Consider the following 57050-nt stretch of genomic DNA (forward strand, 5'->3'; position numbering starts at 1 on the left):
TATATGCAGATCAGCCACGCCCCGCCCTGGCGGCGACAGCCGAGCAGAATCCCACCACGTTCAGTATAGCGGATCGCGTTACTGAGCAGGTTGCGGATAATCGTTGCCAGCAGCGAGGGATCGCTGAGCGTAACCGCGCTGGTGGTGACGTGGTGCAGGCGCAGGCCCTTGACATCGGCCTGAACCGTCATCTCCTGAACCAGATGGTCCAGCAGCGGTTCAAGCGCGATCTGTTCTTTGTTTTCTTCGATAGCCCCGACATCGATTCGGGCGATCGCGATGATCTCGTCCAGCAGCGTGCTCAGCCGGGTCAGCGATATGTTCAGCATCTCGGCGGCACGGCGCGGGGTGGGGGGAAGATCGGCGGCGCTGATCACCGAGGCGAACAGCGTTAGCGATTGCAGCGGTTGACGCAAATCGTGACCGACCGCCGACAGAAGCAGGCTTTTGCTGTCATCGGCGGCTTTTAATTCGGCGATGGCCCGCCGCAGGGTGCCCAGCGGCCACGCCCGCATCGCCAGAAACAGACCGCAGCCCAGCCCCAGACCCAGCGCCAGCGCGATGCTCTCGCCGATGATCAGATCGGTCGCCTTTCGCCGGACGACCAGATAGGCCGCTAAGTCGCCCGATGCATAGATCGGCAGGCGCATTTCCAGGGCAGGGGCGGTGACCGTGACGTTATTGCTTGCGACCCGCAATCCCGTCGCATCGAGCAGTTCAAGGGATTCGCCCGGTTGGGTTAATCGCCACAGCAGGTCATTGAAGCGTTCCCGTTCGAACCGCCACAAACGCGGGCGGGCCGCGACCGACTGGCCGATGGTTTGGGCGCGAATCCGTCCCGCGACTTCCATCTCGGTTCGGGTCGAGGCAATACCGATCAATCCATAGCTGAGCGGCGGCAATAAAGCGAAAAGGATTGAAATCCCCAGTCCAATCCGGGCCAGTCCACGAATCCGCATCTCGAGAGGGTCACGTCCGACGATCATGGTGGGGGAATGATCCCAAACGTTTCCAAAAGGCGGGTGGCCTGGGGGCCGGTCAGATAGGCCAGAACCTCCCGTGCCTCGCCCGAGGGTGCGGTGCCGGAGACGATCCAGTACGTCTTTGACAGCGGATAGTGTCCGTTGGCCAGGGTGGCAGGATCGGGAGTCTGGCCATTGAGGGTAAGCGGCTTGAGCGGCAATGCCTCGCCGATTTTCTGGGCGAGCGTCAGGGTGCCGATCCCGCCGCTGGCACCGACCATCGTCGCGGCGGCATCCTGATCGGTGACCGCGATCAACATGCCCGGCCGGGCATGGGCGGTGGCGAGGGCGGCAGCCAGTGCCGGAGACGCGGCGGCCAGGACGGTCGAGTCCGAATCCGACGGCGGCCGCAGAACGGGGGTGATCGGTTCGCCGTTACTCCAATGAGTCCGACGTCCGGCCAGGATGTCGGCCAGCCCGTCCAGCGTGATCGCGTTTTCTCCGACCTGGGGCGACACCACCACCATGAACGGCGTCCGCCCCCAGGCAACGTAGTGCAGACCCGACGCGGTTTCCGGTGCCGTCAGCGGGCGGGCCGAGACGCTGAGATCGATCGCGCCGGCGGCAACGGCGCGAATGCCCCCGCTGGTGCCCAAGCTGGAGGGAACTTCGATATGGGTGGCGGGATGGCCGGCCTGGAATCGCTCGGCCAGGGCGCGAACGGCGGGCAGGGCAGATCCGGTTCCCCCGATCGTCACCGTTCCGGCAAGGGCGTTGGCCGAGGCCAGACCTCCCCCCGCGATCAGGACAACGCTGGCGAACCGGCAAAATCGGGCGAAGACATCGAACGCCATCGGCTCAGCCTCTTTCAGACGGAATAGAGAGGAGGCGGGGCCAGATCGAATCGGCGGTGCCGAATGAATGGTGGTGTTCCTCCTTCTCACCTCGGACAGCATAGCTCAACCGGGGGCAGGCAAGAAGAGGATGCGCATTTCCCCTTAAGGTGTGATGCGTCCGAGATGAGGCAGGATGCGATTGCGGTCATTGCTGCCACAGCTCCGCCAGGCTGATTCCTTTTGGTTGAAATATGCTGGGTATATTCCGTATAAGAAGCGGTCTTGAATATCGGGCGATTCTGCCCAAATCTTGCGAACGCGGTTCCAATGAAATCGTACCTGTCAAAGCGGGTGCAGTTGACACGGGCACGCAACGGAACACCTTTTTTACGTTTGGTTATCTTCCTATGACTCATACCGATTCCAACCAACTCGATATCGACCGCGACGAAGTTCACTTTTGCCCCCATTGCGGTCGTAAAACCCGCCATTCCGTGACGCGGGAGCGGGTGTTGATGCCGGTATTGTGGTGCCTGTCCTGCTTTCACACCCATATGGGTGACGTCGACGGCGACGGAGCCTCTATGCTTGCGTCGGCTGAGGCACCGCACCCGATCAGTTCGGGCGAGTCCGCTTTTTTCCAACTCGACCGTGTTTCGATCAGGCTCCGTCCGCCGCCTTGCTTGGTGACGCGGACCTGGATTCCGATGCGGTCGATCATTGGTTGAACGTGCGAGATCACCCCGACCTTGCGGCCCGAGGCGTGCAGGCTTTCCAGCGCCGACAAAGCAAGGTCGAGGCTGGCGGCGTCGAGCGCACCAAATCCCTCGTCGATGAACAGGCTTTCCGCCAGGGTCCGGCGTCCGGTCATGCTGGCCAGTCCCAAGGCCAGCGCCAGCGACACCAGGAAGCGTTCGCCGCCCGACAGGTTGGCGACGCCGCGGATTTCGTCGGCCATATCGCGGTCGATCACCTGAAGATCAAGATCGCCGCCGGGGGCGCGTTGCAGCAGATAGCGCGGCGTCAGATCGGCCAGATGGGCATTGGCCAGCCCGAGCAGGCGGTCAAGCGTCAGCCCTTGGGCGAACAGACGGAATTTCTTGCCGTCGGCGGCCCCGATCAGATCGGCGATGCCTTTCCACAGATCGAAGCTCTGGCGTTGGGTGGCGATCCGCTCGCGGGTGCCTTGGGCAGCATCGCGGTTGCGGTCGTCGTCGGCCAGCCGCTGGCGCAATCCGCTCAGCCGTTCGCGCAGCGCGTCGCGGGCGGCGGCACGCTCGGGCAGCAGAAGATCAAGCGCTTCGGCGCTGCGCTCGGGTTGACCGCTCGCCTCGTGCTCGCGTCGCAGCCGCAGCCGCTCGCCCCACACCGCTTCGGCGCTCGCCACCGCCTGAAGCAAGGCGGCCTGCCGGCGTTCTTCGCTCTCGGCCCAGGCTTCGCCTAGCTCCATCGCGGCGCGGACGGCGGCAAGGTCGAGAGCGATCTCGGCCAGCTTCGCCTCCCGCGCTGCCAGAGCCGCCGCCAAAGCGTCGGCGGTCTGGGTCCGGCTGACCCCCAGGGCGCGGACCCGCTCCAGGGCGATGGCACGATCGCGATCGGCGGCTGCCCAGGAGTCCTGAGCCGCTTGGTGGCGGGCCACCGCCGCCTTGCGAGCCGCCTCGAACCCGTCGCGAATCTCGGCGGTGGCGCGTCCCTCGAAGACGGTCGCCCGCTCGCCCGCCAGAAGGTCAAGCGCCGCTTGCTCCTCACGCGTGCGCTCGGCGGCGCGGGCGGCATTGTGCCGGGCATTGTCTTCGGCGCTGCGGGCGCTGTCGGCCTGGGCGGCGAGACGACGTTCGTGCCCGCGCTCTTCCTCCAGCGTTTGCGTCGTTTTTCCCCAGGTTTCGGCCAGCTTGCGGCAGGCGGCGATCAGGTCGGCCGGGTCGCCGTCTAGCCGTCGTTCGGCATCGGGCAGCACCGCCAGCGGCACGGCCAGACTGGCGGCCAGCCGGGCCTGGTCCGCCCGGGCGCGCCCGGCTTCGGCGCTGGCACGGGATCGCTCCGCCGTCGCGGTGGCGTGACGGGCAGCCAATCCGGTCCGTGTCGCCGCCCGCTGCTCGACATCGCGCCGCAGCCGGTCGCGGGTTTCGGATCGGGTGCGGCGGTCCAACTCGGCCTGCCGGTACGTGCGCAGGCGCTCACCGATTGAGCCGCGTTCGTCCTGGGTTTGCTGGCGCATCGTTTCCAGCGGGGCGTGGTCGGTGACCGCGAACGGATCAGGGGGAAGAGGGAGCGGGCAGGCGGCGGCATCGGCGCTCCATCGCGTCATAACAGCGTCGCGGTCGCGGGCCAGCGTTGTTTCGTCGCGCTCGGCCTGGGTCAGCGCTTCGGCGGCGGCGCGGCGGCTGGCGGCGGCTTCGCCGCCCCGGCGCAGCAGATCGTCGCGCTCGGCCTCGATTTGTGCGACCCGCTGCCGATGGTTCGCCAGCAATCCGGTCAGGGCCGAGGCGATCGCCTCCAACGGATGCTGCCGCGAGCCGCAGACCGGGCACGGTTCGTCTGCAACCAGGGTCTGGCGCAGCACCAGCGCCTGTTCTCCCTCGGCGGCCTCGGCTAGGACCAGCGCCGCCTTGGCCTCGCTGAGGCTGGCGGCGACGATGGTCTGGCGGGTCTCGACCGCCGCTGTCTCCTGGTCGGTCTGATCGCGGCGGGCGGTGGCGGCGGTGCGGCGGGCCGCGATCTCGGCGGCACGGGCGGTTATTGCTGCGGCCTGGGCGGCGGTGTCGAGCAGACGGGCAAGCGCGGCCTCTTGCGCGTCCAGAATCTCGCGCTGCTGCTCCAGCGCGGCGGGATCAAGCGTGGCCAGGGTCGAATCGAGGGTCGCGATCTCCTCGTCCAGTTTGGCCAACTGGGTCCGTTGCGTCGCGTCGGCTGCGTCGATCTGGCTGGTTTCCGCCGCGATCGCCTCCAGAGCGGCGGCGGCCTGTCGGTCGGAATTGGCCGCATCGCGGGCCTGGGCGGCGGCGGTGCCGTGGGCGGCAATCGCGTCGAGCCAGCGGTCAAGCTGTTCGACCAGCGGCTTGCGGGCCTGATTGGCCTCCAGCCACTGTTCCAGACGGGAAATCTTCTCCAGGCTGGCTTTGTGAGTCTGCTCGGCCTCGGCCCGCAATGCGGCGGTTCGGCCCGCTTCGGCCTCGGCTTCGGTTTGGGCGATCCGTGCCTGTTCCAGCCGGGTGCGGCCCTCGGCCAGACGGGTGTCGAGCGCGGCGGCATGGTCAAGCAGCGGCCCCGCCGCCTTGAACGCCGCATCGGCTTGATCGGCTGCCAAGCGGGCGGTGTCGCGGGCCTCTTGCGCCTGGGTGCAGGTGGCTTGGCGGGCCTTGGCCTCCTGTCGCGCCGTGGTTTCCTCGGCCTCCAGCCGGGCCGCTTCCGCCGTCAGCCGGTCGGCCTCGGCCACTTGGGGACGGGCGGTCAGCGCACGGCGAATCTCGGCAAGGCGAACCCGCTCGGGTTCGGCATCGGCCAGCGCCGTCTTGGCCTCGGCGATCCCGGCTTCGGCGGCGGTGACCTGCTCGACCAGAACCCGCGCCGTGCGGTGCCACTGTGCCTCGGCGGTCAGGTGCTCGATCTCGGCCTCCAGCGCCAGCCGTTCGGCTTCAGCGGCGGCACTGTCCGCCTCGATCACCGCGCGGGATTCGTCGTCCAGCACATTGACCCGGCGCAATTCGTCGTCGAGCGCGTCGAGGATCGCCTTTTCCCGTCGCCCGCGCTCGAACGCCGCCACCGACAGCGCGCCATAGATCGCGGTGCCGGTCATCAGTTCCAGCAATTCGGCCCGCTCGGCCGGGCGGGCGCGGAGAAAGGCGTCGAACTCGTTCTGGGCCAGCAGCACCGAGCGGCGGAACTGGTCGAAATCCAGCCCGACCCGGTCGCGGATTTCCTTCAACACCTCGGTCTTGGTGTGGCCCAACTGGCTGTTATCGGCGAGATCGGTCAGTGACATCGCCTGGGCCTGAAGCCGTTCGCCGACCCGGTTGCGGGCGCGGCGGACTTCCCAGCGGGCGCGATAGCGTCTGCCATCATGGCCCTGGAAATCGACCTCGGCGAAGCCGTTGGCGGTGCCGTGGCGCAAGATCAGCCGGACATCGGTGCCCGACAGCCGTTCCGATTCGCCGCCGACTTCGGTCTTCGATGCCTGTTCCAGCCGGGGTAGCCGGTCGTAAAGCGCCAGGCACAGCGCGTCGAGCAGGGTGCTTTTGCCCGCTCCGGTCGGGCCGGTGATCGCGAACAGCCCGGTCCCGGCCAGCGGTGCCGCCTCGAAATCAATCTCGAACTCCCCGGCCAGACTGGCGAGGTTGCGTCCGCGCAAAGCGAGAATCCTCATGTGGGCTCTCCGCTTTCCAGGCTTTCCAGCAATTCGCGGAAGGCGTCCAGGGTCGCTTCGGGCGGGGCATCGCAATAGGTGCGCTGCCAGCAGCGGACGAACACCTCTTCCGGCACCATCGTTTCCAGATCGGGCGGGGGGGCCGCGCCGTTCGACGCGGCGGCCTGGGTCTCGACCTTCAGCCGGGCCAGCCGCAGCCCCTTGCCCGCGATGGCCTCGTCAACGTCGCGGCGCAGCGACGGCAGCGGCCCGTCGGCGGCAATCACGATATCGAGATAGGGCCACAATTCGCGCGGTTGCGCCGGATCGGCGACCAGGGCGCGGAGCGCGGCCAGCGCGTCTTCGACCAACGCCGCGCCACGGCTCGGTACCCGGACGATGTCGACCGTGCGCGGTACGATCAGCGGGGTTACTTTCGCCGCTCCGTCGTCCAGATCGACCATGACGACCTGATGGCGGTAATCGCGCTCGACCACCGACAAAGGCAGCGGCGAGCCGCTATAGCGCACTTCGGCGCGGCCGCCGACGCATTGCGCTTTGTGCAGGTGGCCAAGCGCGACATAAGCGAGATCGGTGGGGAATAGATCGACCGGCAAGGCATGCTGATTGCCGCCCAGAATCCGCCGCTCCGACAGGTCCGATAATTCGCTGCCGGTCATGTAGCAATGGCCGGTGGCGATCAGCGCCTGTCCCGGCTCCAGCCGCGCCGCAACCCCCGCCAGCGCCTCGTGGTAAACCTCGCGCACGCCCCAGATCAGCGGGTCGTCGCAATCGTCCGGGGCAGGGGGCAGATCGGGCAGGCGCAGGAACGGCACCGCCGCGACCAGGGCGGCGACCGTGCCGTCGCTGTCGTGGAGCGGCACGGTCAGCCGGTCGAAATCGAGACCGCCCCCGGCGATGCGGGGCAGCGAGCCGATCACCCGGACACCAAAGGGATCGAGCAGCGGACCGGGCGCTTCCAGCCGTCCGGCGGAATCATGATTGCCGCCGATCAGAACAATATCGAGATCGGGCTTGCGGTTCCGCACCTCGGCGATGAAGCGGTACAATTGCCGCTGCGCCCCGATCGGCGGATTCTGGCTGTCATAGATATCGCCGGTGACCAGCAAGGCGTCGGCGTCCTGCGTGACCAATTGATCGGCCAGCCAGTCGAGGAAGGCCTGATGCTCGGCCTCGCGCGGGATGTCGTGGAAATCCTGCCCAAGATGCCAGTCGGCGGTGTGGAAAAAACGCATAAGGAAACCGCCCGCGTAAAAGCGCGAGCGTCGCCGCCGCACCCGCCGATGTCAAGCGGCCCCTTGCGATTATTGCGGCAGGATCGCGTCGACCACCGCCGCGTAATGGCACGCCGCCGCGACCAGGACGAAGCAATGCCAGATTGCATTCTGGAACGGCAACCGTGTCCACAGATGGAAGATCACCCCGGTGGTGTAGAAGATGCCGCCAACCAGCAGCAGCACCAGCGCCGCGACCGGCAGCGCCTGGATGATCGAGCCGATCACGAACAACCCGACCCAGCCGAGTGCGAGATAGAGAGCGACCGAGAGCCGTTCGAACCGGTGCGGCCATCCCAGTTTCAGCACCAGACCAAGCCCGGCGATGCTCCACACCAGGGCGAGCAGACTATAGCCGACGGTGCCGCCAATGCTGATCATCGCCAGCGGGGTATAGGTTCCGGCGATCATTACATAGATCGCGGCATGGTCGAACCGGCGCAGCAAGGTCTTGCGGTGCGGAACCACGGTCAGGTTATAGGCGGCGGAAAACCAGAAGGTCGCGATCAGTCCCAGGGAATAGATCGCCGCCGCAGTGAACAGCAAAATGTCGCCTGCGGCTCCGGTCAGACCGAGGAGGGTCAGCGCGCCAAGCCCCGACAGAACCATCCCGAGGATGTGGACGACGCCATCGAAGCGGCGTTCGGCTGGGGTGTATTGCGGGTGCATGATCGCCGATGCTCCTGACTTTGCCCGACCGGGGGTGATCCCGGTGTCGCCGGAGATCAACCGACCTCCAGCATAGCTCGGGTTGGGTTCGGTTTGAACCGAGCCGAAATGGGTATATTCCCCACCTCTTTCTCGATCGTCGGTGATCAGGAGGGATGGGTCGCGTTGGTCGCCAGAATCTTCAACAGGGTGTGACCGGCGCTGTAATCCCAGTTAAACGCGTTTTGCAGCACGACGACGGCGGTATGGTGGGCGGTGTCGATGCCGAGATAGCTGGTATAGCCCGCGACGATGCCGACCTGATAGGTGATGTGGAGGCCCAGCACGTCATCGGCGATCCAGGCTGCTGCCGCCGCCTGTCGTGGGCGGGGATAGCGGACCCGTACGGCGTCGGTCAGACTCCGGCCCAACGGGGTATCGTCGGTCTTCACATGCGCAGCCGCGAAGGCGAGCAGATCGCGGGCACAGGAATACAGCGCCGCCGAGCCGCGCAGGATGTCGGTAAAGCGCCAGTCCGGCACCGTTTCGCCGCGCCGGATGAATTTGGGCTGGTCACCGGCATGACCGATGGCGCGGGTGTCATAGCCGGGCAGGCGTTCTGCGACATAGCCGGTGCGGGTCAGTCCCAGCGGCCCGGTAATCCGCTCGGCCAGCAGATCGTCGACCGAACGGCCCGACCGCACCGCGGCAACGTGGGACAACAGCCCATAGCCGATATTGGAATAGCGCGGCAGTACCTCGTCAGGGGCGGAGAAATCGGCGAGATAGGCCAGCACCGCATCGCGGTCGAGATGCTGGTAGAAATTCTCGCCGGTGAACAGATAAGAGACGAATCCGGCGAGAACGGTCGCATCAAGCGGCTGGCGCGGCAGACCCGAGGTGTGGGTGGCAAGCTGTTCGACGGTGATCCGGGCGGCGTCGGGACTGAGCTGTGTGCTGGGCGGCAGCAGCGAGCCGAGCGGGTCGGCCCAGGACAGGCTTCCCTCCTGCACCATCGTCGCGACAATCGCCGCCATGAAGCCCTTGCTGAGCGATCCGATCGCGAACAGCGTGTCGGGGCCGGGCGGTGCTCCGTCGGGCTGGCCGGTGGTGCCATAGCCGTAAAAGCGGGTGGTGCCGTCGGGAAGTAGCAAACCGACGATCAGGCCGGGGGTCTCGCCCTGCGTGACCAGGGGGGCGGCGATCTTCTCGACCTGTTCGGCCAGATCGGAGCGCCCCGTGGGCAAGGTGGCGGGATCAATCTCCCAGGTGGTCAGGGTGCCGCAGGCCGACAGCACCACCGCCAGGGCCAAATTGGCGAGAAAATGGGGCGCTCGGCGGATGATTCCGGTCTGGGCCTTCCTTTCCCGAACTCCCGTCCGCTCCTGTCCCACCACCCCCTCAGCCGACATTCCCCGCCATCCCAACCATAACGTTACATTTTGCCGCCTTTCCTACCATTTCGTCTAAGGAAACACCATTCGAACGAAATAGGGCGATGTCCATGCCGGGGATAACAAAGCCCCAAAACGAAAAACCCCCGCACCAGGGGGGTAGGGCGGGGGGCTTTCCGAGGGAGGACTTTTGAGTGGCTGAGGCTCAGAAGCTTATGAAGAAACAATGCCATCAAACGGATTACCGCATCGTGGCCGTCGCATGATCTTTTTGTAATTTTGTGGTGAGGCGGCGTCCCACCGTGGGCTTGACCAGGATCAAGGACGGATTGGGCAGCCTCGGGCATCGTGGCGGGGTCAGGCAGCAGGAGTCTCCGCCCGTGACCGTTCCGCGTTCTCCGTCCCCCGACGATGAAGTCATCCCCGAGCCGGGGGTGTTTGATGTCCGCTCCCTGCTGGCGAATGGTGTCGATCCTTATGATTCCGTGATTGCCGCCTCGAGCCGGATTGCTCTGGGCGACCGTCTGACCATTGATGCCCCCTTCAATCCGACCCCGTTGCGCCGGGCGATGGGAAAGCGGGGCTTTTCCTCGCGGGCGCAAAAGCTGGGCGAGGGGCACTGGCGGGTGGTCTTTCTCCATGACGGCGGCATTGATTGGGAGCGCCGTGCCGAAGCCGAGACTCTGCCCGAAGGGGCGATGCAATGGACCGAGGAAGATGGCATTCACCTTGATGTCCGCCGTCTGCCTCCGCCCGAGCCGTTGCGGGTGATTCTGCGCCTTGTCGAAAGCCTGGGCGAAAGCGGGACCATCGTGGTTCATCATGACCGCGACCCGGTGTTTCTGGCCCCCGAACTGGCTGAACGCGGCTGGCGGATTGTCCGCACCGAAGCCGCCCCGGCCGATCTCCGGCTGTGGCTTGAGCCGGAGACACGCTGATGCTGCCCGGTCTGCCCGCCGATGCCGCCGACCGGCTGTTGCCGCCGTCGCTGCCCGGCCGCTTCTTTGCCGTTGCCGTGCTGTACCATATCGCCGGATGGGCATTGTTGGCCTGGGCCGGGCCGGGCGCGATCCTGGGCTTCGTCGGCGGGTTGGGGCCGGTGGTGGCGGCGCTCCACCTGATCACCCTGGGCACGCTGGCGATGACCGCGCTGGGTGCGGCGATCCAGATGTTGCCGATCGCCACCTGTCGGCCGCTGGGGCCGCTGTGGGCCTGTCGGCTGATGTTCTGGCTGTACGCCCCCGGCATCGGCGCGCTGTCGGCTGGGCTGGCGCTGGCCGATCCCACCCTGCGCTCGGTCGGTGCCGGGCTGACCCTGGCCGGGCTGGCGCTGTTCGGGCTGCTGGTCGGGCTGCATCTGCGCCGGGTTGAGGACATGCCCGGATTGGTCCGTCATCTCGGCCTGTCGCTGGCGTCGCTGCTCGGTCTCGGCCTGCTCGGACTGGCTCTGGTCGCCGATTTCTCGACCGGATGGTTGGGCAATCATGCCGCGATTGCCGCCGCCCATGCCGTTCTCGGCGGCTATGGTTTCATGGGCTCGCTGGCGCTGGGATTTTCCTATGTGTTGATCCCGATGTTCGTGCTGGGGCCGTCGATCCCCGATGCCGAGCGCGGTCGCGGCGCAATCCTGGTCGGGCTCGCTTTGGTCACCGGGGCAAGCGGGGCCGCCTTGGGTCTGGGCGGTTTGGCAGCCTTGGGCGCGGGGCTGGGGCTGGTCGCGCTGGGGCACCATCTTCGCACCCTGGCCGCCAGCGTGCGGCGGCGGATGCGGCGCCGGTTCGAGCCGTTCTTCCGGCTGGTCGTGCTGTCCTGGGCGATGCTGGCGGCCAGTCTGCTGGTCGGGCTGGCCCTGGCGCTGGGTGCGCCCGCCGATCCGTGGGCGGCGCTGTGGGGCTTTTTGCTGGTGTTCGGCTGGTTGCTCGGCTTCGTCCTGGCGATCCTCCAGCGCATCATGCCGTTTCTTGCCGCGATGCATTCGTCCTGCGGCGGGCGGCCCCCGGCGTTGCCATCACGGCTCGCCCCGGCCTGGGCCTCCGATCTTCACTTCGTTTGTCACTGTGCCGCGCTGGTCCTGATCGCGGCCGGTCTGGTCGGCGGCTGGTCCTGGCCGCTGTGGCTGGGGACCGGGGCCGGTCTGCTGGGCGCACTGTTCTTTGCGATCTATGCCGCTGCGGTGCCGTGGCGGCTGTCCTGTCACCGCGCGGCCTTTGCCGCCTCTCTCTAAAAGGAATTCCGATGTTCCCCACCACTCAGATCGGCTCTTTGCTCCACCGCGACCACATGGCCACCGTCGAAGCGCTGGAGGCTCTGGAGCGGTTGTTGTCGAAGAACCGCAAGACTCCGCCGCTCGATGCCGCGTTGAAGGAATGGCTGGGCTGGCTGGCGGGGGTTCTGCGCGCCGAGGTCGAGACTCATTTCGGCTTCGAGGAAGGCCGGGTGTTCCCGCTGTTCCTGGCCCAGGGCCAGACCGGGATCGTCGAGATCCTGACCCAGGAGCACGAGACGATCCTCCCCATGGCCCGCAATCTGGCCGAGATGGCCGAAGCGGCGATCGCTGCTGGGGGCTTCGCCGATTCCGACTGGGCGACCTTCCGGATGAAGGGCGGCGAACTGATCGAACGCGAGTTGTTCCACATCCAGAAGGAAGAGATGGGGCTGCTGGCCGGGATCGCTGCCCTGATCGATCCTGCCACCGATGCGGCGCTGGCCGAGGCGTTCGCGGCGCTGGAGCGCTGAACCCCTATCCTACAGCCGGAGCGGATGCTGCGGTCCGAACGAGGCGATCAGCAGCGATAATCCCAGCAGAAGGATCACGAGTCCGCCGATCAGCGTGACGGCTGGCCCGATCCAGCGGCGGCGGGACCGGCCGCCCAGCAGGGTGACGGTCCATTGCCGGGCTTTCACCGTCATCACCGCCAGAGACGCGACGGTGATGGCGGTGCCCACCGACATCGCGGCGACGGCGGCAATCCCGGCACCGGTCAACTCCAGCACGTTAGCCAGCGCCAGGACCAGCACCGCCCCGCTGCACGGGCGCAATCCCACCGACAGCAAGACGCCAAGCGTGGACTTCAGACCATGGGCACCTTCGATCTGGCGCGGTGTCGGGCCGTGGGCGCAGCCGCAACCAGGGCCGTGGATGTGGCGGTGCCCGATCGCCTGAAGGGGCGCGGGGCGAAGGCGTGACACCAGATCATAAGCGGCCCGTCCGGCGAACAGGCCTCCCATCCCCGCCAGCAGGGCGAAGCTCAATCGCTCGCTCCACCTTATGGCGGTGTTGGTGTCGTGCTCCAATCCGTTGGCGAGGCTGACCAGCCCGGTGACCAGCACGATTGCGACCAATCCCTGGACCAGCGATGAGGCTGCCGCCAGCAAGATGCCGCGTTTCAGATTGCTTTCGTGGGTCAACAGGTAGGTGGCGATCACCGCCTTGCCGTGGCCCGGACCGGCGGCATGGAAAACGCCATAGAGGAAGCTGACCCCGATCAGGGTGAAGCCGACGGCGGCTGATCCTTCCGCTTCCAGGGCGCGCAGATGCTGGGCCAGATCGCGGTGGAACAACCGCTGCTGCTCTAAAATCCAGGCAATGACGGTATCCCAAACCCCTGGCGTTGGCGCGGCTTGTGCCACCCAAGCGGAATGCACGGCACTCAGGGCCAGGGCGACAAGGGCAAGGGTCAGGGCTGGGCGTCGCATCTGATCTCTACTTTTTCGGCAAATTGTTTGCCTAATCCGTCCCCGCCGCTCTGGGTGCGGTCGAGCGCAGCAGCCTTGGCCACCGCCTTCGGATCGGGTGCAGGCTGGATCAGCGTGAACCGGCAGGACGGCGGCGCGCCGGTCAGGCGGATCGCGTCCTTGCTCTCGGCGTGCAGCATTTCGATGTAGTAGGTCGGGTCGAACACCCAATAGGTCAGCGGAACGTCTGTCGGCGATACGGCTTCGGCAAGGGGGAGCACGAAGGTCATCCGCAGACGATGCTTTTCCATCCGTGCCGAATGCTCGGTGGGACGCATGAAGCCGATGCTCCGGCTCCCGGCCTGGACCTGGGTAAAATACCCCCAATCCTTGAGGTTGCCGAGGATGCGGGTGGTCAGCAGGTCCATCTTCGCCTGCTCGCCCTTCTGCACTGTGTCGGCGGTGTAGAATTCGTCGAACAGCCAGCTTTGCTTGAGCGCCGTCACCTTGCCGCTCATGTCGAACAGCACCTCCACCGACATGTCGATCCAGGCGTGAGGATGGGCGGAGGCAGCCCGGATACCCCCCAGCATCATCGCCAGCACAGCCAGGAATAGCGTTGTTCGTCTCACCTTGCGTTCTCATGCCACGATGTCGTTTCCCCGCATGATGGCGGGGAAGGCGGCCAAGATGTGGCAGGTTGGAGACTAATGACAAGCGCCGACGCGGTTGCCGCGTGATTCACAGGGGGGGCGAAGGGAGTCTTCGATCGCAACGCCGATGTGTGGAACGGCGTTTTATGGGGCCTGACTTTCACATCCTGTCCGATTTTACGGTGCCACCGCGGCTTCACCGGAGACACTGACCGATCGCCGACGCCTTCAATGATCGTGGCGGTGATGGGCGTCGGGATAATGCGGGTGGGAATGGAGTAGCGGGAGGTGGCGATGCGGATGGGCGTGCGGCTCCTCCGGTTCGGCGCCGTCATGATGGCGGTGATGGTCGTCGTGGGTGTGGAGGTGATCGTGTTCGATTGCCTCATGCCGGTGGGAATGCTCGTGCCGCTCGGTCAGGTGTAGCCACACCCCCAGCCCCATCAGCAGCCCGGCCACGATCAGGCGCAGCGTCAGCGGTTCCGAGAACCCTACCACCGCGACCAGCGCCCCGATGAACGGTGCTGTCGAGAAATAGGCTCCGGTGCGGGCGGTGCCCAGTTCGCGCAGGGCCACGACGAAGGCGGCGAGGCTGAGGCCATAGCCGACGAAGCCCAGCCCGGCCGCCAGCGCCAGCGGTCCCGCCCCCGGGAGCGTTGCGCCCGCCGCGAGGGCGAGCAGGACATTGACGCTTCCCGCCGCCAGTCCCTTGATCGCGGCGATCGTCAGCGGATCGGCCAGCGATACCTTGCGGGTCAGATTGTTGTCGATGCCCCAGCATAAACAGGCGGCGAGAATGGCCAGCGCCGGTCCCGACGCTTCGACCGGGGCTTGGGTTCCAGGCCAGGACAGCACGACCGCCCCGGCGACGATCGCCGCCATCCCGGCGACGATGCGGCGGTCGGCGTTCTCACGAAACACGATCCAGGCGAGCAGGGCGGTGAACACTGCCTCGGCATTCAGCAGCAGCGAAGCGGTTCCAGCGCTGCTGCCGACCAACCCGATCAGCAGCAGCACCGGGGCGACGATCCCGCCCGCCAGGATCGCTCCGGCCAGCCAGGGAACGTCGGTCCGGGCCAGACGGACCCCGCTGCCGGGGGTGAGCAGGCGCAGCGTGGCAAGGCCGAGGCCCGAGCCGAGATACAGGCTTCCCGCCAGCAGCCAGGGATCGAGCGCGCCCAGCAATGCCTTCGCCAGCGGAGTGCTGACCCCGAACAGCATCGCGGCGGCCAGGGCGGCGGCAACCCCTTTATGGGTCAAGGCGGGGGCTCCCTTGTTCGTCTGCTTCCTTATGCTCTTGGCGCAGGTCTAGGAAAATCTTTGTCTGAATTCGTCCATCCGTTCGATCGGAACGGCAACGATATTGATCTGGGACGGCAATTGGAACCGCTGCGCAGGAAGAAACGGGACCAGGGCGAGTTCCGAATTGTCCGTAGATTCTGCCACGATGCAGTTCTGGGTGCCGGAGACCCAGCCGGGGAAAAAGAACCGGTAGTTCTGTCGGTTCAACAGGTCGAGCGGTGCAAGGGTAATTTCCGGCTGTTCACGAAGCAGCCAGTTTTCAAAAACGATGAAAGGGCGGTCGCGGGCGATGATCTGGGAGGCGCCGGTCAGGACTGCCAATTCATGGTCTTCTGCGTCGATCTTAATCACGCTTGGGGCGGAAATCTCGAGGCTGTCCAGTTTGGCAAGGCGGACCTGAGTGTCGCCGACCGCTCCCAAACGGGCGAGGCCGCTTTGCACGCCATCGGGAAAGGACATCGACGTTTGGCCGTCTTTGTCGGCCAGCGCGATTTCGTGACAGACGATCCGATCTTGCTGCTCGGATTGTTCAACAAGCGACGCAAGATCGGCGAAGGTGGATGGAAACGGTTCGAAGGCGTGAATCGCGCCTTTGAACGACGTGCGGCTGGCGATCAGCAGCGAATACCATCCCCAGTTCGCACCGATGTCGTAGAAGACATCGTTGTCTCCGACCAACCGGTCGAGCAGGGCCGAGGTTTCCGGTTCGTAGACCGGAAGGCATTGCGGAAGGTACAGAGCGCCGAATTGGGTGTTTCGGGCATTGAAGGCAACCTTGCGCGGTCCCTTGGCCGTGTGAATGATGAGCTTGCCCGCGCCACCCGCGCCGACGGACAAGAGCGCGCGAAACAGACGTTTGGCCGGTTTTCCGATAAATCGTTTCGATACCCGTCGCCGCTTGCTGAACGCGGCCTTGTGGACTTTTGACAGGAAGGACAGGGACTCCACCTGAAACGGATTGCGCAGCACCACACGGCAACGGATCGTGTCCGTTTCATCAATAGCTGACATTAGGAGTTCCCGAAAAAGAAAATGGAGTTTACGAGAAGGTAAGTGGCGGAAGCGGTGAGATTCGAACTCACGGACGGTTGCCCGTCGCCGGTTTTCAAGACCGGTGCCTTAAACCACTCGGCCACACTTCCCCCGGATGCCGGGGTGGATTTGGCTATCCACCCCAGGACACGAAGCCGTTTCGACAGATACCCTGAGAGCGGGCGCGGCGCAAGCCCCGAGACGGCGAACCGTCTCGAAGTTTTCAGGCGGCGGATTCGGCGTCCAGCGCGTAACCGGCGGCGCGGACGGTGCGGATGATGTCGCTTTCGGTGTCGCAATTCAGCGCCTTGCGCAGGCGGCGGATATGGACATCGACAGTGCGCGGCTCGACATAGATGTCAGGCCCCCACACCGCATCAAGCAATTCCTCGCGCGAGAACACCGTGCCCGGGTGCTGAAGGAAGAATTGCAACAGCCGGAACTCGGTCGGGCCGAGATGGATCGGACGAGCGGCGCGGGTGACGCGGTGGGCGGCCAGATCCATGCTGATGTCGCCCCAGTTCAATTGTCCCTTCTGCGGCACCGGCTGGGCGCGGCGGAGCAGGGCGCGGGCGCGGGCCATCAGTTCGGGCAGCGAAAACGGCTTGGTCAGGTAATCGTCGGCCCCGGTGTTGAGGCCGCGGATTTTGTCGCTTTCCTCGCCACGCGCCGTCAGCATGATGATCGGCAGGTCGCGGGTGGCGGGTTTGCGCCGCAACTGACGGCAGACCTCGATGCCCGACAGCGAGGGCAGCATCCAGTCGAGCAGGACCAGATCGGGGCGGCGTTCGGCGACCAGGGTCAAAGCCTCTTCGCCATCGCCTGCCTCGCAGACGCGGAAGCCTTCTTTTTCAAGGTTATAGCGCAGCATGGTGGCCAGCGACGCTTCGTCCTCGACCAGGAGGATCAGCGGCCGGGCCTGGCCTGCGGGGGTGGCGTCACGCTGGCTCATTCCGGTCCTCCGACGGTGTTGCCCTTGGGCCGCGAGCCAGCGGGCGAGGTGCCGAGAATCTGATAATGCAGAGCCTCGGCAATGTTGGTGGCATGGTCGCCAATCCGCTCGATGTTCTTGGCGATGAACAGCAGATGAGTGGCGGCTGTAATCGTTCCCGAATCCTCGGTCATCAGGGTGATCAAATCCTGCATCACCCCATTATACATCGCATCGACTTCTTCGTCGCGGCTCCAGACGCCCAACGCCTTGGCGACGTCCTTTTCCAGATAGGCGTCCAGCACATCCTTCAGCAGGCCGCGCACCAGATCGCCCAGCCGCACCACTCCGGCCACCGGGACAGAGACCCCGACATGGTGCAGCACCAGCGACCGCTTGGCCAGATTGGCGGCGTAATCGCCGACCCGTTCGATCTCGCCCGAGATGTTGAGGGCGCCGACGATCTGACGCAGATCGACCGCCATCGGCTGGCGCAACGCCAGCAGGCGGACGGCAAAGCTCTGCACTTCCTTGTCCAGTTCGTCGATGCGGGCATCGCCTTCGATCACCCGCTGGGCCAGGGCCTCGTCGCGGCGGGCCAAGGCGTGCAGGCTTGAAGCGAACTGAGCCTCGGCCATCCCGCCCATCCGGGCGATGATGCCAGTCAGATGGCCCAGCTCCCCGTCGTATGACTTTACCGTGTGGACCTGTTCTTCCATGCGAATCCCCTCAGCCGAAACGGCCGGTGATATAGCCCTGAGTCAGCGGCTGCTGCGGGTTGGTGAAGATCTGTTCGGTATCGCCGACCTCGATCAGCTTGCCCAGATGGAAGAAGGCGGTGCGCTGCGACACGCGGGCGGCCTGCTGCATCGAGTGGGTGACGATCACGATGGTGTAATTGTCGCGCAGATCGTCGATCAGTTCCTCGACCTTGGCGGTGGCGATCGGGTCGAGCGCGGAACAGGGCTCGTCCATCAAGATCACCTCGGGCCCGACCGCGATGGCGCGGGCGATGCACAGCCGCTGTTGCTGCCCACCCGACAGGCCGGTGCCGGATTCGGTCAGCCGGTCCTTGACCTCGGCCAGCAGACCGGCCCGTTCCAGGCTGGTCATCACGATCTCGTCCAACTCGTCCTGATTGCGGGCCAGACCATGGATGCGCGGGCCATAGGCGATGTTGTCATAGATTGATTTGGGGAACGGGTTGGGCTTCTGGAACACCATGCCGACCCGCGCCCGCAACTGGACGACGTCGAGCGAGCGGTCATAGATGTCCGAGCCATCCAGGGTCAGGCTGCCGCTGACCCGGGCACCGTCAACCATGTCGTTCATCCGGTTGATGCAGCGCAGGAAGGTCGATTTGCCGCATCCCGACGGGCCGATCAACGCGGTGACCTCGCCCGCGCGGATCTCGAGATCGACCGACTGAAGCGCGTGCTTTTCGCCGTAATGGACGCTGAGGGAGCGGGCGGCGACCTTGGCGGTCCCCAGGGGAAGATGAACGGTAACCGGACTGTTCATGATGGGTCTACCATCTCCGTTCGAATTTCTTGCGCAGCAGGATTGCCGAGAGGTTCATCAGCGCCAGGAACAGCAGCAGCACCATGATGGCGGCCGAGGTCCGTTCGACAAAGGCGCGTTCGGGGCTGTCGGCCCACAGATAGACCTGAACCGGCAACACGGCCGACGGGTCAAGCGGGGTGGCCGGGATATCGACGATGAAGGCGACCATCCCGATCATCAACAACGGTGCGGTCTCGCCCAGGGCATGGGCCATGCCGAGGATCGTTCCGGTCAGGATGCCAGGCATCGACAGCGGCAGAACGTGGTCGGTGACGACCTGAAGCTTCGAGGCTCCCAGCCCGGCGGCGGCTTCGCGGATCGAGGGCGGGACCGCCTTCATCGCGGCGCGGGCGGCGATGATGATGGTGGGCAGGCAGATCAGTGCCAGCACCAGACCGCCGACCAGCGGGGCCGAGCGCGGCATCCCGAAAATGTTGAGGAACACCGCAAGGCCAAGCAGACCGAACACCACCGAGGGCACCGCCGCCAGATTGTTGATGTTGACCTCGATCAGATCGGTCCAGCGGTTCTTCGGCGCGAATTCCTCAAGATAGACCGAGGTGGCGACGCCGAGCGGGAAACTGACCAGCAAGGTGATAATCAACGAATAGATCGAGCCGACTACCGCGCCCCACAGACCGGCCAGTTCGGGTTCGCGTGAGTCTCCCGAGGTCCACAGCAGGGTGTTGAAGCGGGTCTTGACCGCGCCACGGGATTCCAACTCGTCGAGCCAACGGATTTCGTTGTCGGACAGCCGGTTGCCGGCGATTCCGGGCTGGCGCGGGATATGTCCCTTCACCGCCATGTCGATATCGTCGTCAGCCAGCAGCCATACCGAGCGGGTCTGGCCCAGCAGCGCGGGATCGGCAATCAGCATCTTGCGCAGCTCGATATCTGCGCCGCTTGAGACCATCGCGCCCAACTGACGCTGTTCGCCGCGGGTCTTCGCCTCGGGGAAGGTGCGGTACAGCGCCTGCTTGATGATCGCCTGATAATTCGCGGCGGCCAGTGCGTCGGCGCTGGTGTCGCCCTCGATCCCCAATTGAGCGGGATCAAAGGTGACGTCAACGCGGATGCTGGTCTGGACAAAGGCGGTGATGCCGTTGCCGACGATGGTGAACAGCAGCACGCCGAGGAAACCGAGAGCCAGCAGAACGGCACCCAATCCGACGGCGCGGAACCGGCGCTCGGCATTGTGGCGGCGCTTCAGCCGCGCGGCGACGATCTCGGCGGTGGGACGGACGGCACCAAGCCTGGCCATTTGCGTGGTCTCAGTCATATTTTTCCCGGTACTTGTTGACGATGTGCAGGGCGACTGCATTCAACGCCAGGGTGATGGTGAACAGCGCCAGTCCCAGGGCAAAGGCGGCCAGGGTCTTCGGGCTGTCGAATTCCTGATCGCCGACCAGGAGGGTGACGATCTGGGTGGTCACGGTGGTGACGGCTTCAAGCGGGTTGGCGGTCAGGTTGGCGGCCAGACCGGCGGCCATCACCACGATCATCGTCTCGCCGATCGCGCGCGAGGCGGCCAGCAGCACGCCGCCGACGATGCCGGGCAACGCCGCCGGGATCACCACCTGCTTGATCGTTTCCGACTTGGTCGCGCCGAGGCCGTAAGCCCCTTCGCGCAGCGATTGCGGCACGGCGGAAATCACGTCGTCGGACAGCGACGAAACGAAGGGGATGATCATGATCCCCATCACCAGACCGGCAGCCAGCGCGCTTTCCGAGGCGACGGTCAGGCCGAGCGAGGTGCCGAGGTCGCGAATGAAGGGGGCAACCGTCAACGCGGCGAAGAAGCCGTAAACGACAGTGGGGATACCCGCCAGGATTTCCAGCATCGGCTTGACCACCGAGCGGAAGCGGGGCAGGGCGTATTCGGACATGTAGATCGCCGAGAGCAGGCCGAGCGGAACCGCGACAAGCAAGGCGATTCCGGCGATCAGCATCGTTCCGGCGAACAGCGGCACCGCGCCGAACGCGCCCGAACTGCCGACCTGATCGGCGCGGATCGCCATCTGCGGGCTCCAGGCGGTGCCGAACAGGAACTCGGTGACCGGGACGAAATGGAAGAAGCGCAGCGACTCGAACAGCAGCGACAGCACGATCCCGATCGTGGTGAAGATCGCGACGGTCGAGGCCATCACCAAGAAAATGGTGACGATCTGTTCGACCCGGTTGCGGGCGCGCAGATCGCGGTTGATCCGGGCGCGGGCCCAGGCCAGACCGGCGACGGCGAGGACCAGCGCAACGACGGCGGTGGCTCCGAACAGGGTCTGGCGCAGCGACAAATAATGCCGGGCCGCTTCGGCCACCGCATCGGACCCGGCTGTCTGGCCGTTAAGGGCGACGTTGCGGACTTCGTTATAGACCAGCGAGAGACGCTCGTCGGACATCTCGGTCAGTTCGGGGGGCAGGGCCGAGATCACCAGGGCATGCAGCAGCGACGGCTCGAACGCCAGCCAGCCGACGACGACCAGCAAAGCGGGGATGCCACACCACAGCGCGACAAGGTACCCGTGATGATTGGGCAGCGAATGCAGCAGTCGGGGATTTCCCTCGACGACGGCAAGAGCCCGGCGGCGTCCCGTGCTGAAGCCGATGCCGGTCAGGGCGAGAAGCACAATGGTCAAAATGAGAAGCTGCATGGGGATCGTCTGACTGGTGAACGGGGTGCGGCATTTTGCCGGGCGGGACTGTAGCAGACCGGCAAAAGAAAGATAGCAGCCGCCCTGGGGGACCCAGGACGGCTGCCGGACGATCTTACTTCTTCAGGGTTTCGAGCGCGGTGGCCTTGGCGGCCCATTCCTTGCGCTCGCCGTCGGCCAGCGGGATCAGGCCCTTGTCGGCGAGATAGCCGGTCTTGCCCCAGGACTTTTCCGAGCTGTATTCGGCCAGGAATTCTTTGATGCCGGGGATCTGACCGACATGGGCCTTCTTGACGTAGATGAACAGCGGACGCGACACCGGATACTTGGCCGAGGCGATGTCGTCGAAGCTGGGGGCGACGCCGTCAACCTTCGAACCCTGAATCTTGTCTTCGTTCTGCTCGAGGAAGCTGTAGCCGAAGATGCCGAAGGCGTTCGGGTTGGCGTCGAGCTTCTGGACGATCAGATTGTCGTTCTCGCCGGCTTCGATATAGGCGCCGTCTTCGCGGATCGAGGAGAAGGCCTTCTTGAACGCCTTTTCGTCGGTCTTCTTCAGTTCCTTCAATTCGGGGAAGGATTCGGCGGCGTGTTCGAACACCAGTTCGATGAAGGCATCGCGGGTGCCGGAGGTCGGCGGCGGGCCGAGAACTTCGATCTTCTGCGCGGGCAGCTTGGGATCGATCTGGTTCCAGGTCACATAGGGATTTTCGACCAGCTTGCCGTTGACCGGAACTTCCTTGGCCAGGGCCAGGAACAGCTGCTGACGGGTGACGTCGATATGGTGGGCACGCTTGGCGGCCGCCAGCACGATGCCGTCATAGCCGATCTTGACTTCGACGATATCGGACACGCCGTTCTTGGCGCAGGTCTCGATTTCCGAGGCCTTGATCGCGCGGGACGCGTCGCTGATATCGGGATGGTCGGGGCCGACACCGGCGCAGAACAGCTTGAAGCCGCCGCCGGTTCCGGTGCTCTCGACCACCGGGGTCTTGAACTTGCCGGTTTTGCCGAACTGTTCGGCCACCGCAGTGGTGAAGGGATACACGGTCGACGAGCCGACGACGCGAATCTGATCGCGGGCGTGGGCGGTGCCGGCGACGGCGATCGAGGCAACCGCAATGGCGGCCACGGCCATGGTCTTCCTCAACATGAGACCTCCGATGGAGCGAAAAAGACGGTGCCGGGGACACTTCCTCGGCGTCGCCACCATATCGATGGGGGGTTACGTCTCTTTGACAGAAATGTGAAGGTTCCGTGACGCCTGCCGCTCCGGGCGGGTGAATCCGCCAAAGCTTCTCGAACCAGACCGGCTGGGGTATGGTACCTCTCCCCTGGTCCGGGCGAATCGGTCGCCGACGGATGTCGGGAATACAGTTTAAGGCCAAGACATGAATATCGAGCCCGGTCAGCAGATGGCCTCTTCCCTCGCCGATGACGAGGCCAGCCGCGCCGACCGCCCCCCGGCCGGATGGCGGCTGTGGTGGCTGGCGATCCGCCCCCGTACCCTGACGATGGCGGTTGCCCCGGTTCTGGCCGGAACGGCGCTGGGCTGGGCCGAGTCCGGCCATTTCGATCCGCGTCCGTTTCTCGCCGCGCTGGGCGGTGCGTTGCTGATCCAGGCCGGCACCAATCTGCATAACGACGTCGCCGACGCGCTGAAAGGCGGCGACCAGCCGATGCGCCAGGGGCCGCCCCGCGTCACCGCGCTGGGCTGGGCCACGCCCGAGCGGGTGCGGGCCGGGGCTCTGGTCTGTTTTGGTCTGGCCTGTCTGTTCGGCCTTTATCTGATCGCGTTGGGCGGGCTGCCGATCCTGGCGCTGGGGCTGGCCTCGCTGGCGGGCGGCTGGTGCTATTCCGGCGGGCCGCGCCCGATTGCCTATAGTCCGTATGGCGAATTGTTCGTGATCGCCTTCTTCGGCCTGGGCGCGGTGGGGGGCAGCTATTATCTCCAGACCCACACGCTCGACCTGTCCGCGCTGATCGTCGGACTGGCGGTCGGGTCAGTGGCGGCGGCGGTGCTGATGGCCAACAATTACCGCGACATCGAGGCCGATCGTTTGATCGGACGGCGGACCCTGGCGATCCGTGCCGGGGTGCGGACCAGTCAGGCGCTGTATGCCGTGATGGTGCTGGCGCCGTTTATTCTTCTGGTCGGTCCGACCGGCCCGGCGGGGGGATGGCTGGTGTTGGGGGCGTTGCCGATGGCGGTCGGGCTGATCCGCCGTTTCGCCACCGAGGAGCGGGGACCGGCCTTTAACATCATTCTCGGCACCACCGCCCGGCTGCAATTGCTGATTTCGGGATTGCTGACGTTCGGGCTGATTTTCTAGAAAGAGGCACGCCCGTTGAAATCTCCGGTTCTGGATTACCCGTTCAGCCAGCCGCCCGAACCGGGGCGGCTGACTGAGGTTGCGCCCGGTATTTCCTGGCTGCGGATGCCGCTCCCCTTTGCGCTCGATCACATCAATCTGTGGGTGCTCGACGACGGGGCCGACGCAATGGTTCTGGTCGATTGCGGGGTGTCCGACGACCTGACTCGCTCGCTGTGGCGCGATCTGCTTGACGGGCCGCTGGCCGGACGGCGGGCGACCCGGCTGATTGCCACCCATTTCCACCCCGATCATATCGGTCTGGCGGGCTGGCTGGCCGAACGGCTGAAGGTCGGGCTGACCGCGACACGGACCGAATGGCTGTTCGGGCGGATGCTGTGGTTGGAGACCGATCCCGATTACGCGGTCAATCAGGGCGATTTCTACCGCCGCCTCGGTCTTGATCCGGCGCTGTGCGACGATATCGAACGGCACGGCAATACCTTCCGCACCCGGATTGATGCGGTGCCGCCCCGGTTTACGGCGGTGGGCGAGGGCGATGTCCTGACCATCGGCGGGCAGGACTGGCAGGCGATCGTCGGCGGCGGCCATTCGCCCGAGCATCTGTGCCTGTATTGCGCCAAGGCCGGAGTGCTGATTTCGGGCGATCAAGTGTTGCCCCGGATCAGCCCGATCGTCGGAGTCTGGCCGCAACAGCCCGACGAGGACCCGCTGGCGGCGTTTCTCGACTCGTTGACCCGGCTGCGCGCCCTGCCCGAGGAGACTCTGGTATTGCCGTCACACGGGCTGCCATTCCGGGGGCTGCACGCCCGCATCGACGTATTGGCGGCCCACCATGCCGAGCGGCTGGAGCGGACCCGCGATAGCGTTGCCGTTCCGGCGACGGTGGCCGAAGTGATGAAAGTTCTGTTCACCCGGCCGATGGATGCCAACCAGACCGTGTTCGCCGCCGGAGAGACGATGGCCCATCTGGCTCATCTCGCGCACCAGGGCGAGATCGTCCGCGAAACCGGCCCGAACGGGGTGTGGACTTACCGCGTCTGATCGATCGCGTCGGCGGCCAGGGCCAGGACGATTTCGGCCAATTGGACCGGGTCGCTCGGCGGGGCGGCCAGCACCACCCGGCCGCCGCTGCTCGGTTCCGGGCCGAACAGGCCGGGCAGGTCGGTCCGGAGGTGGCCACCCTGTGACAGCAGCAGCGGCACCGCGACGGCGGGGCGGTCGCCCACCCGCTGAGGCCAGTCGACGGCGAACGGTTCCTGTTCGAGAAACAACGCAATGACCTCGGCAAAGCGGTCGTGCGCCTCGATCCGTTCAGCGATCGCCTGGGCGGTTCCCGCAGCACCTTCGGGCCGCGTCGCGCCGTGGCCGATCAGCAGCAGAACCGAGGCGGCGGGGTCGAGCCCGGCGGCGCTGGCGGTTTGCTCCGCCAGCCGTTCCACCAAAGTGGCAAAGCCGGGATGGGCTCCGACCGGGGGCGTCAGCAGGATACGGCCGGTCGGACCCAGGGTCTGCGGCCCGTCCAATCCGGCCTGCTCCGCCAGCCGGGTTTCGGCGAACGCACCGCCGCCGGTCAGCACCGGCACGATGACCGTCAAAGGCGCGGGGGCGGGTGGCCCCAGGCGCGGGTCTTGTTTGAGGAATCGGGCCTCGACCGAGGCGAACAGATCGCGGCGGCGGATTGTCTCGGCCAACGCCAGCAAGGGGGCTCCGGCCTCGGGGTGACGGGCCGAGCCATGACCGACCAGTACCAGAGCGGGCCGGTCGGCCTTCATGGCGTGGCGGGGCTGATCTTGGCGTCGAACCAGTCCAGTTCGTCGGACAGCGAGACCACCTTGCCGATGACGATCAGCGTCGGCGGATGCAGTTCGGCGGCGTGGGCGCGGTCGTACAGCGTCTCCAGCGTCGCGATCACCCGGCGCTGACGCGGCGTGGTGCCGTTCTCGATCGCGGCGGCGGGGGTGTCGGGCGAAAGGCCGGCGGCGATCAACTCGGCCGACGTCTCTTTCAGCGATTGCAGCCCCATATAGATCACCAGCGTGGTGTCGGGATCGCCCAACTTGTCCCAATGAAGGTCGAGCGGCTTGCCGTCCCGCAGATGGCCGGTGACAAAGCGGGTTCCGGTGGCCAGTCCGCGATGGGTCAGCGGAATCCCGGCATAGGTCGAGACCCCGGCGGCGGCGCTGATCCCCGGTACCACTTCGAAGGTGATGCCGTTGCGGGCGAGGAACAAAGCCTCTTCACTGCCGCGACCGAACACGAAGGGGTCGCCGCCCTTCAACCGCACCACGTCGCGGCCCGAGCGGGCCAGCCGCAGCAACAGATCGTTGGTCTCGCTTTGGGTCAGATAATGGCGGCCGCATTCCTTCCCCGCGAAGACCTGTTCGGCCTCGGGCGGGATCAGGGCCAGAATCTCGGCGCTGACCAGCCGGTCATAGACCACCAGCCGGGCGGAGCCGATCAGCCGCGCCGCCTTGACGGTCAGAAGATCGGGATCGCCGGGACCGGCTCCCACCAGGGTAACCTTGCCGGGCTGTGTGACCGGATCGTTCGCCGTTGTCATGAAACCTCACGCTTTGGCCCCGGACGGGGCGCGAGCGGCACTCCTAGCACAGGCCGGGGCGGGAGAGCCACCGAAACGCCACGGAAGGGATTGCGGCGGGGCCTGGGTTCGAGTGAGGATGCCCGGCTTGGAGCAACCGGGGGGATTGGCGCGAAGATGGATGCGGCGAAGATGGCGGAAATCGAACGGCTGGCCGCTCAGTCCGAGGCGTTGTACCGCGCCGGACGCCTAAACGAGGCCGAGGCGGCTTGCCGCCGTCTGGCCGGTTTGCTGCCCGACCATCCGATGATTCATTACAATCTCGCCCGGGTGCAGAAGGATCGCGGCAAGCTGGCTCCCGCCGCCGCCTCGTTGCGCCGCGCCGTCGCCCTGGCTCCCGAGATGGCCGAGGCCTGGCTCAATCTGGGGATGCTGTTGACCGAATCCGGCCGTCACGACGAGGCCGAGGCGGCGTTCACCTCCGGTCTGGCTGTCCGGCCCACTCTGTGGACGCTGTGGGCGGGGCTGGCCCGAATCCAGCTTGCCCGGGGACAGCGCGCCGCCGCCGCACTAACATTGCTCCGCGCCCTCGAGATCGCCCCCAATACCCCGGCGCTGCTGGTCAATCTCGGCAATCTGCGGCTGGAAGAGGGTCAGGTCGGCGAGGCGGCGGCGCTGTTCGAACAGGCGGTGGCGCTGGCCCCCACGATGCACGAAGCGCTGTTGGGAGCCGCCAACGCGATCCGCCGCGTCGGTGACCCGCTGGTCGCGCTTGAGTATTACCGCCGCGCCGTCGCCGCCCGTCCCGGCGATCTTGCCCTGGCCGGACGGCTGGCCGAAGCGCGTCTCAGCCTGTGCGATTGGGAGGGCGTCGAGCGTCTGCGCCCCGATCTGGTCGCCCCGGCGCTGGCCCAGCCCGGATCGGTGATCGGGCCGATGCAGGCCTTGGCCCTGCCGCTGAGCCTCAGTCCGGCCGAGGGGCTGACGATCGCTCGCCGCCGTGCCGAACAGGTCGTCGCCGAGGCCAAGGCGCAGGGGGCATCGCCCCGGATCAATCGGCCGGGCAAGCGCGACCGCCTCACCATCGGCTATCTGTCCGCCGACTTCCACGACCACCCGACCAGCCATCTGATGCGCGGCCTGTTTTCCGCTCATGACCGGGCGGCGGTGCGGGTGGCGGCGCTGTCGCTTGGACCCGATGATAACAGCGCCTATCGCCGCGCCGTGCGCGAGGGCTCGGATCTGTTCCTCGATCTCGCCGCCCTGGACAATGGGGCCGCCGCCGCCGCGATTGCCGAGGCGGGAATCGACATCCTGGTTGATATCAACGTCCACACCCGAGGCAACCGGCTGGCGCTCACCGCGCTGAGGCCCGCGCCGCTGGCGGTCAATTGGCTGGGCCTGCCGGGGACCAGCGGCGCGTCCTTTATCGATTGGGCCATCGTCGATCGAATCGTTGCCCCGCCCGGGGCCGAGGCCGGGTTCTCGGAAAGCCTGCTGGTGTTGCCCCACTGCTATCAGCCCAACGACCGCACCCAGCCGATCGCCCCCGACGCGCCCGACCGCGCCGAATGCGGTCTGCCCGAGGGCGCTTTCGTGTTCTGCTGCTTCAATCAGGCCTACAAGATCGAGCCGGTGATGTTTAGCCGCTGGATGCGGATTCTTGACCGGGTGCCGGGATCGGTGCTGTGGCTGCTGGGCGAGTCGCGTGCGGTCGAAGACAATCTCCGCCGCGAGGCCCAGGCGCGCGGGATCGACCCGGCCCGGCTGGTGTTTGCCTCCCGCCTGCCCAAGCCCCGCCATCTGGCCCGGCATCGTCACGCCGATCTGGGACTCGATACCTTGTTCTATAATGCCCACACCACCGCCAGCGACGCACTGTGGGCCGGGCTGCCGCTGCTGACCGCGCCGGGGCCGACTTTTGCCGCCCGGGTCGGGGCCAGCCTGTTGACCGCGCTGGGCCTCACCGATCTGATTTGCCCCGATCTCGATGCCTATGAGGAAAAAGCGGTGGCGCTGGCAAGCGATCCGGCGGCGCTGGCCGCTGTGCGGGAGCGGCTGGCGGCGGCGCGTCTGACCCAGCCGCTGTTCGATACCGAGCGTTTTGCCCGCGATCTCGAACGCGGCTTTGCCCTGATCTGGGAGGCGGCGCGCGCCGGGCACCGCCCGCGCCGGTTGGAGGTTCCGGCGCAATAAGGCGGACGGTCAGTCGGCGACGATTGCCTCGTCCGGGTCTTCGGCCCAATCGGCATCGGGGCGGGGGACGCTGGTGATCCAGCGTTCCAGTTCCAGCACGTGTTCCTCCTCCTCCGCCGCCATTTCGGCGGCGAGGCGGCGGATTTCAGCGGTTTCGCCGTCCTTGGCCCGGGCGGCATAGAAATCGCGGCCACGCCGTTCGTTGTCGAGGGCGAAGGTCAGGGCGTGATAGGGCGTCATCCGGTAATGAGTGCCATCGACCGCGCCGACTTCCGGCGGTTCGAAGGTATTCCAGCGATATTGCCAGGATTTCAATTCGGGCAATTCGTGTGGGACGGTGCGTTCGGCAACCGAGGCGGCGTGGCGGCGCGAGAATGCCGACATCTGCCGGAACAGGTCCGCGACCTCGGGATTGTTGTGAACGTCCATGGTATCGGCCAGTTCGTCGTAACGATCCGCCGCTTCGTTTTCCATGGCCAGGGCATGGGCGAGAAAAGTGGCAACCTTGGACGGCATGTCGGACATCCTCCGTGCGGAAAGGTCGCGGTCGCGATCCCTTGACCGGCGATCCGGTCGGTTCACCCCACACTATGCGCCAAGCGGCGAGGGGAGGCCAACACCCCAGGGTGGGGGGTGACTTTCGTCTGCTCATCGTGACAGGCGCAAGAATGAGGTCTAAGGTTGATGCAATCGCTTCTTCCCCTTCCTTTTCTTCCCCCGCGAGGAGTTCCATGAAGATTGCGTTTTCCAAGCCGTCTGTGCCCGCCCAGGGCGCCGTGGTCGTCGCTATTGCCGAAGGCGGTCTGCTGTCCGCCACCGCTCAGTCGCTTGATGCCGAGACCAAGGGCAGCCTGGGACGGGCCATCGCCGCCAGCCGCTTCGAGGGCAAGAAGGGCCAGACCCTGACCCTGCTGGCGCCTGCGGGCCTCGCCGCCTCGCGCGTGCTGCTGGTCGGGATCGGCAAGCCCAAGGATTTCGACGCCCAGGCCGCCCAGGCGTTCGGCGGCAATGCCGCCGCCGCCCTGCTGAGCTCGGGCGAGACCGACGCCGCGATCGCGATCGACACCTTCCCGGTCCAGCCGCTGTCCCCGGCCGAAGTCGCCGCCCAGACCGCCTTTGGTGCCCGGCTGCGCTCCTATCGCTTCGACAAGTACCGCACCAAGGAAAAGAAGGACGAGAAGCCGTCCCTGAAGCGGCTGACCGTGCAGGTCGAGGCGCTGGCCGATGCTAAATCCTCCTTTGCCCGTCTCGACAAGCTGGCCGAGGCGATCGATTTCACCCGCGATCTGGTCAGCGAACCGGCCAATATCATCCATCCGGAAAGCCTCGCCGCCCAGGCCGAGACCCTGACCGCGCTGGGTGTCGAGGTCGAGATCCTCGGCGAGAAGCAGATGCGCAAGCTCGGCATGGGCGCGCTGCTGGGCGTCGGCCAGGGTTCGGAACACGAATCCAAGCTGGTGGTGATGCGCTGGCAGGGGGCCGAGGATACCAAGGCCGCCCCGGTTGCTTTCGTCGGCAAGGGCGTCACCTTTGATTCCGGCGGGATCTCGATCAAGCCGGCCGGCGGTATGGAAGAGATGAAGTGGGACATGGCCGGTTCGGCCACCGTGATCGGCACGATCCGCGCCCTGGCCGCCCGCAAGGCCAAGGTCAACGCCGTCGGCGTGGTCGGGCTGGTCGAGAACATGCCGTCGGGCACCGCGCAGCGTCCCGGTGACGTCGTCACCTCGATGTCGGGCCAGACGATCGAGGTCATCAATACCGACGCCGAGGGCCGGTTGGTTCTCGCCGATGCGCTGTGGTACACCCAGGATCGCTTCAAGCCGAAATTCATGGTCGATCTCGCCACCTTGACCGGGGCGATCATCATTTCGCTGGGTCATGAATATGCCGGTCTGTTCTCGGGCGATGACCGTCTGGCCGACCGTCTCACCGCCGCGGGTAAGGCGGTGGGCGAGCCTTTGTGGCGGTTGCCGCTGGGCGAGGCCTATGACAAGCAGATCAAGTCCGACATCGCCGATATGAAGAATGTCGGCGGGCGCGAGGGCGGATCGATCACCGCCGCCCAGTTCCTGAAGCGCTTCACCAACGACGTGCCGTGGGCTCATCTCGATATTGCCGGAACGGCGTGGTCGAAGAAGGACACCGCGACCTGCCCGAAGGGAGCGACCGCGTTCGGCGTGCGCCTGCTCGATCGTCTGGTTGCCGATCATTACGAGGAAAAGGGGAGCAAGTAGGCCGCCGTGCGTATTTCCTTCGCCCGGCCGTCAGAGGCTCCTCTGGCCGGAACCGTCGCCGTCGGCCTGGGTCGGCGGCGGCAAGCGGGGGCGGCGTTTGCCGCCCTCGACCTCGATGGTCGGCTGCTCGGGGCATTGAAACAGGTCGGCTTTACCGGCGATGTCGGCGAGGCCGAACTGTTTCTGGCGCCTCCGCATCCGCTCGATTGCCTGATCGTGCTGGGACTGGGCGGGGCCAAATCGCCCAAACCCGGTCGGCTGCGCCGGATCGGTGGCGCTCTGCTTGATGCGTTCGACGAATCCGGCGCGGTCAACGCCTTAGCCGCGCTCGATCTGCCGCCCGAACTGGCGGCCGAGTTGGCCTATGGGCTGCGGCTGAAATCCTATCGTCCGATGCGCAAGTACCGGACCCGGCTCGATCCCGATGACGAGGACGACCGCCCCCCGCTGCTGGAGGCGGTGACGATCACCACCGACGATCCGGCCCGCGCCGAAGCCCTGTTCGCCCAGCGCGACGCAGTGGCCCAGGGCGTGTTCCTTGCCCGCGATCTGACCGACGAACCGGGCAATGTGCTGGGGCCGGACGAATTCGTCACCCAGGCCCGCGCCCTGGAAGTCCTGGGGGTCGAGGTAACGGTGCTGGACGAGGCCGAAATCGCCGCCGCCGGGCTGGGGCTGCTGGCGGCGGTGGGGCAGGGCAGCGCACGGCCGCCCCGGCTGGTGCTGTTGCGCTGGCGGGGGGACGCACGGCCGCCACTGGTGCTGGTCGGCAAGGGGATCACCTTTGATTCCGGCGGCATCACCATCAAGGCCGATGACGACGAAATGGAGCTAATGAAGGCCGACATGGCCGGAGCGGCGGCGGTGATCGGGGCGATTCGCGCCGTCGCCGGACGCAAGGCCCGGTCGCATGTCGTCGGCGTGCTGGCGCTCGCGGAAAACATGCCGTCGGGCCGGGCGCAACGTCCGGGCGACGTGTGGACTTCTGCGGCCGGTCTGACCGTCGAGGTGATCGACACCGACGCCGAGGGGCGGCTGGTGCTGGCCGATGCGCTGGCCTATGCCGCGCGGATCTTGAAGCCGCGGGCGATGGTCGATATCGCCACCCTGACCGGCACGGTCGAAGAGGTGCTGGGCGATTTCTATGCCGGTCTTTACGCCAATGACGACACATTGGCGGCGCGGTTGCTGAAACTGGGCAAGGCCGAGGCCGAGCCGTTATGGCGGCTGCCGATCACCGAATCCTGCGACGAGGACATCAAGTCCGACATTGCCGATCTGCGCAATTGTTCCTGGGGCGAGGTGCCCGACAATGATGATGCCGCCCGCTTTTTGTGGCATTTCGTTCCGCCCGAATTGCCCTGGGCCCATATCGACATGGCCGGAAAGGAATTCGCCGACGAGGACGACCCGCTTTGTCCGGAATCGACGACCGGCTTCGGGGTGCGGCTGTTCGATGCCCTGGCCGGGGGATAGGATTGCGCCGTGGCACGTCTCGCCCCCGATACCGGGGGCGAGTAACCAATGATGGTTCTGATATGATGAAGATACGCCCCTCTGCCGGGCATGACCTGCCGCACGTCATGGAAATATGGCGCCGTGCCGTCGATGCGACTCATCACTTTCTGTCCCCTGAGGATCGGGTCGCAATCGAGGCCGAACTGTCCACCTTCCTGCCCCAGGTGTCGCTGACGCTCGCTGTCGATCAGTCGGACCGGCCGCTTGGTTTCATGTTTCTCCATGACGGGCATATGGAGGCGCTGTTCATCCACCCGGATCATCACGGCCAGGGGATTGGAACGGCGCTGGTGGCCGAGGCGTTGGCCCGCCATCCCGAGCTGACCACCGATGTCAACGAACAGAACAGCCAGGCGATCGGGTTCTATCAGCGACTTGGCTTTGAACGGATCGGACGGTCGGACAAAGATGGGCAGGGGCGGCCCTATCCGCTTCTCCATCTGCGGTTCCGACCGGCCGCGTAGATGACGCCCGCGGGATGGCCGAGCGCTGCTAGCCGTGCCGAGGCCGCCATGCTAAAGGTTCGGACATGACCCGGATCGGCTTTTATCATCTCACCCGCTGGCCGCTGGAAGACGCGTTGCCGCGCCTGCTGGAAAAGGTTCTGGCGGCGGGGCTGCGGGTGGTGGTGCTGGCGGGCTCGCCCGAGCGGGTCCAGTCGCTGTCCGACCGGCTGTGGACCTACCAGCCGGATTCGTGGCTGCCGCATGGCAGCGCTCGCGACGGCGAGGCTGCGTTGCAGCCGGTCTGGCTGACCAATGAGGAGGAAAACCCCAACGGAGCGACGGTTTTGGTCGCCTGCGATGGGGCCGTTCCCACCGCGATCGACGGGTTCGACCGTTGCCTCGATCTGTTCGACGGCACCGATCCGCAGGCAGTGGCGGCGGCGCGGCTCCGCTGGAAACAATGGAAAGAGGCCGGTCACGTCCTGACCTATTACCAGCAGAGCGAAAGCGGCGGCTGGGTCGAAAAAGCCAGCACCGAAACCGCGTCGTAACCGTTTGAGGGAGGCGTCGGCTCTAGCCTCGTGGCACCACGACGCCGAAACACGAGCCCCGGTTGGCCAGGGTGCGGACCTCGAGCGAGTGGTTAAGCAATCCCGCCATCCGCCGCACCACGCCCAAACCCAGACCCAGCCCGCGCGAATCCGCCGCCATCCCCGGCCGGTCGATCCGGGTGAAATCGTCGAAAATCTTGGCAACCTTGCTGGCGGGAATGCCGATCCCGGTGTCCCAGACCTGGATCGCGACATGGTCGCCGCGATGACGGCAGCCGATCAGCACCCCGCCGGTTTCAGTATAGCGGACGGCGTTGACCAACAGGTTGCGCAACAACCGTTCCAGCAGAACCGGATCGCTGACGATTCGGGCGTCGGTGGGCACCGCGCCGATCGACAACCCCCGTGCGGTTGCTTCGGGTTCGATCTGATCGACCAGGGCGGCCAGCAGCGGCATCAGCCGGAACGTGCTGAGATTGGGCGTGATCTTGCCCGCTTCCAGCGCCGAGACGTCGAGCAGCGATCCCAGCAGCGAATTGGTGGCCTCGATACTGCGGCGCAGCTTATCGACGACGGCGACGGTACTGGGCTCGGTGATCCGGCTGGACAAAACTTCGGCGAACATCCCCGCCGCCTGAAGCGGCTGGCGCAGATCGTGGCTGGCGGCGGCAAGAAAGCGGGTCTTGCTCTCGTTGGCAAGGCGGGCTTCCTCGGCGCGGTGTTCGGCCTCTTCGGTCCGCTCCCGCACCCGCTGCTCCAATCCGGCCAGGATCGCCTGTTCGCGTCCGATGCCGCGAAATGCCATTAGGGCCAGCCCGGCCACGGCGGTTCCGGCCAGCAGCATGGCAAGGCACAAAGCCCCCACCGTTGACCACCAGGGCGCCAACACCTCGTCGAGTGACATCCCGGCGACGACGACAATGTTGAAATCCTTTAGCTTTCGATAGGCGTTGATCCGTTCGATTCCGTCGAGGGGGGACGGGCCCAGGACCGTTCCGGTCGGCTTTTCCTTCAGCGCGGAGAGGAACAGTCCGTTCTGGAAGGACTTGCCGACGTACAATTCCGGATTGGGTTGACGCAGGATCAGCCCGTCTGGACCGGCGGCGGCGATCACACCCCCCTGTCCCAGGACCAGGGAATTGTAGAAATTGGTGAAATAGGTCGCGTGGATGCCACAGGCGACGACGCCGATGAAATTACCCTGATCGTCCGAGACCCGACGGCTGACGGTGAAGATCAGATTGTTGCTGTAGCGGGCAAAGACCATCGGGGCGATGACCATCTCGGTCCCCTCGACATGGGCTTTGAACCACGGCCGGTCGGACAGATTGACTGTTGTTCCGATCGGCGACGGGATCAGCGAGGCAATGGTATCGCCCTTGGAATCGATGACAACGATACTGCCGCGTTCGGGCAGGCTGGCCTGAAGATCGGCCAGTTGGTCCCGTTCCTGGGCATCGGTCAGTCTGCCATGGTGATGGGCGCGGGCAATTTCAGCCATCCGCCGCAGCAACATATCGGTGGTGCCGAGCGTGCGGGTCAGTGTTTCGTCGAGAAGTCGAGCAACCCCAACTGTGTTCTCTTCGGCGTTTTCAATTGTCGATTGCCGGAGATGAATCAGAAAACCGGCCGAGCCGAGCAGCATCAAAGCGACGACGAGGATGACCAAGAGGCGAAGAATGCCTTTCAATTCATCCGGAGGACGACTCTTTTTTTCGACCTTAGATTGTGGGGAACTTAGGGTAATTTCGCCCACGGATGGCACCTTCGGCTGCGTCTATCCTCAAGATGCTATACCTCTGGCAGGGGGAGGGGAAGCCCCCGACTTATGTCGTGGCTTGCTCAAGCGCCTCATGCGCTTCCAGCCAGATCATTTCGGCATCGGCCACTTTGCGGGCAAGGTCGGCTTCGCGTCGGCGCAGCTCGGTCAGCCGAGCTGGAGGCCCCTGATACAGCGCGGGATCGGCCAATTGTGCGGTGACTTCGCTTTGCTGGCGATGCAGGGTTTCCAGCGCCTTTTCCGCGGCCAGGGCCGCCTTGCGCAGCGGTGCAAGCTGGGCGCGGGCCTCGGCGGCAGCGCGGCGGTCGGCCTTGCGGTCGGTGGAGTCGGCGGCGCGGTCGGGCTTTGCCTCGCGGCGGGCTTCGCGGGCGCGGTCGAGCAACAGGCGGCGGTATCCGGCCAGATCGCCGTCGAACGCAGTGACGCAGCCATCGCCGACCAGCCACAGCCGATCAGCGGCCAGTTCGATCAAATGGGGATCGTGGCTGATCAGCACCACCGCGCCATCATAGGCGTTCAGCGCCGACACCAGCGCCTCGCGGGCGTCGATATCAAGATGGTTGGTCGGTTCGTCGAGAATCATCAAATGGGGGGCGTCGCGGCTCATCAGCGCGAACAGCAGCCGTGATTTCTCGCCGCCGGACAGGTTGGCGACCTTGACGTCGGCGCGTTCCTGTTCGAAGCCGAACCGGCCCAATTGGGCCCGGACCTTCGAATCCATCTCGCCCTTCATCAGCTCGGCCATGTGCTCGAACGCGGTTCGTTCGGCGCGCAATTCCTCGGTCTGATGCTGGGCGAAATAGCCGATTCGCAGCTTGGGCGGCTTGCGCAGGCTGCCGCGCAACAGCTTCAACCGCCCCGACAGAATTTTGGCCAGGGTTGATTTGCCGTTGCCGTTGGCGCCGAGCAGGGCGATGCGGTCGTCCATGTCGATCCGCAAGTCGAGCCCTTTCAGCACCGTCTTGTCGCCGTACCCGGCAATGCCGTCGTCGATCGCCAGGATCGGCGGGCTCATCGGCTCGGGATCGGGGAAATCGAAGCTGACGGCGCGGTCCTCGACCACCGGGACCACCATCTCCATCCGTTCCAGCATCTTGACCCGGCTTTGCGCCTGGGTGGCCTTGGTCGCCTTGGCGCGGAAGCGGTCGATGAAGGCCTGGATCTTGCGGCGCTGCTCGGCCTGCTTGGTGAAGGCCTTGGCCTGCAATTCCATCCGGGCGCGGCGGGTCGCCTCGAACTGGTCGTAATTGCCGCCATAGGCGACCAGCTTGCCGCCATCGAGATGGACGATGCGGTTGGCGACCTCGTTCAGCAATTCGCGGTCATGGCTGATCACCACCAGGGTACCGGGCCAGGAGGACAGATGGCTTTGCAGCCACAGCGTCGCTTCGAGGTCGAGATGGTTGGTCGGTTCGTCGAGCAGCAGCAGATCGGGATTGGAGAACAGCGCCGCCGCCAGGGCAACGCGCATCCGCCAGCCGCCGGAAAAGTCCGAGACCGCGCGGGCCTGCGCCTCGGTGGAAAAGCCCAGGCCGGACAGGATCGCCGCCGCCCGCGCCGGGGCGGAATGGGCGTCGATCGCGCTCAGCCGTTCGTGTATCTCGGCGATGCGGTGGCCGTCCTCGGTCGAGTCGGCTTCGGCCAGCAGGGCCGCGCGCTCGGTGTCGGCGGCCAGGACGCACTCGATCAGGCTGGTGTCGCCCTCGGGCGCTTCCTGGGCGAGACGGCCGATCCGGGCGCGGGGGCGCAGGGTGATTTCGCCGCCATCGGGGTGCAGTTCGCCCAGGATCAGCTTGAACAGGGTCGATTTGCCGGTGCCGTTGCGCCCAACCAGGCCAACGCGCTGACCGGCGGCGATGTGAACGCCGGCCTGCTCGAACAGAGCGCGGCCGCCGTAGCGGAAGGTCAGATCAGTGATACGCAGCATAAGGCGTTGCTTAACACGGAAGACGGTGGTGGGCCAAAGCTTCCGTTGCTCCCGGGACGCGATGGCGCTATAACCCGCCCGCTCCCCCACGCCGGCCGTGGGGAGAGGGATCGCTGCTGCTCGTCCGTGGGGGGACGAAGGCGCGGCGCAAGCAACCGCCGACCAAGGAATCTCATTCATGGCTACCGAACGTACCCTGTCGATCATTAAGCCGGACGCGACCCGACGCAACCTGACCGGCAAGATCAACGCCCGCTTCGAGGAAGCCGGCCTGCGCTTCGTGGCGCAGAAGCGGATCCGACTCACCAAGGAACAGGCCGAGCAGTTCTACTCGGTGCATTCCGAGCGCTCGTTCTTCGGCGATCTGGTTGCCTTCATGATTTCCGGTCCGGTCGTGGTCCAGGTTCTCGAAGGTGACAACGCCGTCGCTCGCAACCGCGAGATCATGGGCGCCACCAACCCGGCCAATGCCGCTCCGGGAACGATCCGCGCTGATTTCGCCGAGTCGGTCGAAGCCAACTCGGTGCACGGTTCTGATTCCGCCGAGAACGCCGCGATCGAAATCGCCTACTTCTTCGCCGGGACCGAACTGGTCGGCTAAGACTGGAGGCCGCTGCCGCCTTGATTGCCTAAGGCGGCGCAAGCGATCCAGACCGATGCGACTCACCCTCCAGAGCCTGTCTCTGGGGGGTGTTTTGCGTTTCGGCGATGAATTGCCATGGAATTTCTTAATTCCTGCCCTGATCTTGCCATTTTCCTCGGGCCAGATACCGCACGAGGACAGCGACGCTGCCTCCGTATTTCCACCCCCTTGGGGAGGCGTTGTTGATTTCAATCGGTGCGTTCAGCATAATATGTGGGATCGCTTTTGACGGGGTCCGAGCGGAACCGTCGAAGCAGGGATGCTGTCCCTTACGACGGGTCCCGGGTCATGTTGCTCTTGGGAGGATATGACATGATGACCATGATGTGCCCGAGCCGCGACTGATTGCCTCTTCACCTTTCCGCCATTGCCCGCCGCCTGTGACCGGCGCGGGACCAGACGATGACAGAAATCCAGGAGGATGATCATGTCGGTAGCAGCTCTTCCCGTCGTCGACGGTGACGACGGTCTGGCCAAATATCTCCGCGATATCCGCGCGTTTCCGCTCCTTGAGGCCGAGGAGGAATTCATGCTGGCCCGGCGCTGGGTCGATTACGAGGATACCGAGGCGGCGCACCGTCTGGTTACCTCGCACCTGCGCCTGGTGGCGAAGATCGCGATCGGTTACCGCCATTACGGTCTGCCCGTCGCCGATCTGATCTCCGAGGGCAATATCGGCCTGAGGCGGGCGGTCAAGAAGTTCGATCCCGATCGCGGCTTCCGGCTGGCCACCTATGCGATGTGGTGGATCAAGGCGTCGCTGAACGAGTTCGTGCTGAATTCGTGGTCGATGGTCAAGATCGGCACCCTGGCCGCCCAGAAGAAGCTGTTCTTCAACCTGCGCCGGATCAAATCGCGGCTGCGCCTGCTGGAAAACGGCGATCTCGCCCCCGAGCATGTCACCGCAATCGCCCGCGAATTGTCGGTCGATGAAAGCGATGTCATCTCGATGAACCGCCGGATGGCGGCGCGTGACGGGTCGCTTAATCTTCAGGTCGGCGAAGGCGGGGCCGAAATCCAGGATTTGCTGGCTGACGATGCCGACAATCAGGAAACCGCCTACGGCCGGCGCGAGGAACTCGACAAGGGCCGGGTGCTGATCCGAGAGGCGCTGGGCGGCCTGACCGAACGCGAACGCGAGATTTTTGTCGAACGCCGTCTGCGCGACAACCCCGCCACGCTTGAGGAATTGGGGTTGCGCTATGGGGTCTCGCGCGAGCGGATCCGGCAGATCGAAGTCAAGGCGTTCGAGAAGGTCAAGGGACTGGTCAAGGCCGGGTTCATTCCGGCCACCGCCTGACCTCGGTAAAGGGGTCCGCCCGGCCGCCGTTTGGCGGTGGACCGGGCGGACCATCTCCTCTCTTCCCCTTTCCCTGATCAAAAGTCGCCTGTTCCTGTTGGCGGGGCGGGTGTCGATCTATATGTTGCTTGTCCGCGATCAATTCCGGTCGCGGTCCAGCCACTTGTCCCCGGCTTGGCCGGGGCCTGGGGGGATTCACGAGTCGATCTGTTTCAACGAGTTGAAAAAATGGAAAATAGCTCTCGAGTCTATGTCTACGACACCACCCTGCGCGACGGCGCGCAGACCCAGGGCGTTGACTTCTCCGCCACCGACAAGGCGCGGATTGCTCGTGAGCTTGACCGAATTGGTATCGATTATATTGAAGGCGGCTGGCCCAAGGCCAATGCGACCGATGATGCCTTTTTCGCCGATCCGCCCGAGCTGAACCGGGCGCGGCTGGCCGCTTTTGGGATGACGCGGCGGGCCGGTCGTTCGGCCGACAACGATCCCGGCCTGGGCGCGCTGCTGGTCACCCCGGCCCGCGTGGTGACGATGGTCGGCAAAAGCTGGGACTTCCAGGTCACGGTCGCGCTCGGGATCGAACTGGACGAGAATCTGCGGATGATCGCGGATTCGATCGCCCATGCCGCGTCGAAGGTCGACGAGGCCCTGTTCGATGCAGAACATTTCTTCGACGGCTACAAGGCCAATCCCGATTATGCCCTGGCGGCGATCCGCGCCGCCTATCAGGCGGGGGCGCGCTGGGTGGTGCTGTGCGACACCAACGGCGGCACTCTGCCGCATGAGGTCAGCCGCATCGTCGGCGAGGTGATTGCCGCCGGAATCCCCGGCAGCCATATCGGCATCCACTGTCATAACGATTCCGAGACGGCGGTGGCCAACAGTCTGGCCGCCGTCGCTGCCGGAGCGCGTCAGGTCCAGGGCACCCTGAACGGCCTGGGCGAACGCTGCGGCAACGCCAATCTGGTGTCGGTGATCCCGGCGCTGATGCTGAAGATGGGCTTTACCACCGGCGTTGCGCTGGAAGATCTGGCGTCCCTGAAAGCGGTGTCGCGTGCGCTCGACGACGTGCTCGACCGGGTGCCGCAGCGTGGCCAGCCCTATGTCGGCGCGTCGGCCTTCGCCCACAAAGGCGGGCTGCACGTTTCGGCGGTGGCGCGCGACCCGCGCTGTTATGAGCATATCGACCCGGCTCTGGTCGGCAATGTCCGCCATTTCGTCGTGTCCGATCAGGCTGGACGCTCGAACATCGTGGCGCGGATGAACGAGATCGGGGTCGATCTCGACGCGGTCAAGCGCGAGGCGCTGGTGCGGGTGGTCGGGCAGATGCAGGTCGGCTTTGACCCGCATTCGGTCACCGATCTGGTTGATCTGGTCAAGAAGCTGGAAGGCGAGGGCTATACCTACGATCAGGCTGCCGCCAGCTTTGAATTGCTGGTGCGTCGGGCGCTGGGCGAGGTGCCGGACTATTTCACCCTGGAGCGCTACCGCGTCATCGACGAGCGTCGCCGCAACGCCCGCGGCGAGTGGATCACTCTGTCCGAGGCGACCGTCAAGGTCGAGGTCGATGGCAACGATTATATGGAAGTCGGCGAGGGCACCGGCCCGGTCCATGCCTTCGATGTCGCGCTGCGCAAAGTGCTGGTCGGGGTCTATCCCGAACTGACCGCGCTGGAGCTGAAGGATTACCGGGTGCGGATCACCGAATCGACGGTCGGCACCTCGGCGAAGACCCGCGTCACCATCGAAAGCGAGGATGGGCGCGGCAATCGCTGGACCACGGTCGGCGTCCACAGCAACGTACTCGAAGCCTCGCTGGAAGCGTTGCAGGACAGCATCACCTTCATGCTGTTCCGTCTGGGGACGCAATCGTGAGCCAGGGTCCGGCGATCATCCTGGTGCGGCCGCAATTGTCCGAGAATATCGGCACCACGGCCCGCGCGATGCTGAATTGCGGGCTGACCGATCTGCGTCTGGTTGGCCCGCGTGAGGAATGGCTGTCGGATCGCGCCGTCGCCGCCGCGTCGGGGGCGGACCGGGTGCTGATGGCGGCCCGTGTCTTCGACGATACCGCTTCGGCGGTGGCCGATCTCAATCGGGTGTGGGCCACCACCGGCCGCGACCGCTATATGGTCAAGCCGGTCGATACCCCGCGCGAGGCGGCGGTGGCGATGCGGAGCGTGATCGCCGAGGGCGGAGCCTGCGGGGTGCTGTTCGGTCCCGAGCGTACCGGGCTTGAAAACGACGACGTCACCATCGCCGACACGGTGATGACGGTGCCGTTGAACCCGGATTATTGCTCGCTCAATCTCGCTCAGGCGGTGCTGCTGATTTCCTATGAATGGTATCAGTGCGCCGCGCCCACCACCCTTCCGGCGATGACCAAGGGGGCCGACGATTGCGGCCCCGCCGCGAAGGAAAAGCTGCTGACCTTCTTTGCCCATCTCGAACGCGAGTTGGACGAATGCGGCTTTCTGCGGGTGGCGGACAAGCGTCCGGGGATGATCCGCAACATCCGCAATATCTTCCAGCGTGCCAACCTGACCGGGCAGGAAATCCAGACCTTGCACGGTGTTGTCCACGAACTGGTGACCTATCGCCGCAAGAAAGGCGAGGCCCAGGGCTGATCGGAACGAGAACGGCGGCGAAGAGATTTCTTCGCCGCCGTTTCTTTTTGTGCCGGGGAGGGAACATTCCGCTAGCGCGGCCGGGCTGCCGCCCGCACCCGCTTGGAGGCAAAAGCCTCCAAACCACCCGTTTCTGTCGTCTTTGCCGGGCTTGACTCGGCAATCGATCGCCCTCCGGATCAAGTCCGGGGGTGACGATGAAAATGAGTGCTTTCCCCTTTAAGGAATGCCGCCCAAATAGGATGGAGGGTTCGGGAGGCCACAGCCTCCCGATTGGGGGAGCGGGGGCAAACGCCCCCGGCTTCCGTCTCCTGCGAGGATGTCTTTAAGCCGGTTCGGCGCGCAATTCCGCCGGGGCGCGGAACGAGAACTGGACCGGGGCGGCCATCACCGCCTGTCTTGCCCGCTCCAACCGCGCCTTGAGATCGTTGGGCAGGCGGCCTTCGCCGCCAGCAGCGCGGGCGATTTCGACCAGCGAGGGAACGCCCTTCTCGCCGCCGGTGATGGTGGCGCCGTGGCGTTGGGCGGCGAACAGCAGATCGTGGATCAGGGTTCGCTTGTTGGCGGCGACGGCCAGACGGGCGGCAGCCAGCGCCGCTTGTGCCCCTTCGGGGGCGACCAGGGTGACGCGGTGGTGCGGGTCGATCCCGACCGGCGACAGATGACCATAGGCGGACAGCTCAACCTCGACCGCCCCGTCCAACTCACGCGACAGGGCGCGGATCGCCGAGCGGTAATCGGCGTAGGATTCGAGGATCGCGGCGGCGGCGGAACTGTCGGCGGGAAAGGCAATGTTGACGTCGGTCGAACTGCTCCACGGCTTGATCTTGCCGGGGCGGGCGACGCGGGCGCGGGTGCGGGCCAGATCGGGCGCGCCCTCGCGGATGGCGCGGAAGGTTTCCATTTCCGCCCCCGACGAAAAGCCGACGCCGAAATCGATCATCACGCCGCCGATCGTTTCGGTCTCGGGGTCGAGCAGGCTCATCAGCACGTCGTCGATCGACTGCTCGGACCAGCCGGTCAGGCAGGCCAGCATGTCGGCACCGGCGTAATCGCACGATTGCAGCAGCCCCTCGGCCTTCGACCTCGCCGGTTCTTCTGAATGAGCGATGAAGGCAGACAACGAGTCCCGGCTGACCAGTTCGATTCCGTTCAGCACCGTTTCGTCGGCTTCGCCTGCGATCCGTCCCCCCGGTGCGGGGAGGGCGATCTGGGTCCAGCGGCGGAGATAGACCAGCAGCCCGGCCATCGTATCGGTGTCCGAGCCCTGGACCGGCAGCACCAGCCCGAACTCACTGGACGGCACTTCGAAAAAGCGCAGGCGGACGGCGGTGACCATCCCGGTCCAGCCCTGCATCCCTTCGACCAGATCGAGATCGTCGCCTTCGATCAGGCGGGGCGTATCGCTGCCGTCGGCCAGGGCGACCGCATCGACGATCCGCGACGGCAACAACCGCATCGGTCCCATCCCGCCAGTGGCGATGACGCCGCCGACAAAGGCCGAGGCGACGCTGGTCAAATCGATCAGTACCCGCAGGTTCGGCCCGATCTCGGCCAGGGCGGCGTTGACCTGGGCGAAGGTCAGCCCGGCACCGGCGGAAATCAGCCCGGATTCCTTGTCGATCGCGATCTGATGCGAGGCGAGGCGTTCCAGCGGGGTGTCGGGCGCGACGATGTCCGGCATCGCGGCGGCACGGGGACGGATCGCCACTACTCCGGCAAAATCGTCGACCGACGCGGCGGGATACTCATAGGAGCCGATCGCGCTGGTCAGCCCGCCGGTAGGCATCACCGCCCAGTTCTGGCGCACCGCCTCGGCGATGGTGTGGGCGATGTCGGCGGTGACGCACAGCCGGGCTTTGAGGCGACGGCCGCTGTCGTCGGTGAGCTCGGCCTCGGGCAAGGCGGAAAAGTCTAGGGAAGCCGTGGTCATGGCGAAACGGGCCGCACTGTCGTGGGGGGAAGCGGCGGACCATAGCACCAACCGCCGCCCTCTTGAACAATTTAGGTCTGCAACGCCATCTTCTGGAAATGACAGAGCTCAGCCCGGCCCCATCCGTCACCGTTCATGCCGCAATTGCCGAGATTCCCGCGCTGGCCTGGGATGCCTGCGCCGGGACGGCCAACCCATTTGTCAGTCACGCTTTCCTTGCCGCACTCGAACAAGCGGGGAGTGTGGGGGCGGCGACCGGGTGGCAACCGTGTCACCTTGCCCTGCGCGATGGTGGCGGCGCGGTCCTGGCGGTCGTGCCGCTCTATCTGAAGACCCATTCGATGGGAGAGTACGTTTTCGACCATGCCTGGGCCGAGGCCAGTCACCGCGCCGGGCGACGTTATTACCCCAAGCTGCAAGGGGCGGTCCCGTTCACTCCGGTTCCCGGTCCGCGTCTGCTGATCGGTCCCGCGATTCCGGCCGATCTGGCACGGCGTGCTCTGGCCCAGGCGATGATTGCGCTGTGTGGGCAGATCGGGGCCAGTTCGGTCCATGTCACCTTTGCCGAACCGGCCGACGTGGCGGCGCTCACTGCGGCCGGGTTTCTGCTGCGGCTGGGCTGGCAATATCACTGGCACAATGACGGGTACACGACGTTCGACGATTTCCTGGCGGCGCTATCGTCGCGGCGGCGCAAGGCGATCCGCAAGGAGCGGGACGCGGTCGCCGCCAGCGGAATCGGTCTTTCGACCCTGGTCGGCGACGATATCAAGCCGCATCACTGGGATTCCTTCCATCGCCTCTATCAAGCGACCTGCGACCGCAAATGGGGCGAGGCCTACCTCAACCGGGCCTTCTTCGAGTGCCTCTCCGCTTCGGCGGTGGGAGAGAAGGCGGTGCTGATCCTGGCCATTCAGGATGGCGAGACGGTGGGAGCGGCGTTCAACATGCTGGGCGAGGATTGTCTGTTCGGCCGTAATTGGGGCGGGGCCGCGATCGAGGCGCCGTTTCTCCATTTCGAAGCCTGTTATTACCGCGCCATCGATTTCGCGATCTCGCATCGGCTGGGCCGGGTCGAGGCGGGAGCCCAGGGCGAGCACAAGATCGCGCGGGGCTATCTGCCGGTGCCGACCCGCTCGGCCCATTGGGTGTCCGCGCCGGACCTGCGCGGCGCGGTCGGTCGTTTCCTCGATCACGAACGGGCGGTGGTCGAGCGCCATATCGCCGAGCAGCGCGCCGATGGCCCGTTCCGCTGCTCTGGTTCGGAATGATACCGGCGAGCGTCAGAACGGGCCATCGGCGCTCGCTGGTTGGCCGCCATTGCGGCGGCGGCCAAGCGGGCGGATGCCCGCGGCTCCGGCAGAGGGACAATACGGCAAGTCAATTCATTGGCTTGCCGGTATGATAAGCTCGTCCCCGACGCTTCACGGGAGGGCAGGGCGTGGCCGCCGAAGGACCGACCCCGGAACAGCAGACCGAGTATCTGGTCCGCAAGCTGGAACAGACGATCCGCGAGAACAGGACCGTTTCGGGGATGTCATTCCGGACGTGGCAGACGATTGCCCGCGAGGAAATCCTGAACGCGATGCTGGACGTCGAGAAGCGGCACCGCACGCACGACCGCAGCATCAATCGGCTGGTGCTGACCACCGCCGCCTCGCTGGTCACCATCGGTTTTTGGGGAGCGATGGTCGCGGTCGATCGCGCCTATGGCGGGGTGGCGGCGATCGTGACGCTGGTGGCCGGGGCGGCGTTGCTGTTTGCCGCCGCCGATTGGGGGCTGGGTCGGTGGGGCGCGGCCCGGGCCGGACGCAAGCGCGGCGAGCGGCTGGCCGGGATCGAGGATCTTGACCGTCGCATCAAGCGGATGGAAGAGGAGATGCGCCGCAAGGCCGAGCGGACCAAGGAGCGGCTGGACTCGATTGTGCCGTAACTCTGCTCTGTTGGCGTCGCGACAGGATGCACTGTAATCTTGGTGTGATGATCGCCTGGGAGTAGCGCGGATGACCGACCGTACCCCCTCTGCCCCGCTATCGCCATGTTGCCGCGACGTGGGGGCAACGATGATCGGTCATTTCGTCACCCGGTTGGAAGTCGAGGCGGCCAAGGCGGGCGGCTCGTTAAGCGCGGCGACAATCCGCGCCCTGGCCCAACATTTCATTGCCGCCGAACAGGGGCGGTTCGGCACCTATTATCAGCGCGCCTGGGACGAGTGTTCCCATCTGCGCGAGGCGCTCCATTTCGAACATGCCCGCAAGCGTCCGTTCGACCGGGCGCTGATGCGGCGCTTTTCCCATCTGTTTCCGCCCCGTCTGTTCGACGAGGGACGCGACGGAGTCTTGTCGCGGCGGATGATCCCCGGCTTCATTCTGGCGATCGATAAGATGATCGGGCCGACCCGGCGCGAGCGGGGCGAGCGGGTCTGTGCCGACATACTGCTCCGCCATACCTCTGCCGATGGGGTGTGCGATTGGGAGCGGGTGCATACCGATCCGGAAACCATTGCCCTGATCGACGACACGTTGGGGGCGGTGGCGCAGACTTTTGGCGATTTTGAACGGCGGCGGGCGTGGGTGATCGACCTGATCGAATCCCACCTGGCTCCGGCCGACCATCCCACCGCTCCAGATGCCCATTGGCTGTTGGGGCAAAGCGGGTTTACCGTGCTGATGCGGGCATTGTTCCGCGATTTCGCCCTTCGGCTTCAAGCCGATCCCGTCGCCGCCCGTGCCGTTTGGGGCGATGCGGCCTTTGCCTCCATCGCGCAATTTCTCCATCATCTCGACGGGGGATGACGCGACGACGTTTCCGACCGAGGCCAAAATCAGTCCGCGAGCGATCAGTATCGTTTGCCGTTAACTGCGAGGGGGTTTCATGCCAGCCCGGATTCTGACCATCGCCCAGCAAAAAGGGGGCGCCGGAAAGACCACGATTGCCGCCCAACTGGCCGTTGCCTATGCCCGTGCCGGACGCAAGGTCGGCCTGCTCGACATTGACCCGCAAGGGTCGCTGGCGGCGTGGTTCGAGGTGCGCCGCGCCCTGGTCGGTGCCGATGGCGGCGGGATTGCGTTTGTCCAGGCCGCAGGGTGGCGGCTGGCGACCGAGTTGGAGCGGTTGCGCCGCGATCTCGATCTGGTGCTGATCGACAGCCCGCCCCATGCCGAGACCGAGGTGCGGCTGGCGGTGCGCGCCGCCGATCTGATCCTGGTGCCGGTGCAACCCTCGCCGATGGATTTGTGGGCGACCGGCCCGACGCTGGAAATCGCCCGGCGCGAGAAGGTCCCGGCCCTGGTGGTGTTCAACCGGACCCCGGCCAAGGGCAAGCTGGTCGAGGCGGTGCGGCGCAAGATCGACGAGACCGGAATTGCCGTCGCCGATTCGGTGTTGGGCAATCGGGTTGCCTTTGCCGGGGCGATGATGGAAGGGAAGGGGGTGTTGGAAAGTCATCCCCGCCACGCCGCCGCGCAAGACGTTCTGGCTCTGGCCGACGAGATCGCCGCCCGGCTGGGCCTGCCGTGATGTTTGTGTTTTTTGACAGGAGAAGTCGCTTTGGATGCCGCTAACGATGTCGAGATCATTACCCGCGAGACCGTGTTCAAGGGCTATTTCCAGGTCGACCGTTATCGTCTGCGCCACCGCACCTTTAAGGGAGGCTGGTCGGCCGAACTGGTTCGCGAGGTGTTCGAGCGGGGCCATGCCGTTGTCGTTCTGCTCTACGATCCCGACCGCGATTCTGTCGCACTGATCGAGCAATTCCGGCCGGGTGCGCTGGCGGCCGGGTGGAATCCCTGGCTGATCGAATGCGTTGCCGGAATTATCGAAGAGGGCGAACATCCCGACGATGTCGCTAGGCGCGAGACGATGGAGGAAGCGGGCGCCGAGCCGACCGCGATGGCGCATGTCGGCGATTATCTGATGACGGCGGGGGGCTCGTCCGAGACCTGTCGGCTGTATTGCGCCCGCGTCGACAGCCGGACGATTTCGGGATTGCATGGCCTGGAAGACGAGGGCGAGGATATCCGCACCCATGTCGTTTCGGTTGACGAGTCGCTGGAGATGGTCCGCGATGGACGCATCAACAACGCGATGGCGGTGGTTGCGCTGCAATGGCTGGCCTTGGAGAAGGACCGGCTGCGGTGCGAGTGGGGGGTGTAGGTTCCCCTCTTCCTCGTGCGATTGCGTCGCTGCCCACCCCTTGCCGCCCGTCCGTCGGACAGCTAAGGTCTGTGAACAATTTCACACATAAGGGCGTTCCGACCATGTTTCGGGCTTTGCCGGGTCTTGTCTTCATAGTGCTGCTGTCGGTGTCGATGGGGGCTTTGGCCGGGGATATTCCCCGTTCCGGCGATAGCGTTCCGGCGCGGCTGGAAGCGGCCCGCGCCGCCCATGCCAAGGGTGATCTGGCCCGCGCCGCCACTGAACTGGAAGCGGTGATCGTCGAACTTCACGCCCGGATCGGGGCGGCGCTGGGCGAATATATGCCGCCGCCGCCCTCGGGCTGGACTGCCGAGGCGCCCGAAACTCAGGGCCTGTTCAATGCCGGGGGCGGTCTGTCGGTCAGCCGCGCCTATGCCCGCGACGATGCCAGCTTCAACGCCCTGCTCGTCCTGGACAGCCCGGTGGTGTCCGCCACCGCTGCCCAATTCCATCCGGGGACGGCGTTGCCGACCAATGTGCGCCGGGTCCATTTGGGGCAGGAGGATGCCTTGCTGCGCTGGGATGCCACGACCCATGCGGGCGAGATCACCCTGGTGTTGGGAACCCGCGTCATGTTGCAGATCGAAGGGGACGGAATCACCTCGGGGGACCAATTGATCGAGGTGGCCAAGGGGTGGAACCTGGTCTCGATCCGCAAGCTGGTTGGACTCTGACCGCCCACTCTGTCCGCGTTCGTTGGCTGAAAACGCCCGCCGGTGCCGCCGGTGGGCGTTTTTTTCGTCGGGTGTCCGATTTTTACCGCACGGAAAGCCCTATATCTTCCGTACAAGATCAGTGTGGAACCAATGGCCGAGGGAGATGTGTTGGAGCAACCCGGCGGGGACCCGACGACAGGGATTAACGCCGTCGGCGACGATGATCTTCTCCGCGCTGTTTCCCAGGGGGACCGGGGGGCATTTGCCGTGCTGATGGAGCGTCATGCGCGTTCGATGCTCACGCTGGCGACCCGTGTCACCCGCAACGTGGATGAAGCTGACGAAATCGTTCAGGACGCGTTTCTGAAAGTCTGGAAGATGGCTCCACATTGGCAACCTGATCGCGAGGCGAAATTCACCACCTGGCTGTACCGGGTGGTGCTGAATGCCAGCCTCGATGTGCGGCGGCGGGCTCGTTATACCCCGCTTGAAGATGCCGACGATCCGATCGATGCCAATCCAGGCGGGCTTGATCTTGCCGTGGCTCATCAGCGCGACCGTCTGGTTGCCCAGGCTCTGGATGATATTCCCGACCGTCAGCGTGCCGCATTGTCGCTTCATTATTATGCGGAGATGAGTGCTCCGCAGGCGGCGAAGGTGATGGAATTGACGGTACCTGCGGTGGAATCCCTGCTGGTGCGGGGCAAGCGTGCCCTGCGCTCGGCCCTGGCCAAGCGCGGTATAACCGGGATCGGAGACGTGACATGACCGAACTCGACATCGACAGTCTGATGCGACGCGATGCGGCGCGATTCGAGGTTTCGTCCGCTCGCGCCGACCGGCTTGTTGCCGCGGTACTGGCCCGTGTGCCGCCGCCGTCTCGCCCGCGTCGATCCGTGGCGGTCCTCTGTCTTGAGTTGCTGGCCCCGTTGACCCGCCTTGCCGTGCCGATGGCGGCAGCGGCGGTGTTGGGGGTGATCGTCGGTCAGGACCTTCTTGCCGCCCAGACGTCGGTTCGTTTTGCCGAAATGCTGACCGCCTCTTCGGTTGATATGACAGGGTTATGATGAGGATTACGCGTTCGATATCAATGAAGTGGGTTCTGACGGCTTCGTTGGCGCTCAACGTCTTTCTGGCGACGGTTCTCGTCGTGGTCTATCGCCCGCACCATCCGCCGCCGCCCGATATCACCGATATCGCCGAGCGGATCGCCGAGACTTTGCCGCCCGCCGACGCAGTTATCCTGCGGGAAATCGTCGCCGCTCGCGCTCCGGCGATTGAAAGCGGGAAACACAATTTGCGTGGTTTTCCCGACCGGGTTCGTGCCGTGCTGGGTAAAGAGGATTTCGATCCCGAAGCCTTGCGTCCATTATTTTCCGATTTCATCGCGGTTCATCAGCGGATGGACGAAGCGGTGGCGGCGTTGGTGATCGAGGCCGCAACCCGGATGTCGCCCCAAGGCCGGGCCGTGATCAGCCGCTTGCGTCTGCCGCCTCCGCCGTTCGCAATGGGGGGGGCGCCGCCGCCGCCGTTCGGAGGAAAGGGGCCGCCCCCGCCGCCTCCCGCTGAATAGGGGGAGCCGTTTCGATAGCGGTATGACCGGGCCGCCTCCTCGACGGTTTTGTTGCTAAGCCGTAACGAGGTCGGCGTGGTGCGGCCTACCAATGCAGGCAGAAGGGGGCGGCGGTCATTGATTGCCGCTCAACTCGATCTTGACATAACCCCACGAATGAGGCGTGGCGACCATTGCCTGGAACCGCGCCCTGGCGTTATGGTGACACTGGAGATGTGCGGGTTTTCCACACATCGGGGATTTGGGTTCATCAAGAGGGGAATCAGATGGGTCTGTTTTCGGATCTCAAGAAGAAGGCGTCCGACGCCCTGAACCAGGCGTTGGCCGAGCATCCGGAGTACAAGGAGCGGGCGGTGAAGGCTGCCGGCGATCTTCAGGCGCTGGGTCTGAAAGCTGCCGATGAACTGTCGAAGAAGGCTCCGGCGGTCAAGGAAGCCCTGAACGCCGGGACGTTGAAGGCGGTCGAGCTGAGCCAGAAGGCGGTTGACGCCCTGCCTCCGGCGATTGAAAGCCTGAAGGGCACCCTGGCCAATGTTCAGGCCAAGGTGGCGAAGGACAGTCCCGAGCGGAAATAGTCCCATAAGGTCCGTTCCGGCGCGATGCCCTGGGGAGGGCGGTCGTGCCGGAGGGGGCCGGGCCGGTGTTGCCGCCTAGCCCGGCGGCAGGCGGGACAGACTGTCGCGCAGCACCGCCAACTGAGCCTCAACGGACTCGGCCTGTTCCGCCAGTCCGAGAGCGGTCAGAATCGCCGACAGGCTTTCCAGGGTCAGCACCAGCGACGGCACCGCCGCCAGCGGATTGTGCGGCACTAGGGCATGGAGCAGATCGACCGCTTCCAGCGCCGAATCCAGCCCATCGCCAGCCCGACCGACACGGTGCAGACATCCGGCGTAATTGCCCAGCGATTGCGCCAGCAACAAACGGAATCCGTTCGGTTCGGTCTGGACCAGCAAGCGGGCCAGTCCCACCGCCTCTTCGGCCAGGACCAGGGCCAGCGCGGCCTCGTCGCGTTCCGCCGCTGCATTCGAGGCCTGCACCAGGGTCAGCGCCAGGATTTGTACCGCCGGGGCGGGCGGCGCGTCGCCGAACAGGTCCAATGTCAACCGGCGCATCCGTAGCGCCAGATCCCACAAGCCGAGTTCGGAAAACGCCAGCGAGGCACGGTGCAGCGCCTCGATCATCGGGCCGAGATAGGGCTGCCCGGCTTCTCCTCCCTGACGGAAGATGTCGGTTGCCTCGGCCAGTCCTTCGGCCGCCTCAGCCACATGGCCCTGGCGCAGCAATCCACCGGCGCGGTTGATCTGGGCCGACACCAGCACAAAGCGGGCGGAATCGGGGGCAAGCTCCATCGCCCGACCGGCGGCTTCGACCGCTTCATCAGAGACGTCCTGCGCCTCATCGACCCGGTCCAGCGCATAGAGCCGACCGGCCAACTCGTTCAAGGCCAGGGCCAGCGATTTGGGGGCCGCCGTCGGATCGGCGCGACAGGTGGCGACGGCGGTACGCAAGAATTCGATATCCGCCTCGGCGGATTCGTTGGAGGAAGTGACCACCGGACAGACTCCTTGTAGGGCGGCGCTCAGCAATGCGGGCGCGGCAGCGACTCGATCGATTCCAACTGACCGCGCAGGCTGAAGGTCCGGAAAATCTGTTCGATATCCTGGGCCACCCCATTGGCGTGATACGTCAGCGACATTTCAAATTCGGGCAGCGGATCGGTGCTGCCGGTGGGAAAGAACGCCATCCGCATCGGCCAGGCCGGAGAATTCAGCAACGGACTGGACACCGTCGCGGGCGGCGAGGGCAGCGTGGTCATCACGCGCCCGATCCGGGCGCTGGTCTCGAACGGGCCTTCGTCGCCTTGACCGTCGAACAGCGGCCGCGTCAGCGATAATCCGCCCCGTTCGGCCAAGGCCAGCAGGTTCAAGGTATGAGCGGTGGGGAACAAGGTTCCCTTGGGCAGCCGGACGACATGAGCCTCGGGCCGGGTAAAGCGGGCGAGGCCGCCCTGGCCGCGTCCGAACAGCTTGGCAGAACCCTCGACCTCCTCGACGATCTGCCCATCGCGCACCTGACGGACGCGGAACCGATAGCGCAGCCCGTCCTTGGATTCCCATCCCAGGAAGTCGGTGGCGGTCTCGACCTGCCCGCCTTCGGAATAGGTGTAGGTGATCGCCAGCCGGAATTCGGTCAGCCAGCCATCGCAGGTATTGTTGAACTGATAGGTCCAGATTCCCCCGGCATTGGCCATACCGCTGCCGGAACGGGCGGTCGACAGCCCCATCCGATAGGTCGCGCGGTGGGATTCCAACTCAGCGGGAAAAGCTTGTGCCAGCGAGGCAAACGGCAACACCCCGGCGACCATACCCGCCAAGATCAATCCACGACACCGTCTCATCCGTGCCTCCGGGGGAAAACAGGCCTTAGTATACACTGCCCATCTCCGGGGACCAGATCGCTCCGCCGTCATGACGCGCAATCCTGTTGACTGTGGCAGAATTGCGCGATCGCCCGCTCAGTCCTCTTCGTAATCGCCGCGTTCGGCCCGTTTATGGCACGCCGGGCAGTTGGATTTCGACTTGACGTCCGCCCGTGCCCATTCCCGCGCCGGGAAATCGTGCTTGCGCAGAAAGGCGGGATTTTCGGTGATCCGCTGCGGCGTTCCGTCCGGCGCAACCCAGCGCAGGAACCGTCCGGCGACCTTGCCGCCAACCCGGTCGGCGGCCCCGTCTTCCAGGACTTTGCGGATATGGGCGACCTTGTCGGGGGCCATCGCGGCGGACTCGCCGAAATGGTTATCTAGACTGTCCATCATCCGCGCCCACGACCGGGCGGGGAGGAAATCCGGCTGAAAGGCCATGTGGCACTCGCCGCACGCTTTCAGGGTCACCGGATCGGTCAAGGGCGCAACCCGGTCGGCCCAGGCCGGAGTGCTCAGCGACAGCAACAACCCCGCTCCCATCACAATCGATCTCATCTCAGTTATTCCTTATTTCGACGACAGGAAGGTGATGAAGTCGCCCCGGTCGCGGGCCGAGCACTCGCGGCCCAGCACCGTCTTGCAATCGCGGTTGAAGCGTTCCTCGACCTTCTCGGCATCGGTGAAGCGTTTCGGATTGGCCGACACCGCCGCCGGAGCGATCTCGCGTCCGGTCTTGGCATGGCGGCCGGGCCGGGTCGGGTCGTCGGTGTGGCAGGTGGCGCAGGACGGGAAGTCGGCATTGACGGTGTTGCGGGCACGGTAGATCGACTCGCCCCGCGCCGCCGAGAACCCGGTAAAGCCGGAATCGGCCGCCTTCGCGGCCTTGGCATAATCGGCCAGGATCGCGTCGCGGGCGGGGTCGGCCGCCTGGGCCGGAACGGCGGCGGCAAGCCCCAGCAGCACCAGCACCGGCAGCGCCGAAACACGGGCCGCTCCCATCACCTTGTCGCGCAGCCGCTTGCCCTGGAACACCCAGGCGACCAGCGCGGCGTGGGCCGGGATCAGCCACAAGGCGGTATTGGACAGACCTTCATGCAGATCTTCGACCGAGGTCACGCCATCGGCGATCACTCCGGACAGCGCCGCCAGTCCAACCATCGTCATCAGAACGCCCCCCATCCAGATCATCAGGCGCGACCGCCCGGGGCGCACCAGCGCCAGCGGCCCACGCGGGGTTCCCATCGCCGCCAGTCCCAGCCGCAACGACACGGCGATCAGCACCCAGTACCCAGCGAAGACGTGCATTCGGTACGTGTCCTCGTCGGCGGTCAGCCAGGCGACGAGGAAGCCTCCGGCCAGCGCGGCATGCCACAGCCTGAGCGCGGGCAATTCCCAGCGGCCGGGAGCGGCGCGGGGAGCATCGCCGCTCATTTGCGTCCATCCCGGTCGCCCGAGTCACGGCGGTCGTGGTGGCGCGAGTGGTGATCGTCGTCATCATCGTCGTCATCGTCATGATGCGACCGGCGGGATTTGGTCTGATCCGCCGCCTTGCCGCCGCGATCGGCCGAAAGGTAGCCATTATCAGCCGGAGCCGCCGGACGGACGATCGGGGTGGCGTCGGGGGGAGTGGTCTGGGCCGACGCGGAATAGACCGAGGCGGCGGTGGCGACGATCGCCGCGGCGCCCAATCCCTGAAGGATCATTTTGCCAAGCATTGCGGTTCTCCTTGTCCGCGGTGTGAACTGGAGAGACCATAGAGTTTGACGGCTGAACCTTCGGTGACGGGCTGGTTCATCCCCGGTTCATGGCGAACGGCTTATGGATTGCTGTATGAAAGCAATACTTGCCCTTGTGGTGACGATGATGCTGCTGACCTCGTCGCCGGTCCGCGCCGATGGTCATGGACGCGATCATGACGACGAACACGATTGGGTGCGTCGTTCGGTCCTGGCCGGTGAGATCATGCCGTTAAAGCAGATTCTCGACCGCGTCGATCGCGAATTCGGCGGCGAGCTGATCGAGACCGAGCTGGAGGATTTCCACGGCCGTCCCGCCTATGAAATCAAGCTGATCGACCGCGATGGGCGGATGCGTAAACTGCTCTATGATGCGAGTGACGGCACTCTGTTGAAAAGCAAGGAACGGCGATGAGAGTCCTGGTGGTTGAGGACGAACCGCAATTGACCCTGCGGATTGAACAGGCGCTGGAAGCCGCCGGTCTGGTCGTCGATACCGCTTATGACGGCGAAGAAGGCTGGTTCCTCGGCGATACCGAGCCCTATGACGCCGCCGTGCTCGATCTCGGCCTGCCCAAGCTCGACGGGATCAGCGTGTTGGGCCGGTGGCGTGCCGCCGGGCGGACCCTGCCGGTGCTGGTGCTGACCGCCCGCAATCGCTGGGCCGAAAAGGCGGCGGCGTTTTCCGCCGGGGCCGACGATTACGTCACCAAGCCGTTCGAGATGGAAGAGGTGGTCGCCCGCATCCGCGCCTTGATCCGCCGTGCCGCCGGTCATGCCTCGCCCGAGATCGTGTGCGGTCCGCTACGGCTCGATACGATGGGCGGACGGGTCAGCCTCGACGGGATGCCGGTGCCGCTGACCGCCCAGGAATTTCGGATTCTGTCCTATCTCGCCCATCACCAGGGCCGGGTGGTCGGGCGCACCGAATTGTCCGAACACGTCTATGACCGCGATGCCGACCCGGAATCCAATGTCATTGATGTCCTGGTGGCGCGGATCAGGCGTAAATTGGGCATCGAGATGATCCACACCCTGCGCGGTCAGGGTTGGCGGCTGGAAGCGCCGTCGGCCGATGCTACCGGATAATATTTGATGATCGGTCCCCGTTCGCTGCGGTCGCGTTTGATTCTGGGAGCCGCCTTGTGGCTGGTCCTGGCAATCGCGCTGGGGGGCTGGGTTCTGGGCAATGCCTTCAGCAACGCGGTTGAAGCGAGCTTCCGCGAACGGTTGCGGGCGCATCTGCGGGCATTGGTGGCGGTGGTCGAAATCAGCCCCGCCGGATCGGTCGGGATCGGTCGCCCGGTCGGCGAGCCCCGGTTCGACCAGCCCTATTCCGGCTGGTACTGGCAGGTCTCCGATGGCGAGACGGTGCGGGCGCGCTCGCGCTCGCTGTGGGATTTCGCCCTGCCGGTTTCCCGTTCCGCTGGGGAGGGAACGATTTTGTTCCGGCGCGATGTCGGCCCGCGCGACGAAGCGTTGGAAACCGCCGAACGCGATCTGATCTTTCCCGACAGCGACCGCTTGCTCCACCTCAGCGTTTCGGCCAGTCGCCTCGAAATCGATACCGAGGTGCGTGACTTCAATCTGCTGCTGACCTTGGCCCTGGGCGGTCTGGGCCTGGGCCTGATCACCGCAGTCGCCTTCCAGGTCGGCTATGGATTGCGGCCGCTTGGGCAGTTGGCCCAGGCGCTGGATCGCCTTCGTCAGCAAGGTGGACGGCTGGGCGGGCACTACCCGCGCGAGGTCGCCCCGCTGGTCGCGGCGATGAACGAGGTGCTCGATCACGATGAACGGATGATCGCGCGGGCCCGCACCCATGTCGGCAACCTCGCCCATGGGCTGAAAACGCCGCTGGCGGTGATCGAGGCCGAACTGGGGGGGGGCCGTCCCGACCGGGCTGTTATGTCCGGCCAGATCGCCCGGGCCAACCGACTGATCGACGTCCATCTGTCGCGCGCCCGCGCCGAAGCCACCCCGTCGGGCAGCCTTGCCGCCCGCGCCTGCGTCGCCGAGGTCGCCGCCGAATTGAAGGCCGCTTTGGTGCGGATTCACGCCGGACGCGATCTGTCGATCGTTCTGGACTGCGCCCCGGAATCCCTGGCCCCGATTGCCCGTGACGATCTCGCCGAAATCCTCGGCAATCTGATGGACAATGCCTGCAAATGGGCCAAAAGCCGGGTTCGGGTTGCCTCTACCGCGACCACCCTGACCGTCGAGGATGACGGACGCGGCCTGTCGCCCGAGGAAACTGAGGTTGCGACCCAGCGCGGTGCCCGTCTTGACGAATCCGCCCCCGGGTCGGGGCTGGGATTAGCCATCGTTGCCGATCTGGCCGCGTTGTCCGGTGTCGATTTGACCTTCGGGCGGTCGGAATGGGGCGGGCTGAAAGTCTCCCTTCAATGGGACGACCGAGCCCGGCCCGCCGCCGCATCCGGTTAGGCCGAGCGGATTTCCGCGATGAACCCGGCCACTTCGCGGGCCAACTGGTCGGACGCCTGTTGCAGGCCGGTCGCGGCCCCGAACACCTGATCCGACATCAATTTGGTTTCCTCGGCGGCGGCCGAGACGTGCTCGACATTCTCGGCGGCGGCGGTGGTGCCGTGGGCGGCTTCCTCCACCGAGCGGGCAATCTCGCTGGTCGCGGCACCCTGTTCCTCGACGGCGGCGGCAATCGCCGAGGTCAGTTCGCTGATATTCTCGATCGTGCCCGAGATCGAGCGGATCGCCGCCACCGCAGCCTTCGTCTCGTTCTGGATCGCGGTAACCTGAAGGCCGATATCCTCGGTCGCCCGCGAGGTCTGGTTGGCGAGGTGCTTGACCTCGCCCGCGACGACGGCAAAGCCCTTGCCCGCTTCGCCCGCCCGGGCCGCTTCGATCGTGGCATTCAGCGCCAGCAGGTTGGTTTGCGCCGCGATGTCGTTGATCAGCTTGACCACCTCGCCGATCTTCTGGGCGGCATCGGCCAGCCCAAGAACCATCCGGTCGGTTTCGCTCGCCTCGCGAACGGCGTTCCCGGCGATGGTGGCGGCGTGGGTCACCTGACGGGAAATCTCGGTAACCGAACTGGACAATTCGTGGGTGGCCGCCGACACCGCCTGGACGTTCGAGGTGACCTGATTGGTCATAGCGGTGACAGTATCGGACTTGAC

55 protein-coding genes and 1 tRNA gene (1 of these 56 running past the window's edge) are annotated in these 57050 nt (G+C 65.5%); 27 read left to right on the forward strand and 29 right to left on the reverse strand.

The window, feature by feature from the left end:
* From K678_RS17615 to K678_RS05835, 6 genes are all read right to left on the reverse strand, one after another.
* Positions 1–986: sensor histidine kinase (locus tag K678_RS17615; RefSeq protein WP_021131527.1), on the reverse strand; the 986-nt coding region annotated here is incomplete at its 3' end.
* On the reverse strand, positions 983–1816 hold the full coding sequence (locus K678_RS05815) for a PstS family phosphate ABC transporter substrate-binding protein (protein ID WP_021131528.1): 834 nt from the start codon (positions 1814–1816) through the stop codon (positions 983–985). The genes K678_RS05815 and K678_RS17615, both read right to left, overlap by 4 nt.
* 526 nt (positions 1817–2342) lie before the next feature.
* Positions 2343–6161, reverse strand: a complete 3819-nt coding sequence (locus K678_RS05820; protein ID WP_021131529.1) for an AAA family ATPase — start codon at positions 6159–6161, stop codon at positions 2343–2345.
* Positions 6158–7396 (reverse strand): exonuclease SbcCD subunit D, encoded by a 1239-nt coding sequence (locus tag K678_RS05825; RefSeq protein ID WP_021131530.1) that lies wholly within the window; start codon positions 7394–7396, stop codon positions 6158–6160. Before K678_RS05825 ends, K678_RS05820 begins: the two co-directional genes overlap by 4 nt.
* A gap of 69 nt (positions 7397–7465) precedes the next feature.
* Positions 7466–8164 carry a PAQR family membrane homeostasis protein TrhA gene (gene trhA, locus K678_RS05830; RefSeq protein ID WP_231376214.1) on the reverse strand — a complete coding sequence of 233 codons (699 nt, stop codon included), beginning with the start codon at positions 8162–8164 and terminating at the stop codon, positions 7466–7468.
* Between the two features lie 86 nt (positions 8165–8250).
* Positions 8251–9495, reverse strand: a complete 1245-nt coding sequence (locus K678_RS05835; protein WP_021131532.1) for a serine hydrolase domain-containing protein — start codon at positions 9493–9495, stop codon at positions 8251–8253.
* A 362-nt stretch (positions 9496–9857) separates the two neighbouring features.
* Between K678_RS05835 and K678_RS05840 the strand changes: the two genes are divergently transcribed.
* From K678_RS05840 to K678_RS05850, 3 genes are read left to right on the forward strand one after another with little or no spacing between them, the layout of a single operon-like run.
* The gene (locus tag K678_RS05840) at positions 9858–10415 is read left to right on the forward strand and encodes a DUF2249 domain-containing protein (RefSeq protein ID WP_021131533.1); all 558 of its coding nucleotides are present in this window, start codon (positions 9858–9860) and stop codon (positions 10413–10415) included.
* Positions 10415–11701, forward strand: coding sequence for a hypothetical protein (locus K678_RS05845; protein WP_021131534.1), 1287 nt, complete (start codon positions 10415–10417; stop codon positions 11699–11701). The genes K678_RS05840 and K678_RS05845 overlap by 1 nt, the downstream gene beginning before the upstream one ends.
* Before the next feature lie 11 nt (positions 11702–11712).
* Complete coding sequence (locus tag K678_RS05850; protein WP_021131535.1) at positions 11713–12213, forward strand: hemerythrin domain-containing protein; 501 nt, start codon at positions 11713–11715, stop codon at positions 12211–12213.
* Positions 12214–12222: 9 nt separating this feature from the next.
* Here the strand turns inward: K678_RS05850 and K678_RS05855 are convergent, their stop codons facing one another.
* The 11 genes from K678_RS05855 to K678_RS05905 form a co-directional block, all read right to left on the reverse strand.
* Positions 12223–13173, reverse strand: a complete 951-nt coding sequence (locus tag K678_RS05855) for a nickel/cobalt transporter (protein WP_021131536.1) — start codon at positions 13171–13173, stop codon at positions 12223–12225.
* Positions 13155–13784 carry a DUF1007 family protein gene (locus tag K678_RS05860; protein ID WP_039852184.1) on the reverse strand — a complete coding sequence of 210 codons (630 nt, stop codon included), beginning with the start codon at positions 13782–13784 and terminating at the stop codon, positions 13155–13157. Before K678_RS05860 ends, K678_RS05855 begins: the two co-directional genes overlap by 19 nt.
* A 249-nt stretch (positions 13785–14033) precedes the next feature.
* Positions 14034–15065, reverse strand: coding sequence for a DMT family transporter (locus tag K678_RS05865; protein ID WP_021131538.1), 1032 nt, complete (start codon positions 15063–15065; stop codon positions 14034–14036).
* A 48-nt stretch (positions 15066–15113) separates the two neighbouring features.
* On the reverse strand, positions 15114–16118 hold the full coding sequence (locus K678_RS05870) for an FkbM family methyltransferase (RefSeq protein ID WP_039852187.1): 1005 nt from the start codon (positions 16116–16118) through the stop codon (positions 15114–15116).
* Between the two features lie 43 nt (positions 16119–16161).
* A tRNA-Ser gene (locus K678_RS05875) sits at positions 16162–16249 on the reverse strand.
* Positions 16250–16362: 113 nt separating this feature from the next.
* Entirely contained in the window at positions 16363–17091 is a 729-nt protein-coding gene (phoB, locus tag K678_RS05880; protein ID WP_021131540.1) for a phosphate regulon transcriptional regulator PhoB, read from the reverse strand.
* Positions 17088–17789, reverse strand: a complete 702-nt coding sequence (phoU, locus tag K678_RS05885) for a phosphate signaling complex protein PhoU (protein ID WP_021131541.1) — start codon at positions 17787–17789, stop codon at positions 17088–17090. Before phoU ends, phoB begins: the two co-directional genes overlap by 4 nt.
* A 10-nt stretch (positions 17790–17799) precedes the next feature.
* The gene (gene pstB / locus K678_RS05890; protein ID WP_021131542.1) at positions 17800–18591 is read right to left on the reverse strand and encodes a phosphate ABC transporter ATP-binding protein PstB; all 792 of its coding nucleotides are present in this window, start codon (positions 18589–18591) and stop codon (positions 17800–17802) included.
* Between the two features lie 7 nt (positions 18592–18598).
* The gene (gene pstA / locus K678_RS05895) at positions 18599–19912 is read right to left on the reverse strand and encodes a phosphate ABC transporter permease PstA (protein WP_231376215.1); all 1314 of its coding nucleotides are present in this window, start codon (positions 19910–19912) and stop codon (positions 18599–18601) included.
* Complete coding sequence (gene pstC, locus K678_RS05900; RefSeq protein ID WP_021131544.1) at positions 19905–21281, reverse strand: phosphate ABC transporter permease subunit PstC; 1377 nt, start codon at positions 21279–21281, stop codon at positions 19905–19907. Before pstC ends, pstA begins: the two co-directional genes overlap by 8 nt.
* A 115-nt stretch (positions 21282–21396) precedes the next feature.
* Positions 21397–22431, reverse strand: coding sequence for a PstS family phosphate ABC transporter substrate-binding protein (locus K678_RS05905; protein WP_039852188.1), 1035 nt, complete (start codon positions 22429–22431; stop codon positions 21397–21399).
* 238 nt (positions 22432–22669) lie between these two features.
* On the opposite strand from K678_RS05905, the gene menA reads away from it, so the two are divergent.
* Positions 22670–23611: a 1,4-dihydroxy-2-naphthoate octaprenyltransferase gene (menA, locus tag K678_RS05910; protein ID WP_021131546.1), complete on the forward strand. Its 942-nt coding sequence runs from the start codon at positions 22670–22672 to the stop codon at positions 23609–23611.
* 15 nt (positions 23612–23626) lie between these two features.
* On the forward strand, positions 23627–24655 hold the full coding sequence (locus K678_RS05915) for an MBL fold metallo-hydrolase (protein ID WP_021131547.1): 1029 nt from the start codon (positions 23627–23629) through the stop codon (positions 24653–24655).
* Here K678_RS05915 and K678_RS05920 read toward each other — a convergent pair.
* Complete coding sequence (locus K678_RS05920) at positions 24643–25386, reverse strand: CbiX/SirB N-terminal domain-containing protein (protein WP_021131548.1); 744 nt, start codon at positions 25384–25386, stop codon at positions 24643–24645. The genes K678_RS05915 and K678_RS05920 overlap by 13 nt on opposite strands.
* The gene (gene cobA, locus K678_RS05925) at positions 25383–26174 is read right to left on the reverse strand and encodes a uroporphyrinogen-III C-methyltransferase (RefSeq protein WP_021131549.1); all 792 of its coding nucleotides are present in this window, start codon (positions 26172–26174) and stop codon (positions 25383–25385) included. Before cobA ends, K678_RS05920 begins: the two co-directional genes overlap by 4 nt.
* A gap of 156 nt (positions 26175–26330) precedes the next feature.
* Here cobA and K678_RS05930 point away from each other — a divergent pair, with 156 nt between their 5' ends.
* Positions 26331–28349 (forward strand): O-linked N-acetylglucosamine transferase, SPINDLY family protein, encoded by a 2019-nt coding sequence (locus tag K678_RS05930; protein WP_021131550.1) that lies wholly within the window; start codon positions 26331–26333, stop codon positions 28347–28349.
* 9 nt (positions 28350–28358) lie between these two features.
* Here K678_RS05930 and K678_RS05935 read toward each other — a convergent pair whose 3' ends face one another.
* On the reverse strand, positions 28359–28865 hold the full coding sequence (locus K678_RS05935) for a ferritin-like domain-containing protein (RefSeq protein WP_021131551.1): 507 nt from the start codon (positions 28863–28865) through the stop codon (positions 28359–28361).
* A gap of 215 nt (positions 28866–29080) precedes the next feature.
* Here K678_RS05935 and K678_RS05940 point away from each other — a divergent pair, with 215 nt between their 5' ends.
* From K678_RS05940 to K678_RS05955, 4 genes are all read left to right on the forward strand, one after another.
* Positions 29081–30586 (forward strand): leucyl aminopeptidase, encoded by a 1506-nt coding sequence (locus K678_RS05940; protein ID WP_021131552.1) that lies wholly within the window; start codon positions 29081–29083, stop codon positions 30584–30586.
* A gap of 6 nt (positions 30587–30592) precedes the next feature.
* The gene (locus K678_RS05945) at positions 30593–32062 is read left to right on the forward strand and encodes a leucyl aminopeptidase (protein ID WP_021131553.1); all 1470 of its coding nucleotides are present in this window, start codon (positions 30593–30595) and stop codon (positions 32060–32062) included.
* A 62-nt stretch (positions 32063–32124) separates the two neighbouring features.
* The gene (locus K678_RS05950) at positions 32125–32568 is read left to right on the forward strand and encodes an acetyltransferase (RefSeq protein ID WP_021131554.1); all 444 of its coding nucleotides are present in this window, start codon (positions 32125–32127) and stop codon (positions 32566–32568) included.
* 65 nt (positions 32569–32633) lie between these two features.
* A complete protein-coding gene (locus tag K678_RS05955; RefSeq protein WP_021131555.1) occupies positions 32634–33101 on the forward strand; it encodes a DNA polymerase III subunit chi in 468 nt (155 codons plus the stop codon).
* Between the two features lie 22 nt (positions 33102–33123).
* Here the strand turns inward: K678_RS05955 and K678_RS05960 are convergent, their stop codons facing one another.
* A complete protein-coding gene (locus tag K678_RS05960) occupies positions 33124–34770 on the reverse strand; it encodes a sensor histidine kinase (protein ID WP_231376216.1) in 1647 nt (548 codons plus the stop codon).
* Positions 34771–34927: 157 nt separating this feature from the next.
* Entirely contained in the window at positions 34928–36808 is a 1881-nt protein-coding gene (locus K678_RS05965) for an ABC-F family ATP-binding cassette domain-containing protein (RefSeq protein ID WP_021131557.1), read from the reverse strand.
* Positions 36809–36986: 178 nt separating this feature from the next.
* Here K678_RS05965 and ndk point away from each other — a divergent pair, with 178 nt between their 5' ends.
* The 4 genes from ndk (at position 36987) to K678_RS05985 (ending at position 41381) form a co-directional block, all read left to right on the forward strand.
* Positions 36987–37409 (forward strand): nucleoside-diphosphate kinase, encoded by a 423-nt coding sequence (gene ndk, locus K678_RS05970; protein ID WP_021131558.1) that lies wholly within the window; start codon positions 36987–36989, stop codon positions 37407–37409.
* A 469-nt stretch (positions 37410–37878) separates the two neighbouring features.
* Positions 37879–38751, forward strand: a complete 873-nt coding sequence (gene rpoH / locus K678_RS05975) for an RNA polymerase sigma factor RpoH (RefSeq protein ID WP_039852212.1) — start codon at positions 37879–37881, stop codon at positions 38749–38751.
* 228 nt (positions 38752–38979) lie between these two features.
* The gene (cimA, locus tag K678_RS05980; RefSeq protein ID WP_021131560.1) at positions 38980–40629 is read left to right on the forward strand and encodes a citramalate synthase; all 1650 of its coding nucleotides are present in this window, start codon (positions 38980–38982) and stop codon (positions 40627–40629) included.
* Positions 40626–41381, forward strand: coding sequence for an RNA methyltransferase (locus K678_RS05985; RefSeq protein WP_021131561.1), 756 nt, complete (start codon positions 40626–40628; stop codon positions 41379–41381). Before cimA ends, K678_RS05985 begins: the two co-directional genes overlap by 4 nt.
* A gap of 325 nt (positions 41382–41706) precedes the next feature.
* Here K678_RS05985 and K678_RS05990 read toward each other — a convergent pair whose 3' ends face one another.
* Positions 41707–43314 (reverse strand): FAD-binding oxidoreductase, encoded by a 1608-nt coding sequence (locus tag K678_RS05990; RefSeq protein ID WP_051185851.1) that lies wholly within the window; start codon positions 43312–43314, stop codon positions 41707–41709.
* A gap of 98 nt (positions 43315–43412) precedes the next feature.
* On the opposite strand from K678_RS05990, the gene K678_RS05995 reads away from it, so the two are divergent.
* From K678_RS05995 to K678_RS06040, 10 genes are all read left to right on the forward strand, one after another.
* Entirely contained in the window at positions 43413–44585 is a 1173-nt protein-coding gene (locus K678_RS05995) for a GNAT family N-acetyltransferase (RefSeq protein WP_039852190.1), read from the forward strand.
* Positions 44586–44755: 170 nt separating this feature from the next.
* Positions 44756–45247 carry a hypothetical protein gene (locus tag K678_RS06000; protein WP_021131564.1) on the forward strand — a complete coding sequence of 164 codons (492 nt, stop codon included), beginning with the start codon at positions 44756–44758 and terminating at the stop codon, positions 45245–45247.
* A gap of 70 nt (positions 45248–45317) precedes the next feature.
* Entirely contained in the window at positions 45318–46109 is a 792-nt protein-coding gene (locus K678_RS06005) for a hypothetical protein (protein ID WP_039852191.1), read from the forward strand.
* A 79-nt stretch (positions 46110–46188) separates the two neighbouring features.
* The gene (gene parA, locus K678_RS06010; RefSeq protein ID WP_021131566.1) at positions 46189–46833 is read left to right on the forward strand and encodes a ParA family partition ATPase; all 645 of its coding nucleotides are present in this window, start codon (positions 46189–46191) and stop codon (positions 46831–46833) included.
* A 30-nt stretch (positions 46834–46863) separates the two neighbouring features.
* Complete coding sequence (locus K678_RS06015) at positions 46864–47469, forward strand: NUDIX domain-containing protein (protein ID WP_021131567.1); 606 nt, start codon at positions 46864–46866, stop codon at positions 47467–47469.
* A 104-nt stretch (positions 47470–47573) separates the two neighbouring features.
* Positions 47574–48185: a YfgM family protein gene (locus K678_RS06020; RefSeq protein ID WP_021131568.1), complete on the forward strand. Its 612-nt coding sequence runs from the start codon at positions 47574–47576 to the stop codon at positions 48183–48185.
* Positions 48186–48317: 132 nt separating this feature from the next.
* The gene (locus K678_RS06025; RefSeq protein ID WP_021131569.1) at positions 48318–48935 is read left to right on the forward strand and encodes an RNA polymerase sigma factor; all 618 of its coding nucleotides are present in this window, start codon (positions 48318–48320) and stop codon (positions 48933–48935) included.
* On the forward strand, positions 48932–49234 hold the full coding sequence (locus K678_RS06030; protein WP_021131570.1) for a hypothetical protein: 303 nt from the start codon (positions 48932–48934) through the stop codon (positions 49232–49234). The genes K678_RS06025 and K678_RS06030 overlap by 4 nt, the downstream gene beginning before the upstream one ends.
* Before the next feature lie 23 nt (positions 49235–49257).
* The gene (locus tag K678_RS06035; protein ID WP_021131571.1) at positions 49258–49740 is read left to right on the forward strand and encodes a periplasmic heavy metal sensor; all 483 of its coding nucleotides are present in this window, start codon (positions 49258–49260) and stop codon (positions 49738–49740) included.
* Positions 49741–50006: 266 nt separating this feature from the next.
* On the forward strand, positions 50007–50315 hold the full coding sequence (locus tag K678_RS06040; protein ID WP_021131572.1) for a hypothetical protein: 309 nt from the start codon (positions 50007–50009) through the stop codon (positions 50313–50315).
* Positions 50316–50390: 75 nt separating this feature from the next.
* On the opposite strand, the gene K678_RS06045 is transcribed toward K678_RS06040, so the two are convergent.
* From K678_RS06045 to K678_RS06065, 5 genes are all read right to left on the reverse strand, one after another.
* A complete protein-coding gene (locus tag K678_RS06045) occupies positions 50391–51293 on the reverse strand; it encodes a hypothetical protein (protein WP_021131573.1) in 903 nt (300 codons plus the stop codon).
* Between the two features lie 26 nt (positions 51294–51319).
* Positions 51320–52138 (reverse strand): cell envelope integrity EipB family protein, encoded by an 819-nt coding sequence (locus K678_RS06050; protein ID WP_039852193.1) that lies wholly within the window; start codon positions 52136–52138, stop codon positions 51320–51322.
* A 117-nt stretch (positions 52139–52255) separates the two neighbouring features.
* A complete protein-coding gene (locus tag K678_RS06055) occupies positions 52256–52717 on the reverse strand; it encodes a diheme cytochrome c (RefSeq protein WP_021131575.1) in 462 nt (153 codons plus the stop codon).
* Positions 52718–52729: 12 nt separating this feature from the next.
* A complete protein-coding gene (locus K678_RS06060; RefSeq protein WP_021131576.1) occupies positions 52730–53593 on the reverse strand; it encodes a DUF1924 domain-containing protein in 864 nt (287 codons plus the stop codon).
* Complete coding sequence (locus K678_RS06065) at positions 53590–53877, reverse strand: hypothetical protein (RefSeq protein WP_021131577.1); 288 nt, start codon at positions 53875–53877, stop codon at positions 53590–53592. Before K678_RS06065 ends, K678_RS06060 begins: the two co-directional genes overlap by 4 nt.
* A gap of 115 nt (positions 53878–53992) precedes the next feature.
* On the opposite strand from K678_RS06065, the gene K678_RS06070 reads away from it, so the two are divergent.
* From K678_RS06070 to K678_RS06080, 3 genes are read left to right on the forward strand one after another with little or no spacing between them, the layout of a single operon-like run.
* Complete coding sequence (locus K678_RS06070) at positions 53993–54313, forward strand: PepSY domain-containing protein (RefSeq protein ID WP_051185853.1); 321 nt, start codon at positions 53993–53995, stop codon at positions 54311–54313.
* A complete protein-coding gene (locus K678_RS06075; protein WP_021131579.1) occupies positions 54310–54987 on the forward strand; it encodes a response regulator transcription factor in 678 nt (225 codons plus the stop codon). Before K678_RS06070 ends, K678_RS06075 begins: the two co-directional genes overlap by 4 nt.
* Positions 54988–54993: 6 nt before the next feature.
* Positions 54994–56340, forward strand: a complete 1347-nt coding sequence (locus K678_RS06080) for an ATP-binding protein (RefSeq protein ID WP_021131580.1) — start codon at positions 54994–54996, stop codon at positions 56338–56340.
* Here the strand turns inward: K678_RS06080 and K678_RS06085 are convergent.
* Positions 56337–57050, reverse strand: partial view of a methyl-accepting chemotaxis protein gene (locus tag K678_RS06085; RefSeq protein WP_021131581.1) — the 3' end only. Its footprint extends 1449 nt past the window's final position; 714 of the gene's 2163 nt are visible here — the last part of the coding sequence; its start codon lies off the right edge, out of view; the stop codon is at positions 56337–56339. The two genes, K678_RS06080 and K678_RS06085, sit on opposite strands and share 4 nt — an antisense overlap.

This window comes from Magnetospirillum fulvum MGU-K5 (genome assembly GCF_000442515.1).
Taxonomy (GTDB): Bacteria; Pseudomonadota; Alphaproteobacteria; order Rhodospirillales; family Magnetospirillaceae; genus Phaeospirillum; species Phaeospirillum fulvum_B.

Bases quoted from the DNA above. Each gene is read 5' to 3' on its own strand.
- K678_RS05815 (WP_021131528.1), bottom strand. From the start codon at position 1,816: ATGGCGTTCGATGTCTTCGCCCGATTTTGCCGGTTCGCCAGCGTTGTC.
- K678_RS05820 (WP_021131529.1), bottom strand. From the start codon at position 6,161: ATGAGGATTCTCGCTTTGCGCGGACGCAACCTCGCCAGTCTGGCCGGG.
- K678_RS05825 (WP_021131530.1), bottom strand. From the start codon at position 7,396: ATGCGTTTTTTCCACACCGCCGACTGGCATCTTGGGCAGGATTTCCAC.
- K678_RS05835 (WP_021131532.1), bottom strand. From the start codon at position 9,495: ATGTCGGCTGAGGGGGTGGTGGGACAGGAGCGGACGGGAGTTCGGGAA.
- K678_RS05845 (WP_021131534.1), top strand. From the start codon at position 10,415: ATGCTGCCCGGTCTGCCCGCCGATGCCGCCGACCGGCTGTTGCCGCCG.
- K678_RS05850 (WP_021131535.1), top strand. From the start codon at position 11,713: ATGTTCCCCACCACTCAGATCGGCTCTTTGCTCCACCGCGACCACATG.
- K678_RS05855 (WP_021131536.1), bottom strand. From the start codon at position 13,173: ATGCGACGCCCAGCCCTGACCCTTGCCCTTGTCGCCCTGGCCCTGAGT.
- K678_RS05870 (WP_039852187.1), bottom strand. From the start codon at position 16,118: ATGTCAGCTATTGATGAAACGGACACGATCCGTTGCCGTGTGGTGCTG.
- phoB (WP_021131540.1), bottom strand. From the start codon at position 17,091: ATGAGCCAGCGTGACGCCACCCCCGCAGGCCAGGCCCGGCCGCTGATC.
- phoU (WP_021131541.1), bottom strand. From the start codon at position 17,789: ATGGAAGAACAGGTCCACACGGTAAAGTCATACGACGGGGAGCTGGGC.
- pstB (WP_021131542.1), bottom strand. From the start codon at position 18,591: ATGAACAGTCCGGTTACCGTTCATCTTCCCCTGGGGACCGCCAAGGTC.
- pstA (WP_231376215.1), bottom strand. From the start codon at position 19,912: ATGACTGAGACCACGCAAATGGCCAGGCTTGGTGCCGTCCGTCCCACC.
- pstC (WP_021131544.1), bottom strand. From the start codon at position 21,281: ATGCAGCTTCTCATTTTGACCATTGTGCTTCTCGCCCTGACCGGCATC.
- K678_RS05905 (WP_039852188.1), bottom strand. From the start codon at position 22,431: ATGTTGAGGAAGACCATGGCCGTGGCCGCCATTGCGGTTGCCTCGATC.
- menA (WP_021131546.1), top strand. From the start codon at position 22,670: ATGAATATCGAGCCCGGTCAGCAGATGGCCTCTTCCCTCGCCGATGAC.
- K678_RS05920 (WP_021131548.1), bottom strand. From the start codon at position 25,386: ATGAAGGCCGACCGGCCCGCTCTGGTACTGGTCGGTCATGGCTCGGCC.
- cobA (WP_021131549.1), bottom strand. From the start codon at position 26,174: ATGACAACGGCGAACGATCCGGTCACACAGCCCGGCAAGGTTACCCTG.
- K678_RS05930 (WP_021131550.1), top strand. From the start codon at position 26,331: ATGGATGCGGCGAAGATGGCGGAAATCGAACGGCTGGCCGCTCAGTCC.
- K678_RS05935 (WP_021131551.1), bottom strand. From the start codon at position 28,865: ATGCCGTCCAAGGTTGCCACTTTTCTCGCCCATGCCCTGGCCATGGAA.
- K678_RS05940 (WP_021131552.1), top strand. From the start codon at position 29,081: ATGAAGATTGCGTTTTCCAAGCCGTCTGTGCCCGCCCAGGGCGCCGTG.
- K678_RS05950 (WP_021131554.1), top strand. From the start codon at position 32,125: ATGATGAAGATACGCCCCTCTGCCGGGCATGACCTGCCGCACGTCATG.
- K678_RS05955 (WP_021131555.1), top strand. From the start codon at position 32,634: ATGACCCGGATCGGCTTTTATCATCTCACCCGCTGGCCGCTGGAAGAC.
- K678_RS05965 (WP_021131557.1), bottom strand. From the start codon at position 36,808: ATGCTGCGTATCACTGATCTGACCTTCCGCTACGGCGGCCGCGCTCTG.
- ndk (WP_021131558.1), top strand. From the start codon at position 36,987: ATGGCTACCGAACGTACCCTGTCGATCATTAAGCCGGACGCGACCCGA.
- rpoH (WP_039852212.1), top strand. From the start codon at position 37,879: ATGTCGGTAGCAGCTCTTCCCGTCGTCGACGGTGACGACGGTCTGGCC.
- cimA (WP_021131560.1), top strand. From the start codon at position 38,980: ATGGAAAATAGCTCTCGAGTCTATGTCTACGACACCACCCTGCGCGAC.
- K678_RS05990 (WP_051185851.1), bottom strand. From the start codon at position 43,314: ATGACCACGGCTTCCCTAGACTTTTCCGCCTTGCCCGAGGCCGAGCTC.
- K678_RS05995 (WP_039852190.1), top strand. From the start codon at position 43,413: ATGACAGAGCTCAGCCCGGCCCCATCCGTCACCGTTCATGCCGCAATT.
- K678_RS06005 (WP_039852191.1), top strand. From the start codon at position 45,318: ATGACCGACCGTACCCCCTCTGCCCCGCTATCGCCATGTTGCCGCGAC.
- parA (WP_021131566.1), top strand. From the start codon at position 46,189: ATGCCAGCCCGGATTCTGACCATCGCCCAGCAAAAAGGGGGCGCCGGA.
- K678_RS06020 (WP_021131568.1), top strand. From the start codon at position 47,574: ATGTTTCGGGCTTTGCCGGGTCTTGTCTTCATAGTGCTGCTGTCGGTG.
- K678_RS06025 (WP_021131569.1), top strand. From the start codon at position 48,318: ATGGCCGAGGGAGATGTGTTGGAGCAACCCGGCGGGGACCCGACGACA.
- K678_RS06030 (WP_021131570.1), top strand. From the start codon at position 48,932: ATGACCGAACTCGACATCGACAGTCTGATGCGACGCGATGCGGCGCGA.
- K678_RS06035 (WP_021131571.1), top strand. From the start codon at position 49,258: ATGAAGTGGGTTCTGACGGCTTCGTTGGCGCTCAACGTCTTTCTGGCG.
- K678_RS06040 (WP_021131572.1), top strand. From the start codon at position 50,007: ATGGGTCTGTTTTCGGATCTCAAGAAGAAGGCGTCCGACGCCCTGAAC.
- K678_RS06050 (WP_039852193.1), bottom strand. From the start codon at position 52,138: ATGAGACGGTGTCGTGGATTGATCTTGGCGGGTATGGTCGCCGGGGTG.
- K678_RS06055 (WP_021131575.1), bottom strand. From the start codon at position 52,717: ATGAGATCGATTGTGATGGGAGCGGGGTTGTTGCTGTCGCTGAGCACT.
- K678_RS06060 (WP_021131576.1), bottom strand. From the start codon at position 53,593: ATGAGCGGCGATGCTCCCCGCGCCGCTCCCGGCCGCTGGGAATTGCCC.
- K678_RS06065 (WP_021131577.1), bottom strand. From the start codon at position 53,877: ATGCTTGGCAAAATGATCCTTCAGGGATTGGGCGCCGCGGCGATCGTC.
- K678_RS06070 (WP_051185853.1), top strand. From the start codon at position 53,993: ATGAAAGCAATACTTGCCCTTGTGGTGACGATGATGCTGCTGACCTCG.
- K678_RS06075 (WP_021131579.1), top strand. From the start codon at position 54,310: ATGAGAGTCCTGGTGGTTGAGGACGAACCGCAATTGACCCTGCGGATT.
- K678_RS06080 (WP_021131580.1), top strand. From the start codon at position 54,994: ATGATCGGTCCCCGTTCGCTGCGGTCGCGTTTGATTCTGGGAGCCGCC.